Here is a 57,671-nt window from a genome sequence, read left to right as displayed (position 1 = left end):
GTATGATTCTTCTTTGGATCAATTCGCTACAAAAAACTGGGAAAGATGGACTGATTTCTACAACGGCGGAAGCATTTCTCGTGGTACAATTAGATCTGTTTTAGGAAATGATAAAACAAACACCTTGATTTCCAATTCCTCTTACACGCCAAAAGCAATAGAACTCAGAAATGAAAGCACTAAATTAATTTGGTTTGGATTTGATTTTAATAACGCCAACAGCAATGCACTTTATCTTCAAAGAGAATATCAAAGACAATTAACCAAAAAGATAAAGAAACCTTTGAATGCCAAAATGATTTCTGGAGTAATAACCGACAGTTATAAAATGGAAATTCCAGGCGTTTCTGTAACTATAAAAGGAACTCAAAGAAGCACAACAACCGATTTTGATGGTTATTACGAAATTGAAGCAAAAGAAAATGAAGAACTTGTTATTTCTTACATTGGCTTTGAAAGTAAAACCGTTACGGTTTCTAAGAACAAAAACATCAACATTACTTTAAAAGAAGAAACTTCACCTTTAGAAGAAGTTGTTGTAGTTGGTTACGGTGTTCAGAAAAAGAGTTCTTTAACAGGAGCTGTATCTCGAATGGTTGTTGAAGAAGATAATACCGTGTACAATACAGCTAGAGTTTCAGACGCATTATTAGGGAGAGTTGCAGGTGTTAGTGTAAGTGAAAGCAAAGTCATGATTAGAGGAAATGGATCGGCATCGAGCGCAAATCCTCCAATTTATGTAGTCGATGGCGTAATAGTAAGTAATATAGACAACATTCCTCCAAAAGATATTTTGTCTATCGATGTTTTAAAAGATCAAAAAGCAACCACTCTTTACGGAATCAGAGCTGCAAATGGTGTTATTATAATTACCACAAAAAAAGCATTAGAAGCATTAACTCAGGTAAAAGCAAGAAAAAATCTTTCTGAAACAGCTTTCTTTTATCCTAATCTTAAAACCGATTCTAAAGGAAATGTAAGTTTTAATTTTACTTCTCCCGAAGCGCTAACTGCATGGAAACTTCGCTTACTCGCGCACAATAAAGATGCTGTTTTAGGGTATTTGGAAAAGAATGTAATTACGCAGAAAGAACTAATGGTAATGCCTAATTTCCCAAGATTCTTTAGAGAAAAAGACACTATTGTAATCAGTGCTAAAATCTCAAATGTGAGTAATGAAGTGAGAACGGGAATTGCAAGCCTTCAATTTTTTGATGCCGTAACAATGCAACCAATTGATGCCAAAATGCTCAACGCAAAAAACATCAAAAACTTCACAGTTTCGGCGCATGGAAACACAACAGCAAACTGGACCGTTACAATTCCAGAAGGTTTACAAGGCGTTCAATATAAAATCGTTGCAAAAGCCGGTAACTTTTCAGACGGAGAAGAAAGTATTCTTCCAGTTCTAACCAATAATATGTTGGTTACAGAAAGTATTCCGATTTGGGTTCGCGAAAATTCTACAAAGGAATATACGTTTGAAAACTTAAAAAATAACAATTCGACGACTTTAAAAAATCATCAGTTTACTCTAGAATATACTTCAAATCCAACTTGGCTTGCGATTCAGTCTTTACCATATTTAATGGAATACGAACACGAATGTGCAGAACAGACTTTTGCACGTTATTATTCAAATGTTTTGGCTACGGAAATCATTTCTAGTAATCCGAAGATTGCAAATGTTTTTGAAACTTGGAGAAAAAACGGAAAACCAAATTCTAAATTAGAAGAAAACGAAGAATTAAAATCGCTTATTCTGGCAGAAACACCTTGGCTCAACGATGCTCAATCTGAAGATGAAAAGAAAAAAAATCTATCTCTTTTATTTGATTTAGAAAAAATGAAAACGTCTCAAGAAACTACTTTCGAAAAATTAAAACAAAAACAAAAATCATCTGGCGGATTTTCTTGGTTCGATGGAGGTCTGGAAAGCGAATATATTACCAGACATATTTTGGCAGGTTTAGGACATTTAGAAAAGTTAAGCAAAAACAATATTTCTAAAACTGATGAAATTAGCAAAACAGGAATTCCTTTTTTAGACAATAAATTTCTAGAATATCATAAAGCAAGAACAAAGAATCTAAAAGAAGTAAATAAATTAATCTGGATTAATCCGTATTCTGATTTGCATTATTTGTATACCAGAAGTTTTTATTTAGAAAAATATCCTTTGTCTGATACTTTGAAGAAAGTTTCAAAACTATATCTAGAAACTGCAAAAAAAGATTGGCTAGGTTATTCTATTTATGAAAAAGGATTAGCTGCTTTGACTTTAAATCGTTTTGGAGAAAAAGAAACTGCTAAGAAAATTATAGAAAGCTTAAAAGAAACATCATCAAACAATGAAGATTGGGGAATGTACTGGATTGCCAACAAAGCAGGTTGGTATTGGTATCAGGCTCCAATAGAAACTCAGGCTTTATTAATTGAGGCTTTCGCCGAAATTACGCAAGACGCCAAATCAGTCGATGCGATGAAAGTCTGGTTATTAAAAAACAAACAGACCAAAAACTGGCCAACAACAAAATCAACAACCGAAGCTATTTATGCTTTACTGATGCAAGGAACAGATTGGACTTCTGTAAAAGACAACACTGTTATAAAATTGGGTAATGAGAAAATCTTAACCAAAAAATTAGCCGAAAATGAAAAAGAAGCAGAAACCGGATACATCAAACTAAACTGGAAAACAGATGAAGTGAAGAAAGAAATGGCATCCATCAAAATTCAAAACAAATCTAAAGTTGCAGGATTTGGAGGTGTTTATTGGCAATATTTTGAAGATTTGGATAAAATCAAAAATAACTCTGGAGTCGTTTTATCTGTTTCGAAAGAATTGTATTTGAAGAAAAACACTTTAAAAGGTGATGAATTACAAAAGATAACAAACAACAATTCTTTAAAAACAGGAGATTTAGTTACAGTTCGTTTGATCATTACTGCCAAAGAAGATTCAGAATATATTCATCTAAAAGATATGAGAGCTTCTTGTTTCGAACCTGTAAATGTACTTTCTGAATATCAATACAAAGATGGTTTAGGATATTATATGAGTACAAAAGATGCAGCAACGAATTTTTTCTTTGATCAAATCAATAAAGGAACTTATGTTTTAGAATATGATATCCGAGTAAACAATAGCGGTGAATTCTCAAACGGAATTACAACAATACAAAGTATGTATGCACCTGAATTTGCAAGTCATACAAAAGGGATAAGAGTTAAAGTTAATTAATAAAACTCAATTTTAAAATTCCAAATTCCAAAGAAATTAGATAAAAAAAACCTAACAGTTTTAATCCTGTTAGGTTTTGAATTTTTATTTTACATCGAACTATATAATCCCAATAGTTTCCATTTTTTGAGAATTTGGAATTTAGGATTTATAAATTGGAATTTAAAATAAGATTATTTAGCAATCGTCAATTCGTTGATAATGTTTTTCGCTCCTGCGTATTTGTCAATAATCCAAAGAACGTAACGAATATCAACGTTGATTGTTCTTTGTAAATTAGAATCAAAAATAACGTCACCAGCCATAGCTTCGATGTTTCCGTCAAAAGCAATTCCGATTAATTCTCCTTTTCCGTTAAGAACTGGCGAACCTGAATTTCCTCCTGTAATATCGTTATCTGTCAAGAAGTTTACTGGCATATATCCTGCTTTGTCAGCATATTGACCGAAATCTTTTTTCTTGTTTAATTCTAAAAGGCGAGCTGGTAAGTCAAATTCTTGATCTCCTGCTTTGTATTTTTTAACCATACTTTCCATTGTCGTATAGTTATTGATTTTAGCATCGTTACGAGGATCTGCTGGTAAAGCACGAACTTTTCCGTAAGTCAATCTCAAAGTAGAGTTTGCATCTGGATATTTAATTGCGTTCAATTTAGATTCTCTTAAACCTTCAACCAATTTACGGAAAGCCGTTGCAAAACCATCATCAGCTTTTGCCTGATCATCTGTTTTTGCACGGTATTTTGTCATCAAATCATTAGATATAATATACAAAGGATCGTGTACAATTGCCAATGGTTTTGGATCTGCTAAAAATCCTAATACTTTTTCTTTAGAAGTAAAGTAACTTTGTTCTGTCGCTTTTGCTACATCAGCAGTAAAATCGCCATTGTTGGCTGTTTTCATTTTTGCAATTTCTGGAGCAAGTCCGTACTCAGCAGCTTTAGAAGCGTATAAATTTAATTGTGCAGTTAAAACATCTTTTTCTAACGGCGCATAAAACTCACCGTAGATTGATTCAACCATTGCATTAATCTTAGGAAGCATTTCTGCTTTCTTAGCATCATTTTCTTTATAGTATGCAATCAAAGCATTTCCTAAACTAGCAGGTCCGCTTGCGTAACTAGAAGTACGTAAAAGCTGAATCAAATAGTTATCGTGACGCGCTTTTAAGTTTGTTTCTCTGTAATAATCGTTGATTGTTGGAATTACATTCTCGTATTTTTCTTTATTAGCAGGTTTACTTGCCCACTCATAAAATTTATCTTCTTGTGCTGCTTTAGTATCAACCGTTCCCGCTTTTGTTAAAGCATCGATCATACCTTGACGGTTTTTCCAGTAATTTGCAGTCGAAGCATATTTAGAAGCGTACTGTAAACGAACAGTTGCATCTTTATCCATATACTTTTTCATTACGTCCATTCCGGTTTTTGCACCTTCAACCCAAGCAGGGTAAGCATATTTAATGTTTTGCTCGATTCCTCCAGCTGGCATCCAACGGTTTGTTCTTCCTGGATACCCTAAGATCATAGCAAAATCATTTTCTTTTACACCTTTTAAACTAACTGGTAAATAATGCTTTGGTTTCAAAGGCACATTGTCTTTTGAGTAAGCCGCAGGATTTCCATCTTTATCTGCATAAACTCTAAACATGGAGAAATCTCCAGTTTGACGAGGCCATTCCCAGTTGTCCGTATCTCCACCAAATTTACCAACGCTTTCTGGCGGTGTTCCCACTAAACGAACGTCTGTGTAATCTTGGTAAACAAAATAGTAATATTCATTTCCTTGAAAGAAAGGACGAACAGAAACCGTATATTTTCCGTTTTCACTATTTTCTTTTTCAATCAAAGCGATTTCCTGTTGAATTACTTTGTTTCTTTCCGTTTCGGTCATTTGATCGTTTACTTTAGATAAAATTCTTTTAGAAACATCATCCATACGAACGAAGAAACGAACAAACAAAGATTTTGGCTTCATTTCCTGACTACGATCTTTAGCCCAGAAACCATCTTTTAAATAGTTTTGTTCTGCTGACGAAAGTTCAGCAATTGCGCTATAACCACAGTGGTGATTTGTCAATACCAATCCAGTATTCGAAACGATTTCTGCTGTACATCCACCATTGAATTGTACAATCGCATCTTTTAAACTATGATTATTGATACTGTAAATTTCTTCGGCTGTCAATTGCAAGCCCATTTTTTCCATATCTCTATGGTTCAATCTTTCGATAAACATCAAAAACCACATTCCTTCATCGGCTCTCATAGGGAAAGCCATAAGGCACATGGTCAAGAATAAAATTACTTTTTTCATGTTATTTTGTTTAAGTGATGCGAATATAGCTCATTTTGACAATTATCTCACTCAAAACAAATTCAAAATTGCACATGTTTTCGATTTTTTAGTCTTTTATTAAGAATTTAACACAAAAGCAGGACGCGGATTAAACAGATTCGCTATCGCGAAAACGCGGATTTGAACTGATTTTTTTAAAATCCGTGTTTATCCGCGACTTTACGAAGTAAATCCGTTTCATCCGCGTTCTTAATGTCATTATTTATGAGAAACAAAAAAGGTATTCTGAAAAACAGAATACCTTTTTTAAAATTGTATAAAAATCTAATTTACTCGTTAAGCATTTTCCAAAGTCTGTCTTTCAAATCGGTCAAACCTTGTTGTGCAACAGACGAAATAAACATATAGGGAACATCTTTGAAAGTCACATCTAATTCTGCTTTCAATTCTGCTTTTAGTTCGTCATCCAGCATATCGCATTTTGAGATTACAACCAAACGTTCTTTGTCCAACATTTCTGGATTGTATTTGGTTAATTCGTTAACCAAAATATCATATTCTGCTCTAATATCTGTCGCATCAGCAGGAACTAAGAATAATAATGTTGAATTACGCTCAATATGACGTAAGAAATAATGCCCCAAACCTTTTCCTTCTGCAGCGCCTTCAATAATTCCAGGAATATCAGCAATTACAAAAGATTGAAAATCTCTGTACGCTACGATTCCTAAATTTGGTTTTAAAGTGGTAAAAGGATAATCGGCAATTTTTGGTTTTGCTGAAGTTAAAACAGACAATAAAGTAGATTTTCCCGCATTTGGGAAACCAACTAAACCAACATCTGCTAGAACTTTCAATTCTAAAATTACGTCCATTTCTACACCAAGCAATCCTGGCTGTGCATAACGAGGTGTTTGATTTGTTGAACTTCTAAAATGCCAGTTTCCTAAACCTCCCTTACCTCCTTTTGCAAGAATCTTTTTTTCTCCGTCTTCAGTAATTTCAAAAAGTGTTTCACCCGTTTCTTTGTCTTTTACAACAGTTCCTAGTGGCACTTCAATAATTTTATCTTCTCCGTCTGCTCCTGTACTTCTGTCAGAACCTCCGTCTCCACCGTGTCCAGCTTTAACGTGACGTGCAAACTTTAAGTGAAATAATGTCCAGAGTCCTTTATTCCCAACTAAATACACATGTCCGCCTCGACCTCCATCTCCTCCGTCGGGACCACCTTTTTCAATAAATTTCTCTCTATGTAAATGCGTAGATCCTTTTCCTCCTTTTCCGGAAGAAACATATATCTTAACGTAATCTACAAAATTTCCTTCTGTCATTTTTCTAAGTATTCAGTCGCAGTCGCAGTTTTCAGTATGCAATGTGACCGAAAACTTTAACTGAAAACTATAATTTATTTTTATTCAATTTTAGTCAAAATTTCCAGCGCAAACTGCGACTGTAAACTGTGACTGTAAACTTTATTTTTTATTCTTTCAATGCTCTTACAAGCACTTTATCAATCTTAACGCCGTCCATGTCGATCACTTCAAGGACAAATTTCTGCCAAACTAACTTTTCTCCTTCTTTTGGAATATGAGAAAGCTCCGTCATAATCATTCCGCTTACGGTGTTTACTTCGTAATCGTTTGTTAATTCGTCTAACTCGAAATACGTTAAGAAATCGTGTAACGAATAATGTCCGTCAACCAGCCATGAACCGTCTTCTCTTTCTATAAGCTGAAATTCATCTTTGTAAAATTCTGATGCATCTCCAACTAAAGCTTCTAGAATATCATTCAACGTAATCATACCTTGAAAAACGCCATATTCATCTGAAACTAAAGCGTAATGAATTCCTGTTTTCTTGAAGTTTTCCAAAGCTTTATAAGCCGTAGTCTGCTCCATTAAATAAGGCGCATCAGTTATAATCGACGAAAAATCGAAATTATCGTTTTCAATATTCGCAAATATATTTTTTAGAGTTGCAACTCCAACTATATCATCATAGTTATCATTGTAAACCGGATAAACGGCGTGTAAATCCTGAACAACCAATTCTTTAATTTTAGCTTTATCTGCTTTTAAAGGCAACATGTCAACCGATTTACGGTGTGTCATTAACGAACTTACTTTTCTATCTCCAATATGGAAAACACGTTCCACAATATCTTGTTCAATTTCCTGAACTTCACCAACTTCGGTTCCTTCTTTAATGATGGCTTTAATTTCTTCTTCGGTTACTTTTCCGTCAGCGGTTGGTTTGATCTGAAAAACATTCAACAAGAAATCTGTTGAAGAAGTTAACAGCCAAATAAAAGGCGCCGTGATAATCGAAATGACTTTCATTGGCATTGCTACCATTTTAGCAATTGCTTCCGGATAATTTAATCCGATTCGTTTTGGAAGTAATTCTCCTAAAACCAATGAGAAGAAAGTTAAAACTACAACCACAATTCCAACTGCGATGGAATGTGCGTAAGGTTTTAATACTGCAAAACCTGCTACAAAAACCTCAACATCTGCAGTAATTTTATCTCCAGAATAAATACCTGTCAAAATACCGATTAAGGTAATTCCGATTTGAACTGTAGATAAAAACTTGTTTGGGGAATTGGCTAGATCGAGTGCTGTTTTAGCACTTTTATTTCCTTTTTTCGCAGCGGTTTCAAGCCTGTTTTTACGGGCCGAAATCAAAGCGATTTCAGACATGGAGAAAACTCCGTTTAGTAGAATTAGAAAAAATATTATTAGTATTTCCAATTGATAGGGGATTCGTTATAAAATAGTCTCGTTATTGTAATTTGTAATCGTAATCTAAATAGCCCAGATGGAAGTGAATAGCCCGGAGCTAAAAAAACTAATTTTTCCTGCCAGAAAACAGCGACTGAAAGAAGCTCGTTTTATGGTTTGGAAAAATAGTTTTTTTAGCGAGGACTAGTAACGTACAGCTGGAAAAAGCTTCTACAAATTATCTATAACTGACGTTAAGCGCTCTGTAATATCTTTTATTTCTCCGATACCGTTTACAGCGTGAAATTTATTCTGTGCTTTATAGTAATCGATTAACGGAGCTGTTTTTTCATTGTATTCCTGATATCTCACACGAATTTTTTCTTCGTCCTGATCATCTGCTCTTCCGCTTGTTTTTCCTCTTTCTAATAGACGTGCTACTAAAATTTCGTCATCAGCTTCTAAAGCGATTGTTGCTGTTACGCTAGAACCAATTGTTGGCAAAAATTTATCTAAAGCTTCTGCCTGATTGATTGTTCTTGGGTAACCGTCGAACAAAAATCCTGCTGTATCAGGGTGTTTTTTTACCTCATCAATTAACATTGCAGTTGTTACTTCGCAAGGAACTAATTCTCCATTGTCCATAAAAACTCTTGCTTTTTTTCCTAGTTCAGTATCATTTTTTAAATTGAAACGAAAAATATCTCCTGTTGAAAGGTGTGTTAAATTGTATTTTTCTTTTAAAAATTCTGCCTGAGTTCCTTTTCCTGCACCAGGCTTTCCAAATAAAACGATGTTAATCATAATTGAAATGAGTGTTGTTACTTCTGTCTTTCAGAAGTTTTAAAATGAATATATAGTTGTGTTTTGTTATTCTGCTAATTTGTAAATCTCAGTTAGGTTTCGCCCTAAACCATCGTAGTCTAAACCATAACCGACAATAAATTTGTTCGGAATACGAATTCCGATATAATCTATTTTAATGTCTTTTTTATATGCTTCTGGTTTAAAGAACAATGTTGCAATTTTAAAATGCTTTACATTTTGTGCTTTAAACAAATGCTTCAATTCTTCGATTGTGTTTCCGGTATCGATAATATCTTCAATGATAATTACGGTTCTTCCAGACAAATCCTGATTGATTCCGATTAATTCTTTAACCGAATTTGTTGTTTCAGTTCCTTCATACGATGCCATTTTGATAAATGAAACCTCGCATGGCTTTTTATATTTTTTCAGAAAATCTGACACGACCATAAAAGCACCATTCAAAACTCCAATAAAAATTGGTGTATGATCTCCAAAATCGTCTTCTACCTGAGCCACTAATTTGGTTAAAGCAAAATCAATTTCTTTAGCCGAAATAAACGGAACAAATTGTTTATCGTGAAGTTGTATCATTATTTTTCTTTTTAAAATAATGGACAAAGATACAGAATTAGAACTTAACAGCTTACATCAAAATGGACTGTATCTATATTATTTTTTCACGAATGTTAAATATCAGTTAATATTTACAAAGCAGTCTTTTAGGCTATTTTAAATTTGAGTAAATTGTTATGATATAATTATTTAACTCCAAAAAACCAATGAAAAAATCGTTAATCCTGTTTTCAATTCCGTTATTAGCTTTAATGACTTCCTGCAACGGACAAGTAAAAAAAGAAGAAAAAGAAGCACTTGCCAAACAGCCGGGAAATGTTGTAAAAACGGCTATCGGAGACATTACACTTCCTCCTCCCTACGCAACTGAATCAAAAACAAAGAACAGTAAAGTTATAGGCTGGCCGGAAGGCAAAACACCAAAAGCACCGGAAGGTTTTACAGTTACAAAATTTGCCGACGGATTTAGCAATCCACGTTGGAGTTATATCGGTCCGAACAATGATATTTTTGTTGTTGAAAGCGGAACCAGAACAAGCAAAAACCAAATTATAGTTTTGCGCGACAAGGATAAAGACGGAAAATATGAAACTCGCGAAGTTTTTATTTCTGGTTTAAACAGACCTTTGGGAATGCTAATTCTTAAAGACTTTTTTTACATTGCAAATACTGATGGACTTTACCGTTATCCATATAAAAATGCTCCTTTAAAATTAGAAACTCAGGGAACTAAAATTGTCGAACTTCCTGCTGGCGGATACAACAATCACTGGACAAGAAGTTTGCTTGCAAATCCTGAAGGAACAAAAATTTATATTGGTGTTGGTTCAGGAAGTAATGTTGGAGAAAACGGAATGGATAAAGAAATTCGCCGTGCGGCAATTTTAGAAATTAATCCTGATGGAACCAGCGAAAAAATTTATGCGGAAGGCCTTAGAAACCCAATGGGAATGGATTGGAATCCAGCCAACAAAAAAGAACTTTGGACAGCGGTAAATGAAAGAGATGAACTTGGCGATGATTTGGTTCCAGATTATATTACGAGTGTAAAAAGAGGCGGTTTTTATGGATGGCCTTATTCGTATTTTGGAAGTATTCCTGATCCAAGATGGAAAGACAAAGGCGAACCAAAAGATTTGATAAAAAGAGCTATTGTTCCCGATGTTCCGGTTGGTGCGCACACTGCTTCTTTAGGATTGGCTTTTTACACTAAAGATGCTTTTCCTGCAAAATACAGAAATGGCGCTTTTGTAGGTCAGCATGGTTCCTGGAACCGATCTGTAATTTCGGGTTACAAAGTATTGTTTGTTCCTTTTAAAGATGGAAAACCTTCAGGAAAGCCAGAAGATTTTTTAACTGGTTTTATTTCTGATAATGATAAAGCGGAAGTTTACGGACGTCCGGTTGCGGTTACTGTTATGAATGATGGATCGCTTTTGGTAAATGATGATAGCGGAAATACGATTTGGAAGGTAACAACTAAATAAAATTCCAATTTTTGAAATTCCAAATTCCAATCTGTAAAAAGATTTTTAAACACATAGAGACATAGATTTTTGTTTAAAAAGAAGTTACTTGAAAACTCGAAACGCCTTTTTTGCCTCAATCAATGACTATGTTTCTATGTGTTAAAATAAAACTACAATCAAAACTTAATATGAAAAGAACGCTTTATATTGCGATAATAATTCTAATTCCTAATCTGTTTTTTGCTCAAATTTATAAAGCGAAATTAATAGATTACAATACAAGTAAAACTCCTGCATATTGTAGTTCCCAAAAATCATATGGTTTATTAAAATTTGAATTACAAGAAAAAAGTCATATAAAAGGTGAAGTTGTATTTATTATACAAGAATGTCCTAGAGAATTAATGGATAAAGTTGGTAAATACAAAAACGACTCTATTTACACTATTAAAATTGAAAATCAAGCAGATAAAAAATTAAGTAAAATAGGATCTGAAATTTGTAAGAGAGATTATCCTAAAGACAAAACAAACAGATTTTGGCTTGGATATATAAACATTGATCACAAATAACATCGCCCTTTTATGATTTTAAAAAAGTATTTCCTTCTTTCTGTTCTTTTTATTTCTAAAAATAGTTTGGCACAAGAAAAGAAAATCCAAAATATTGATTCTACCAAAACTCAAAAACTAAACGAGGTTTTAATTAGTCCACTTCATATTAATCGGGATTTACAGAATAGCCCTGCTTCTATTGGCGTTTTATCTGAAAAAGAATTGCTTCGAAATAACGCTACAGATATTAGCAATGTTATCAATACGATTCCGGGCGTTTTTATGCAATCTTCGAATATCACAACAACCCGAATTTCGATTCGTGGAATTGGTGCAAGAACACCCTACGGAACAAATAAAATCAGGGCTTTTTATGGAAATATTCCACTGACATCTGGAAACAGCGAAACGGTTATTGACGATATTGATCTTCAAAACATTAATCAAATTGAAGTAATAAAAGGTCCGCTTTCGAGTATTTACGGTGCGGGTTTAGGTGGAGCAATTTTGATTTCGCCTCAAACATTTAATAAAGGAAATTATCAAACCCAAATCAGTTCTGTTTTTGGCTCTTTTGGTTTATTGAAAAACAGAGTTGGTTTTAATTTGAATAAAAAAAGTGCTTCTTTAAATCTGAGTTATCACAATTTAAAAACCGACGGTTGGCGCGAAAACAGCGCTTACAATCGCGAAGGAATTACGCTTGGCGGAGAATTATTCAGAAAGAAAAACAGCAAGTTGACGTACTTTTCCAATTACACTTATTTGAAAGCATACATTCCGAGTTCGATTAATAAAAGCACTTTTGAGAATAATCCGCAGGCAGGCGCACCAACTTGGGTTGCTTCACAAGGTTTTAAAGAATATAAATCGACTTTGGCAGGATTGGCTTATGATTTTTCAATTAATGAAAATTTAAAAAATTCAACTTCCATTTTTATCAATTATAAAGACAGCAACGAACCAAGACCTTTTGATATTTTACGTCAATATACTTTTGCTTCTGGCGCTAGAACGCAGTTTTCGGGAGATTTTAAAATCGGAAAAATCAAAAATCAATTTATTGCCGGTCTGGAATATTTCAGAGATAATTATAGCGGAAATACATTTCAAAACTTATATCAGCAAAATAATGGAAATGGAAGTTTGCAAGGCGATCAACTTACAGCAACCGATCAAAAAAGAGATTTTTACAATATTTTTTCTCAAATCAGGACTTTACTTTCGGAACATTTTGAAATTCAGGCGGGTTTGAATTATAACAAAACAAAATTTGATTTGCAGAATGATTTTCCCGCTTCCGCGAATAATCCAACGGAACATTATAGTTATGATGGAATTTTTTCGCCTCAGCTTTCTTTTCTCTATAAGCCAAATGAAGTTCGGACATTTTACTTTTCAGTAAGCCGCGGATTTTCTCTTCCAGCAACCGAAGAAACTTTAACCTCAACAGGAAATATAAATCGCAACATTAAACCCGAAACAGGCTATAATTTCGAATTGGGCGGAAAACTGCATTTTTTCAATAAAAAACTCTACACCGAAATTGCCATTTACCGAATGGAAATTAAAGATTTATTGGTTGCCAAAAGAATCGGAGACGATCAATACGAAGGTGTAAATGCCGGAAAAACTTTTCATGAAGGAATTGAAATTTCTCTAAATCACAATTGGCCAATCAATCGTGTTTTTACTTTAAACTCTTATGTTGGAACTTCCATCGGAAATTATGAATTCAAAGAATTTGTTGATAACGGAAATGATTTCTCTGGAAATAAACTCACCGGAGTTCCTGCCAATACCGCAAGCGCTGGTTTTACTTTAAACACAAATTCAGGATTTTATTTTACTGCCGATTTCCAGTTTACAGATAAAATTCCGATGAACGATTCCAATGCCGATTATTCCGATTCTTATTCGCTTCTGAATTTAAAAACAGGTTATCAATTTGAAATTCTTTCAGGTTTAAAAGCTCATCTTGATGCAGGAATTAATAATGTCATGAACGAAAAATACGCTTCAATGATTTTGACAAACGCAACAGCCGTTGGAAATGCGCAACCTAGATTTTATTATCCTGGACTACCTGTAAACTTTTACGGAATTATCTCATTAAATTACGTATTTTAGCCAAGTAATTAAATACTTGGAAGAAGATGCTGTCTGAATTACAAAAAAAACTGGATTACGTAAATGCTTATAGAGAAAATCGTCTCAAAGCTGCACAGGATGTTCTAGAAAATCCTTCACTTTTTAGTGAGTTGGTTTCGATTTGCTTTTCGCCCGAAGATAAAAACAATCATAAAGCTTGCTGGATTTTAGAATTTGTTTCTTACGAAGAATTACACTGGCTCCAACCTCATCTTGATTTTTTCTGTTCGAATCTAAAAATTTTAAAAGACGAAAGTTCGTTGCGTCCAGTTGCAAAAGTCGTTCAGCTTTTGGTAAAATCACATTATAAGAAAAACGAAAACGGAATTCAACTTTCTGAAAAAAATCTTCAAGACTGCATCGAAGCTTCTTTCGACTGGCTGATTAATGATATCAAAGTCGCCACAAAAGCCTATTCCATCAGAACCTTATATATTCTAGGAAATTATTACGACTGGATTCATCCTGAACTCAAAGTGATAATCGATAAAGATTTCGGAGACCACTCGCCCGCGTACAAAGCCGTCGCCAAAGAAGTTTTGAAGAAAATAAAATAGTTTTTTTGTTAGCCACAAATTCACGATTTTTTTCTTTCTCTTTCTGTATAAAAAAATAATTCGTGAATTCGTGACGGAAAAAACTTGTGCTCAACGAAATTTTGGCTGAAAAAAGATTAAAAAGTATCTTTGCAAAAACACAACACAAAATGAATTATTTTTCTTCTGATTTTAAATTAGGAATATTAGGTGGCGGACAATTAGGTAAAATGCTTTTGTTTGATACCAGAAAATTTGACATACAAACTTACGTACTAGATCCAAGCGAGGAAGCACCAAGTAAAATTGCCTGCAACAAATTCTTTCAAGGCGATTTAATGGACTATGAAACGGTTTATAATTTCGGAAAACAAGTCGACGTTTTGACTTTCGAAATCGAATTGGTAAATCTTGAAGCTTTAACGCAATTGGAAAACGAAGGTTTAAAAATATATCCTTCTCCAAAAACTTTAAAAGGAATTCAGAATAAAGGCGTTCAAAAAGAATTTTACGCTAAAAATAATATCCCAACTGCACCTTTCGAAAGATTTGAAAATTTAGATAAATTAAAAACTGCTGTCACATCTAGCGGAGTCGAGATGCCTTTCGTTTGGAAATGCACCGAATTTGGTTATGACGGAAACGGCGTAAAAATAGTTCGTCAGGCATCCGATTTAGATACTTTGCCAAATGTAGAATGCATTGCAGAAACTATGGTTCCGTTCAAAAACGAATTGGCTGTAATTGTAGTTAGAAATCCTTCAGGAGAAATGAAAACCTATCCGGTTGTCGAAATGGAATTTCATCCAGAAGCCAACCAAGTTGAATACGTAATCTGCCCAGCAAGAATCGACGATAAAGTAGCCGAAAAAGCCAGAGCAATTGCTTTGCAGGTTTCAGAAAACTTCAATCACGTTGGACTTTTAGCAGTTGAAATGTTCCAGACTCAGGATGACGAAATTTTAGTTAATGAAGTTGCTCCACGTCCGCACAATTCTGGACATTATTCTATCGAAGCAAGTTATACTTCACAATTCGAAAATCATTTGCGCGCTATCTTAGATCTTCCTTTAGGAAACACAGACAGCAAAGTTGCCGGAATTATGGTCAATTTAGTTGGTGCCGAAGGTCATTCTGGAAATGTTGTTTACGAAAACATCGAAACCATTTTAGGTTGGAACGGCGTTACGCCACATATTTACGGTAAAAAACAGACTCGCCCTTTCAGAAAAATGGGTCACGTGACGATTGTAAATGAAGATATGGCTGAAGCGAGACGAATTGCACAGGAAGTGAAGAACACTATTAGAGTTATCAGTGGCCAGTAATTTTACCGTGATCAGTCAATAAACTTGCAGAAACTAAACGAATTTATCAGTTAATGGAATTTCTAGAAATATTAATAGGTCTTTTGAATTGGGACAGCAAATCAAACTTGTTTAAAATTTATTTTGAAAGATTTACAGATAAATACGAATATAAAGGCGAAAGGATAAAAAGTTTTTTTCTTTTTATAATTCTTGTTGTATTTACTTTAGCATTAATAATTTTCTCTTTATTTATGATTTACACAATTCTGCTAAAACTAAGATCATAAACCAAAAAAATACAAACAGTTTTCAGTTACAACAAAACTTGAAACTTTAAACCTGAAACAAAAAAAAACAAAATGAGCAAAGTAGCTATTATAATGGGAAGCATCTCAGACATGCCAGTTATGCAGGATGCAATCGACATATTAAAACAATTTAATGTAGAAGTTGAAGTAGATATCGTTTCGGCACACAGAACGCCGGAGAAATTATTCGACTTCAGCAAAAATGCACATAATCGCGGTATTTCGGTAATTATTGCCGGTGCGGGCGGTGCGGCACATTTACCGGGAATGGTGGCTTCAATGTCTCCGTTACCAGTAATTGGAGTTCCGGTAAAATCAAGCAATTCTATTGATGGATGGGATTCTGTATTATCAATTTTACAAATGCCGGGTGGGGTCCCTGTTGCAACTGTAGCTTTAAACGGAGCAAAAAATGCCGGAATCTTAGCAGCGCAAATCATCGGAAGCCATGACAAAAAAGTTTTAGATACTATTATTTCTTATAAAGAAGAATTGAAAGCGGCAGTTAATAAAGCGGCTGAAGGTCTTAAATAGTCATCAGTCACAGTTTTCAGTCACAGCAAGCACAGAGGAACACAAAATTTTGTGTATCTCTGTGTTTTTTTCTTTGCGAATCTTTGCGAAATAAGCCTCTCCAAGAATTAACTAATCCTTATAAAAATTTCTAAAAGAAAAACTTAACTTTGAGAAAAAAGCAAAATGAACATTCAAACTTCTAAAATAGAGCTCGCTAAAATAGTTTTAGACATTGAAAATCCCGATTTGATTCAGGAAATTGTCGAGTTCATTCAATCTAAAGAAAGTCTTTCAGAAGAACAAAAAAGCAAAATAAATGAGGCTATTTATTCTTTAGATAATAACGAAGGAATTTCTCATGATGTTGTTATGGAAGAAACCAAAAATCGTTATTCAAAATACTTTAAATAATGACTGTAATTTGGTCTCCACAAGCTAGACAAGACTTTTGGAACAACATCGATTATTTGGAAGCTGAATGGTCTGAGAAAATTGCTCAAAATTTCATTGAAAAAGTAAATACCACAATTACACTTTTAAAAAATGACAATGTTTTATTTCTTAAAACAAATTATAAAAATGTTTACAAAATTGTCATTACCAAACACATTTCACTTTATTACCGTATCGAAAACACTAATTTAGAATTGCTTCGATTTTGGAATACTTTTCAGGATACGAAGAAATTTAAGTTATGATTTTCTAATTTTATATTTTTAAACAGCATAAATAATATGAGCGTATTAACACAATATTTCAACACCAAACATAACACAGCGCCTTTTTCGCAAATCAAAATCGAAGATTACGTTCCTGCTTTTCAGGAAGGAATTGCTTTGGCGAAAGCTGAAATTGATGCGATTGTAAATAATTCGGAAGCACCAACTTTTGAAAACACAATTGTTGCAATGGATTATTCGGGCGATATTTTGGATCGTCTTTCTAGTGTTTTCTTCAATTTGAATTCAGCTGAAACGAATGACGAAATGCAAAAAATTGCTCAGGAAGTTTCGCCTTGGCTTTCAGAATTTGGAAATGACATTCGTTTGAATGCGAATTTATTTGCTAAAGTAAAAGCAGTTTATGATCAAAAAGAAAGTTTGAACCTCAACCCGGAACAATCGACTTTATTAGATAAAAAATACAAAAGTTTTTCAAGAAACGGAGCCAATCTGCCAGAAGAAAAGAAAAACCAATTAAGAGAAATCGACAAAGAATTATCGAAATTGAGTTTGCAGTTTGGCGAAAATGTTTTGGCCGAAACCAACAATTTCGAATTGCATTTAACCGATGAGAAAGATTTATCAGGTTTACCGGAAGGCACAATCGAAGCGGCAAGATTATTAGCCAAAAATCAGGAAAAAGAAGGCTGGATTTTCACTTTAGATTATCCGAGTTATGTTCCGTTTTTGACTTATGCTGATAATCGCGAATTGCGTAAAAAAATGGCAATTGCTTTTGGTGCAAAAGGTTTCCAGAAAAACGAATTCAACAATGAAGAAAACGTTCTTAAAATTGCCAAACTTCGTCATGAAAGAGCGAATTTATTAGGCTATAAAACACATGCTCATTTTGTTTTGGAAGAAAGAATGGCCGAAAGTCCGGAGAAAGTTTTCTCTTTCTTAAATGATTTATTAGCAAAAGCAAAACCAGCGGCGCAAAAAGAGTTTGCTGAATTAACTGCTTTTGCAAAAGAATTGGACGGAATCGAAAAACTGGAAAAATGGGACGGCGCTTATTATTCTGAAAAATTAAAACAACAGCTTTTTAATTTAGATGATGAAAAGCTGAAACCATATTTTCAATTAGAAAAAGTGTTAGACGGCGCTTTTACCGTTGCCAAAAAATTATACGGTTTAACTTTTACGGAAGTTTTTGATATCGATAAATATCACGAAGAAGTTACGACTTATGAAGTAAAAGATGCTGATGGTAATTTAGTTTCTATTTTCTATGCTGATTTCTTCCCAAGAAAAGGAAAAAGAAACGGTGCCTGGATGACTTCATTCAAATCGCAATATGTAAAAGACGGCGTAAACGAAAGACCACATATTTCGAACGTTTGTAATTTTACAAAACCAACCGAAACAAAACCTTCATTATTGACTTTTAATGAAGTGACTACTTTATTCCACGAATTCGGTCACGGATTACACGGAATGCTTGCTAATACAGTTTATCCAAGTTTATCTGGAACTTCTGTTTACTGGGATTTCGTAGAATTACCAAGTCAGATTATGGAAAACTGGTGTTACGAACCGGAAGCTCTGGCTTTGTTTGCGAATCATTACGAAACGGGAGAAATCATTCCGATTGAGTATGTTCAGAAAATTAAAGAAAGTGCAAGTTTCCAAGAAGGTTTGGCAACTTTACGTCAATTAAGTTTCGGACTTTTAGATATGGCTTGGCACGGACAAGATCCAACTGCTATTACAGATTTGAAAACTTTCGAAACAGAGCAATTTGCAAGCACGCAATTGTATCCTGATGTAAAAGAAAATGCAATGAGCACGGCGTTTTCTCATATTTTCCAAGGTGGATATTCTTCTGGATATTACAGCTACAAATGGGCAGAAGTTCTAGATGCAGATGCTTTTGAATATTTCCATGAAAATGGAATCTTCAATGAAGAAATTGCAAAGAAATTCAAAGATAATGTACTTTCAAAAGGAGGAACAGAACATCCTATGATTTTATACAAACGCTTTAGAGGTCAAGAACCAAAACCTGAGGCTTTATTGAAAAGAGCAGGTCTTTTATAATTTTAGATTTCTGAATTTAGATTTTAGATTTTTAATCTTTGTCGCTAATAAATTTTAGATTAAACCGAAGCAAAAACGCTTCGGTTTTTTATTTGATTTTACTTTAGTTATCTTCGTGTTTTTGAATCTTAATCTTACAAATACAAGCCGTGAAAAAATATTTTAAAATAGCACTTTATTTGGCAATTATTGGACTAATTTCAATTATTGCTGTAAATTATTATGTAAAATCTTCGACTAAAACTAAGATTTATTATTCGATTAAAAAGTTTCCAAAGAATGATGTCGGAATTATTTTCGGCGCAGGCATTAATGGAAATCAGCCAAGCAAATATTTGAAAGATCGTTTGGATGCGGGAATTATGCTCTGGAAAGCAAAACGCATTAATAAAATTCTGCTTTCTGGAGACAACGGCCGTGAAGAATATGACGAGTTAACTGTAATGAAAAATTATTGTTTCAATCACGGCGTAGACACTACCAAAATTTTTATTGACTATGCTGGATTTGATACTTATTCCACAATGTATCGCGCCAAACATATTTTCAATATCAAAAGAGCTACTTTAATTTCTCAAAAATATCATTTAAATCGAGCCATTTATATTGGTCAAAAACTCGGAATTAAATCTTCTGGATATTCAGCTAATAATGGAGAATATTTAGGATATAATTATGTTTGTTTCAGAGAATATATTTCTGTCTTTAAAGCTTTTTTTGATGTACTAAGAAATCGCGAACCTCGTTTTTTAGGAACTCAAATTGATATAAATGGAGAATCCAACTTTTCTAAAGAAGATAAACGATAAAAATTATTGAAAAACATTTCGCTCCGCTGGAGCTTTATTGATAGTCGAAAATTGGATTTGCTATAAAGATTCTGCTCCGCTGGAGCATTCCAATAAAAATGGGCTGTCTCAAAAAGCGAGTTAGCCCATTTTAATTTAATAATTTGAAGTCTACAAAAACAAAATCTTTACTCTTGCCTCTTGTCTCTTTTCCCTCTCTACTCCTTCTCCAAAACTCTATTAGCTAATTTCCCAACGGTCAAGCCTTGAACAACAATAGAAAATAAAACTACAATATAAGTTACTTCCAATAAAAGGTTTTTGTATTCGCTTTCCGGCATAGAAAGTACTAATGCGATAGAAACTCCACCGCGAATTCCACCCCAAACTAAAACCATTAATGAACCTTTGTTGTAAGCCGATCTGATTCCGAAAAACTTAAAGATATCGAAGAATTTCCATGGTAAAACTATTGAAGTTAATCTTGAAAAAAGTACTATAAAAATCGCTACCAAACCTGTCAATAATTGTTTGTTCAAATCAGGAAGTAATAACAATTCGAAACCAATAAAAAGGAATAAAACAGCGTTTAAGATTTCATCGATAAGTTCCCAGAATTTACCTAAATAATCTTTGGTCACTTCGCTCATCGCAACTTTTTTACCATAATTTCCAATAATCAATCCGGCAACAACCATTGCAAGCGGACTAGAAACGTGTAGTGCCTGAGCGACCAAAAATCCTCCTGTTACAATCGAAAGTGTGATTAAAACCGAAACTTTATAATCGTCAATTTTCTTCATAACCTTAGACGCCGTAAATCCGAAAACCGCTCCTAATAAAAGTCCGCCGATTCCTTCTTCTATAAACAGCAAAGAAATCGAGCTAAAAGTCGCATCAAATGTTGGATCGGTTGCCATTTTTAGAACAACAGCAAACATTACTACTGCTACTCCATCATTAAACAATGACTCACCGACAATTTTAGTTTCTATTCTTTTTGGAACTTTCGCTTCTTTTAAAACTCCTAAAACCACAATTGGGTCAGTTGGAGAAATTAGAGTTCCAAAAACTAAACAAAATATATAAGGTATTTTTATTCCTAAAAGTGGCGCTATATAAAAAAGAAGCATCGAAATTATCAAGGCTGATAAAACAACACTTACCGTAGAATAAATCATAATAGGCACTTTTTGCTCTTTCAAATCGGCCATATTTACGTGCAATGCTCCAGCAAATAAAAGAAAGTTCAACATTGCTCCCATTAGGATTTCGTTGAAATCGAATTGTTTTATTAAATCAAAAAAATGTTTAGTTGTTGCAGGAAAATAAGAATCTCCTAAAAGACGAATTCCAACTGAAACCAACATCGCAATAATCATAATTCCGATGGTTCCCGGAAGTTTTAAAAATCTTAAATTTAAATAGGCGAAGAAAGATGCTAGAACAATTAGCACCGAAAATGTGTAGTATAATTCCATAAAATGTGATTTTTACAAAAATAGCTGTATCATTATTTAATCGAAAATTTGAAGGTTTGAATTAACATAACTTTATAATTTGTTAAATAAGTTTCAATTATTTTTGAAAGTTTAAAAACTTTTACTTACATTTGACTCATGGAATTCAAAGAAGCAAAAAATAAATTCGTTCAAACATGGGGAGCATTAGGTTCTCAGTGGGGAATTAATAAAACAATGGCACAGATCCACGCTTTATTAATGGTCTCAAACGAACCTATTTCTATGGAAGATATTATGGAAGAATTACAGATTTCCCGCGGAAATGCAAGTATGAACCTGAGAGGTTTAATGGATTGGGGAATTGTTTATAAAGAATTTAAAGCTGGAGAAAGAAAAGAATTTTTCACGGCAGAAAAAGATTTAGACGAATTAGCAGTTAAAATTTCCAGAGAAAGAAGCAAGAGAGAAATTAAACCGACTCTTAAGATTTTAAAAGAAGTTTCTACAATTGAAGCCAATAATTCGGCAGAAGAAAAACACTTCGTTGATCAAACTTCTAAATTGTATGATTTCGTTTTAAAAGCCGATAATATGCTGGACAAAATGACTGAATTTAATGATAATTGGCTTGGAAAATTGTTCATGAAAATGATGAAGTAAATTTTCAAACTAAAAAAATTTAAATCAAACTTTCAATTTTTTCTGAAAGTTTAAAACAATCAATAACTATGAAAGCAATAAATTATCTTAATTACTTTTTTGTTGGAACGCCATTTATATTAATTCTATTCGGATTATTGAGTAATGAGAGCAGTGGAAATATTACTGGAAGCGGATTTCTGTTTTTAATATTAACTGGGCTATTTCAAGTGATTTTCGGTATAAAAATGCTAATTGACGAACCTAAGGATAAAAACCTCCAATACTACATAACAGGAGTTTGCTTCTTTTTTGTCCTCTGGTTTATTAATGGCTTTATCTTAAATTATCAGATTCTATACTTTATCTTATTTGTAATTCCAATTATACTTGCAATTTTCTTTTCTACAATAACCTATAAAAAAGCACACCAATGAACTTCTTAAAAGCAGAATGGAAAAACTTAGCACTTTTCAATTACGAAGTTGATGCTAAAATATTAGAAAAATATCTTCCAGCAGGAACCGAAATTGATATTTGGAACAACAAATGTTATGTCAGCTTGGTTGGGTTTATGTTTCAAAACACTAAAGTTTTAGGATTAAAAGTTCCGTTTCATGTTGACTTTGAAGAAGTGAATCTGCGTTTTTATGTAAAGCGTTTTGAAAACGGCGAATGGAAACGCGGAGTGGTTTTCATTAAAGAAATTGTTCCTAAAAAAGCCATCACTTTTATTGCCAACACTTTGTATCAGGAACATTACGAAACTCAGAAAATGAGACATGAAATTCATGAAAATGAAAATACTAATACTTTCATTTATCAATGGAAAAATGATAAAGAATGGAATACAATTGAAATTGAAACCAAAAAAGATTTAAGCCAAATCGAAATTGATTCTGAAGCTGAATTTATCACAGAACATTATTTCGGATACACCAAAATCGATGAAAAAACGACTTTTGAATATGAAGTAACGCATCCGAGATGGGAACAAATGAAAGTTTTAAATCATCGAGTTGATATTGATTTCGAAAAAAATTATGGAAGCGATTTTACATTTCTTCAAACTCAAAAACCGATTTCTGTTTTCTTAGCAAAAGGGTCAAAAATTACAGTTAAGAATAAAAGAAAACTTCAATCAGTTCCAGCTAAACAAAAATTATATGCTTAACTCATTAGATGAAATTAAAATATTTCAACACATAGAAACATAGATTTCTATCTCAAAAAAAGAGAATAGAAGAAACTAGTTTCCACACATAGCTAGACTATGTGAATTGAAATTAGTGAAACGCCTTTTTAAACCTTCTGAAAGCTATGTTTCTATGTGTTAGGAACAATTTTACCAACGATTTACACTTAGAATTATTCATCTTTAAAACCAAAAGTCATGAAAACATTAGAAAACCAAACCTTGCTTTATGATGAAGACTGTCCGCTTTGCAATTTGTACACAAATGGATTTGTAAAAAGCGGAATGCTTGATGAAAACGGAAGAAAATCTTATTGCAAATTATCTGCAGAAGAGCAAAATTTTGTGGATTTAAAACGCGCTCCAAACGAAATTGCTTTAGTCAATAATAAAACTAAAACTGTTACATATGGAATTGACAGTTTGATAAAAGTTGTTGGTTTTTCTTTTCCATTAATTGAAAAAATTGCAACCATAAAACCAATTCATTTCATTCTGAAAAAAATGTATTCTTTTGTTTCTTATAACCGAAAAGTCATTATTCCAGGAAATGTAAAAGAAGCAAACAAATTGCAATGCACGCCTGATTTCAATTATAAATACCGATTTCTGTTTATTGGATTTGCATTAACGATCACAACTTTCATCTTGTTTGGTTATTCTAATTTGATTCCGAATTTGCCAAAAAGCAATATTATAAGAGAAATCATTTTAGCTTTTGGACAAATTGTTTTTCAGAGTTTATTTCTTTTAAAACTTGACAAACAAACTATTCTGAATTACGTAGGAAATATAATGACCGTTTCTTTGATGGGAAGTTTAATTTTAAGTCCAATATTGATTTTAAGTAATTTTATTCAACTTCCGGAAATGATTGTTTTGGGTTGGTTTGGAGTTACCGTTTTCATCATGTTTTTGGAACATTTTAGACGAGTGAAAATTTTAAAACTTCCTTTTTACTTATCTTACACTTGGATTCTGTATAGAATTCTTGCTTTGATTTTAATTATAAATTAAAGTTGCCACGAATTGCACAAATTTTCACGAATTACTATTTAGCAAAACACTAAAAAATTAGTGGAAATTCGTGCAATTCGTTGCTATAAAAACACACAACAATGAGCAAACTTATAATAGCAGCTGGAACTGGATTTCTTGGAAAGGTTTTAGTGAATCATTTCAAAAGCAAATTTGATGAGATTGTAATTCTAACCCGAGGAAAAGCACAGACAATCGACGGAATAAAATATGTAAACTGGAATGCTAAAACTTTTACCGGCTGGGAAAAAGAATTAGAAAATGCTTCTGTCTTAATTAATCTTGCCGGAAAATCTGTTGATTGCCGTTATACTAAAAAGAATAAAAAAGAAATTCTTTGGTCAAGAATTAACAGTACAAAAATCTTGAACAAAGCGATTTTAAATTGCAAAAATCCGCCGAAACATTGGCTTAATTCATCAACGGCAACTATTTATCGTTTTTCTCTTGATAAACAAATGGATGAAGTTGAAGGCGAAATTGGAAATGACTTTTCTATAAATGTTGCCCTTTCTTGGGAAAAAGCTTTCTTTAAAACCGAAACTCCGAAAACTTTAAAAACGGCTTTGCGAACTTCTATTGTTTTAGGAAAAAATGGCGGTGCATTAATTCCGTTAAAGACTTTGGCTAAAATTGGTTTTGGAGGAAAACAAGGAAATGGAAATCAATTTGTAAGTTGGATTCATGAAGAAGATTTTGCGAATGCGGTTGATTTTATTATTGAAAAAGAAATGGCTGGTGTTATAAATATTGTTTCTCCAACACCAATTCGGAATATTGATTTTATGCAAAAGCTGAGAAAGGCTGTTGGATTTCCTTTTGGAATTCCATTGAATAAATTCTTTCTGGAAATCGGATCTTTTTTCATTCGAACAGAAACGGAATTGGTTTTGAAAAGCAGAAATGTGATTCCGAAACGACTTTTGGAAAATGGATTTGAATTTAAGTTTGGGAATATTGATAACGCTTTTCGAGATTTAATTTAGAACCCAAATCCAGAGAGTTTTGTCATTTCGACGGAGGAGAAATCTCCACAAGTAGCTCCGTACAGAATGTCGCCAATCTTTGTAAAGTTACTAGCGAAGATTTCTCCTCCGTCGAAATGACAAGATTGAGGAAAACTAAACTTAAATTTAATGACAACAATAAATCTCACAACCAAAATAATAGCATCAAAACAAATCGTTTTTGATAATTCGAGAAATATCGACATTCATCAACAATCTGCAAGTCCGACAGACGAAAAGGCGATTGATGGTGTAACATCTGGTTTAATAAATTTAAACGAAACGGTAACTTGGCGCGGTAAACATTTCGGATTTTATCTCACACACAAAAGTCGAATTACTGCAATGAATTTTTATGATTATTTTGTTGATGAAATGGAAGAAGGTAAATTCAAATCTTTCAAACATGAACATTTTTTTGAAGAAGAAAATGAATTTACAATTATGAAAGACAAACTACAATATGAAACTCCATTTGGAATTTTCGGGAAATTATTTGATGTTTTGTTTTTGAAAAGGCATTTGGTGAGTTTTCTTTTGGAAAGGAATAAGGTTTTAAAAGAGATTTCTGAGAGAAACAATTGATAATGGGTTATTTTTTTCACGCAGATTCAACGGATTTAGCAGAAAAAAATCAAATTAGTTGCCTCCAGTTTTAACTGGAGGTTAATCAAGGATTTAATATTCTTGGCTTTAGCCAAACTTTATCATTTGGCTAAAGCCTTTATTGGAGACATTTCTTTAACCTCCAGCTAAAGCTGGAGGCAATTCAAAAACAATTAACTGAAAATTCTGTACTTCAAAATTCTGCACTTCAAATATAGTCCGCGGTTTCAACCGCGGGAAACGTTAAGTGGAGTTACGAAAAGCAAGCGTCCCAATGGCTAAAACCATTGGCAATATTTATCTAAATAAAAAATATTAAATTTTGAAAAAGAGTCTTCTCGTTTTACGTTTTGCGTGAGGGATAGCAGTGGAAAGCCCACAGCCTGACGAAGGAAGAGCGAGGACTTGTAACGGATAGCCCGACCCGGAGGGACACGCCCAAAGTATTTTTATAAAAAAACCACCATCAACCACCAAAAAATCGGCACAGCTTCTACCCAAAAAGAAGTGTAATACTTGGAACGATTTGGGTTGGCGAAAATGATAAAAAGCATCAGCATAACAACCATAATCAGATTGATAAAGGCATCATGATAATTAAAAGTTGAAACTAAAATTTCCAAAAACCAAAACGGAACCAAAAGTGAAAGCCCTAAAATCTTGGTTCGTTTTACGCCAATAGTTTGCGGAACAGTTTGCAAATGCGGATCGTCGTTTGCTAAATCTATGATTTCGAAAACTAAAATCAGAACAAAAACCAGCACAAAACGCTGAATGCATTTGATGAAGAAATCTGTTGTAAACGGAATTTCGGCATTTATTAAAGGAAGAACTAAAGTTGCGCCAACCCAACAAAGGGCTACAATATAAATTTTTACACCCGCCCAGTTTCGAGCATTTCTTCGGTTTGGAAAAAAGGGCAAAGTATAAAGTGCCGTTATCAGAAAAATGACAACAGAGACAATTTGAGTAATTCGCTTTAAATGGAAAAAATAATAGCCGACCAAAAGGAGCGAAATGAAACTTAAAACAGCGATAATTTTTAACTGAATTCCGATTGGATTTTTCTTCACTCTGACAAGTGCATCATATTTTACGAAATTATATCCTACAATTGTTCCAAAAAAAACAAATAGCGCCATTGGTTCATCATATTGAATATGAAATACATGAAACGTAATTCGCACCAAAGCATAACACGATAAAGCCACGTGAATGCTGCTGTTTAAATAAAAATTCAATATTTGTTTGAGGAGTTTCATATATCGAAATCTAATCAATTGGTAACAAATCAACTCTTTAGTTAGAAAATTGATAAAAAATGAAGTTAAAAATACCCATTAAATTATTAATAATACTTAATTTTGCGCCACAAAAAAACAACACATTTACTATAAAATGTAATAAACCTTGTGTAGCATGAGATTACGTCAAATAAAACGCTCGGCAAATTACTTTTGATCTTTAAAAAATAGACTGCTACAAATGAAAACAGATGCTTTTGCTTTAAGACACATTGGTCCAAGAGAAACAGATCTTCAACACATGTTACAAACAATTGGTGTTGATTCAATCGAACAACTTGTTTATGAAACCCTTCCGGACGATATTCGTTTAAAAGCGCCGTTGAATTTAGAACCTGCAATGACAGAATTCGAATTTGCAAATCATATTCGCGAATTAGGAAAGAAAAACAAAACATTTAAATCATACATTGGTTTGGGTTATCACCCAACTATCGTTCCTGCTCCAATTCAAAGAAATATCTTCGAAAATCCAGGATGGTATACAGCTTACACACCTTACCAAGCAGAAATTGCTCAAGGTCGTTTGGAAGCGATTTTGAATTTCCAGACTACTGTTATCGAATTAACAGGAATGGAAATTGCCAATGCCTCTTTATTAGATGAAGGAACTGCGGCTGCAGAAGCTATGGCTTTATTATTTGATGTTCGTACGAGAGATCAAAAGAAAAATAATACACACAAATTCTTCGTTTCTGAAGAAATTTTACCACAAACTTTATCAGTTTTACAAACGCGTTCAACTCCAATCGGAATTGAATTAGTTGTTGGAAACCACGAAACATTTGATTTTTCAAATGAATTCTTCGGAGCGATTTTACAATACCCAGGAAAATACGGTCAAGTAAACGATTACAGTGCTTTTGTTGCTAAAGCAAAAGAAAACGAAATCAAAGTTGCCTTTGCTGCTGATATTTTATCACTTGCAACTTTAACTTCTCCAGGAGAAATGGGTGCTGCTGTTGTTGTTGGAACAACACAACGTTTTGGTGTGCCAATGGGTTACGGTGGTCCTCATGCTGCTTACTTTGCAACTAAAGATGAGTACAAACGTTCGATGCCAGGTCGTATCATTGGAGTTTCTGTTGATGCAAACGGAAACCGTGCTTTACGTATGGCGTTGGGAACTCGTGAGCAGCACATTAAACGTGAAAAAGCGACTTCAAATATTTGTACTGCTCAGGTTTTATTAGCAGTTATGGCCGGAATGTACGCAGTTTACCACGGTCCAGAAGGATTAAAATATATTGCAAACAAAGTTCACGCCTCTGCAGTTACTACTGCTGAAGCTTTAAATAAATTAGGAGTTTACCAAACCAACACTGCTTACTTTGATACTATTTTAGTAAAAGCTGATGCTCAAAAAGTAAAAGCAATTGCGGAGAAAAACAAAGTAAACTTCTTCTATCCTGATGCTGAATCAGTTTCGATTTCATTGAACGAAACAACTTCTGTTGCAGACATCAACCAAATCGTTGCGATTTTTGCTGAAGCTTTAGAAAAAGAAACTGTTACGGTTTCTGAATTAAGTGAAGCTAGCCAATTACCAGCTTCATTAGAGAGAACTTCATCTTTCTTGACTCATGATGTATTCAACAATCATCATTCAGAAAGTCAATTGATGCGTTATATCAAAAAATTAGAGCGTAAAGATTTATCATTGAATCACTCGATGATTTCATTAGGTTCTTGTACAATGAAATTAAACGCAGCTTCTGAAATGTTGCCTCTTTCAATGCCAAACTGGAATAGCATTCACCCGTTTGCACCAGTTGACCAAGTAGAAGGTTACCTTACAATGCTAAAAAAATTAGAGCAGCAATTAAATGTAATCACTGGATTTGCTGGAACAACTTTACAGCCAAACTCAGGAGCTCAAGGAGAATATGCTGGATTAATGGCGATTCGTGCTTACCACATGTCAAGAAACGAAGGTCACCGTAATGTATGTTTGATTCCTTCATCGGCTCACGGAACAAATCCTGCTTCTGCTGCTATGGCGGGAATGAAAATTATTGTTACGAAAACGACTCCAGAAGGAAATATTGACGTAGAAGATTTAAGAGAAAAAGCGATTGAGCACAAAGATGATTTATCTTGCTTAATGGTAACTTATCCATCTACTCACGGAGTTTTCGAATCTTCAATTATCGAAATCACAAAATTAATCCACGACAATGGAGGATTAGTATATATGGATGGTGCAAACATGAACGCACAAGTTGGATTAACAAATCCTGCTACAATTGGTGCTGACGTTTGCCACTTAAACTTACACAAAACATTCGCTATTCCTCACGGTGGCGGTGGACCTGGAGTTGGACCAATCTGTGTGAACGAAAAACTGGTTCCATTCTTGCCAACAAACCCAATCTTAAACGTTGGTGGAGAGCAAGCAATTACCGCTATTTCATCTGCACCTTACGGATCTGCTTTAGTATGTTTAATCTCTTACGGTTACATCACTATGATGGGTGCTGAAGGATTAAAAAGCGCTACAGAGCACGCAATCTTAAACGCAAACTATATGAAAGCGCGTTTCGAAGGACACTACCCAATTCTTTACACAGGAGAATGCGGAAGAGCGGCTCACGAAATGATCTTAGATTGTCGTGCATTTAAAGAAAATGGAATCGAAGTTGGTGATATCGCAAAACGTTTGATGGATTATGGTTTCCACGCGCCAACGGTTTCTTTCCCAGTTGCTGGAACTTTAATGATCGAACCAACTGAATCTGAAGATTTAGCTGAATTAGATCGTTTCTGTGATGCACTTATTTCAATCAGAAAAGAAATCGAAGCTGCAACAGCTGATGATAAAAACAACGTATTAAAAAATGCACCACACACGTTAGCAATGTTAACTACTGATAACTGGGATTTCCCTTATACTAGAGAAAAAGCTGCTTATCCATTAGATTACATCGCTGAAAATAAATTCTGGCCATCTGTTCGTCGTGTAGATGACGCATACGGAGACAGAAACTTAGTTTGTAGCTGTGCTCCTATTGAAGCTTATATGGAGAGCTAAAATTTAGTTTTCTCATACATATATTCAAACCCGGCAAGTTTTTAAAACCTGTCGGGTTTTGTTTTTTGTTTCAGGTTTCAGGTTTTCTGCAGAACTTGAAACCTGAAACATGAAACAAAAACAATAAAGAAGATTCGGATTTACAAAAGCATAACTTTTTGTTAGATTTTTGTGAAATTAATTTTAGAAAACAGAAATATTTCAAAAAAATCCAGCTCCAAAAAATCGCTTCAATCGTTTGAAATCTAGGAAATATTAAAAAATCATTAAAAGAAACACAATATATCATCCAAAAAATTGTTATTTCATAATTATATGCGTGCATACTATTTTTTATGATAGTTATCATAATATTATTTATACATTAGCGCTAAATTTATCGGATAATTAAAGGGAAATAATGAAAATAAAAATTATTGGTATTGGGAGTTACATTCCTAATTTAGAAGTAAAAAATACGGACTTTGACAAACATGTTTTTTTAAATGAGGATGGAACTCCTTTTGGTTATCCGAACGAAGTTGTAATTAAGAAGTTTAAAGGCATTACCGGAATCGAGAACCGTCGTTATGCCGAAAAAGACCAAACTGCATCTGACTTAGCTTTTTTTGCTGCACAAAAAGCAATTGCTAACGCAAATATTGATGCAGAAACTTTAGATTATATCATCATTGCCCACAATTTTGGCGATGTAAAAACTGGAACTACTCAGTCCGATATTTTACCGAGTTTAGCAACACGTGTTAAAAATAAATTAGGCATTAAAAATCCTAAATGCGTGGCTTACGATATTATTTTTGGATGCCCAGGATGGATTGAAGGCGTTTTACAAGCGAATGCTTTTATCAAATCCGGAATGGCAAAAAGAGTAATGGTAATTGGAGCCGAAACTTTATCAAGAGTTGTTGATGACCACGATCGTGATTCGATGATTTACTCTGATGGCGCAGGAGCTTCAATCTTAGAAGCTTCAACAGATGAAAGTGGATTATTGGCTTACGAAAGTGCTACTTTTGCAACTGATGAAGCTGGTTTTCTTTTCTTCGGAAAATCATACAACAAAGATTTAGATCCAGATACAAAATACATTAAAATGTACGGACGTAAAATCTACGAATTTGCTCTAAGCAATGTTCCATGCGCGATGAAAAGCTGTTTAGATAATAGCGGAATTGCAATCGATGAAGTTAAAAAAATCCTTATTCATCAAGCAAACGAAAAAATGGACGAAGCTATTATCGAACGCTTCTACAAATTATACGGACAAACTCCTCCTAAAGACATTATGCCAATGAGCATTCATGATTTAGGAAACAGCAGTGTTGCAACCGTTCCTACTTTGTACGATTTAATTCTACAAGGAAAAGTTGAAGGTCACGAAATCAACAAAGGTGATGTTCTTATTTTTGCTTCTGTTGGAGCTGGAATGAATATTAATGCTTTTGTTTACCGATATTAAATAAAGATTTGTAAGTTTAAGCGAAATAATCTCGTAAAGACGCGAAGTCGCAAAGTTTTTTAAACCATATAAGTAATATAAGATATTTTAAGATTTCTCTTAATTGAACTTATATTGCTTATATGGTTTATTTTTTTTATCAAAACTTTTGCGACTTCGCGTCTTTGCGAAAAATTCATTTAAAACTTAGCGTCGCAACTGAATACTAAAAACTGAACACTGAATACTTTTTTAGTATATTTGCGACCTAATTAAAAGCTAGAACGAGAGATTCATTCGTTCGCAATGACTATGTACGAAAAAACGTTTCCGAATAAGAGATTCAAACTTACCTTAGAATTTTTGCAAAAGCATGTTAGCACCTCTGAAACCATTTTTGATTTTGGTGTTCCAAATCCATTTTCTAAAATAATGGAAGAAAACGGCTATACTGTTAAAAATACCAAAGGTGAAGATTTAGATAACGATCATACTGCTTTACAAACAGAAGAATATAGCGTATTCACAGCATTTGAAATTTTCGAACATTTATTAAATCCGTATACGATTTTACAAAATGTAAAATGTGACAAATTATTAATTTCTATTCCGTTACGTTTATGGTTTTCTCCAGCATATCGTTCTAAAACAGATATGTGGGACAGACATTACCACGAGTTTGAAGACTGGCAATTAGACTGGCTTTTAGAAAAAACAGGTTGGAAAATAACCGATCGTCTGCAATTTACACATCCAGTAAAAAAACTTGGACTTAGACCATTATTGAGATATTTCACTCCAAGATATTATATCGTAGTAGCGGAAAAAATTAAATAAATTCCAATACTAAAATTCCAAATTCCAATTAAACTCGCTTTAATTGGAATTTGGAATTTTAAAAAGTTGGGATTTTAAATTGAAAATTTATGAAATATTACATCGTCATTCCAGCACACAATGAGCAAGACTTAATTGGCTTAACCTTACAATCTTTGGTTACGCAAACCGTTTTGCCTTCAAAAGTTGTGGTTGTTAATGATAATTCAACCGATAAAACAGAAGAAGTTGTTTTAGGATTTGCAAAAGAGAATCCATACATTTCGGTTGTAAACAAAACTTCAGATGCGATTCATTTGCCAGGAAGCAAAGTAATTCAAGCCTTTCAAAAAGGGTTTGAAACTTTAGATTCAGATTATGATATTATTGTAAAAATAGATGGTGATTTAATTTTCCCTTCAAACTATTTCGAAACCATAATCAAGCATTTCGAATCAGATTCTAAAATCGGAATGGTTGGTGGTTTCTGTTATATTGATAAAAACGGCGAATGGGTTTTAGAAAACTTAACGGATAAAGATCATATTCGTGGTGCTTTAAAAGCATATCGCAAAGAAACTTTTCAGCAAATTGGAGGTTTAAAACCTGCAATGGGCTGGGATACTGTTGATGAATTATTATGTAAATATTACGGCTGGAAAATTGTTACTGACCAATCTTTACACGTAAAACATCTTAAACCAACTGGTGCCAATTACAACAAAACAGCTCGTTATAAACAAGGCGAAGCTTTTTATACTTTAGGATATGGCTTTTGGATTACCGCCATTGCTTCTGCAAAATTGGCAATGATGAAGAAAAAACCATTTCTATTTTTAGATTACATTAAAGGATTTATGAAAGCTAAAAACGCCAAAACTCCTTTATTAGTAACTCCTGAACAAGCTAAGTTTATTAGAAATTATCGTTTACAAAAAATGAAAGAAAAGTTAATTTGATTGCCAAAACGGTCGAAAAAACTGAACTCATACCCCAAAACTCATAACTTCTTTTTACCTTAGCAAATATTTAAAACTTATGATGCTAATTCGTTACTTATCCCAAATCGGGAGATATTTTTTAATGCTGAAAGAAATTTTCAATAAACAGACTAAATGGCCTGTTATGAAAAATCTAATTCTAAAAGAAATCGATGACCTTATTATTGACTCTCTTGGAATCGTTTGCTTTATCTCATTCTTTATCGGAGGAGTTGTAGCTATTCAGACAGCTTTAAACTTAACTAATCCTTTAATTCCTAAATATTTAATTGGTTTTGCTACACGTCAGTCTGTAATTTTGGAGTTTGCTCCTACCTTTATTTCAGTAATTATGGCCGGAAAAATGGGTTCTTACATTACTTCAAGTATCGGAACAATGCGTGTTACAGAACAGATTGATGCTTTAGAAGTTATGGGAGTGAATTCATTAAACTATCTTGTTTTTCCAAAAATTATAGCTTTACTAATGTATCCTTTTGTAATCTGCATTAGTATGTTTTTGGGTATTTTTGGAGGATGGCTTGCTTCTGCTTACGGCGGATTTTCAACAAGTGAAGATTTTATTGCAGGAGCTCAAATGGAATTTATTCCTTTTCACATTACTTACGCTTTCATTAAAACTTTAATTTTTGCTATGTTATTGGCTACAATTCCATCTTTTCACGGTTATTATATGAAAGGTGGAGCACTAGAAGTTGGTAAAGCAAGTACAGTTTCGTTTGTATGGACATCAGTTTGTATCATTCTTTTTAATTATATATTAACTCAATTATTATTAGGATAATGATAGAAGTAAAAAACATAGAAAAATCATTTGGTGACAGTAAAGTTTTGAAAGGCGTTTCGACCGTTTTTGAAACTGGAAAAACCAATTTGATTATCGGACAAAGTGGATCTGGAAAAACGGTTTTACTAAAAACACTTTTAGGAATTCATACGCCAGATTCGGGAACAATTGAATTTGACGGAAGAGTATATTCAGATTTAGATAAAGACGAAAAACGTGAATTAAGAACTGAAATCGGAATGGTATTTCAAGGAAGCGCCTTATTCGATTCGATGACAGTTGCAGAAAACGTAGCTTTCCCATTGAGAATGTTTACCAACAATACTAAAGCACAAATCAAAGAACGAGTTGATTTTGTTTTAGAAAGAGTAAATTTAGTTGATGCCCACAAAAAATTACCTTCTGAAATTTCTGGTGGTATGCAGAAACGTGTGGCAATTGCACGCGCTATCGTAAATAATCCGAAGTATTTATTTTGTGACGAACCAAACTCTGGTCTTGATCCAAACACTTCTACTTTGATTGATAATTTGATTCAGGAAATTACAAAAGAATACAATATTACAACCGTGATCAACACACACGACATGAACTCTGTAATGGAAATTGGTGAAAATATTGTTTTCTTAAAGAAAGGAATCAAAGCTTGGCAGGGAACTAAAGAAGAAATTTTTGTTACTGATAATAAAGACATTGTCAAATTTGTGTATTCTTCAAACCTATTTAAGAAGGTTAGAGAAGCATATTTGAAAGATATAAAATAATTAAAATTTCAAATTCTTTGGAAATAGCAAATAAAAAATCCCAAATTCCAACTATAACATGGAGTTTGGGATTTTCTTAGTTAATAATGTTTACATAATCCAAAACCTACTGATACCCCAACTCCTACGAAAGTATATTTTCCAATATCCCCAAAAAGCTTAATACCAACGCTCGGAATTAAAACATTATAAATCAAATTAGATCTTTTTTTTGAGTAAAATCTTTTATAATTAGCTTCGAAAGGAAACCCATAAAAACCCGTGGTTGAAACTGTACGAATTCCATCAAGATCACGGCTTTCTAATTCCAAATTATTTCGGCTAATTCCTGCTGAAACACTATATGAATGATGCTCTTTCACCCAACGTCTCCCGTACATTAAGGCAAGCTCAACATTATCTTCTGACTTATAAACTGATGGAGCAATAATAACCGGGCCATCATTTTTCCTTGTATAACCAGCCGAATTAATATATCTAAAAGTAAACAGACTTTGTTCCAATTGATAATTAAGTCCAACACCACCAGAAACGCCAAGATTCTTTACTACTGATAGTCCGCCAAAACCTTCAAAAAATATAATCGGATTGGATCTTTTTTCTATTTCTAGATTCTCTGGTTGCTGCCCAAAAATAGTATTTGAAAGAAACAGCATAAATAATATCCTAAGTAATTTTACTTTCATAAAAATGACAATTTTTGAGTTTTAAAATTTTTTAAAATAAAAATTCCAAATCCCAATTTTATTTAAGTTTGGAATTTGGAATTTTATTTATTGAATATTAATTAGTTCAACCTCAGCATTTGGATTAAAAAGATACGTTTTACCAGAACTTATTTCGATGCATTCAAAACGTTTAGTTCGAACGGCCAGTTTCTTAAATATTTTGCCGTTTTTGATTCTGAAAATGCTACCATATGGAATTTCGAAAACGTAATTCTTATCATTATCCTTATCATATTGCTTTAAAGCTAAAGATAAAGTTGTATCTGTATCACTACTTGCAGAAGGATTCTTGAAATGCCTCGCCAATAAAGGTAAAATATGTCCCGGAAATATTTCTGGCCGTATAAAAGGCACCATTAAACGTTGAAAAGTAAATTTCCATTCATTCCCATGCGGTTTTATATTTCGTCCGAATTTTTCGAAAGCAACCAAATGCGCAATTTCATGAATGAGCGTAATTAAAAAACGATACTTATTTAAGCTTGCATTAACCGTAATTTCGTGTTTACCGCTTGGTCCTCGCCTATAATCACCGTGGCGCGTCTGACGTTCGTTTACAATTTTCAAGTGAACTTGATTATTCACTATCAAATCGAAAACGGGTTTTACAGCATGTTCGGGAATATATTTAGCTAAAGTGTCGCTCAACAGTACTTATTTTAATTGGCTTCAAAAATACTTTTTAATAATTTCTTATAGCGTTAAATATTTCAAATATTGGCTATTTACATCTTTTTTAATTTCGCCATTAGCAAAAAACACATTCTTTTTTGTCTCTTTCGCTTTTACTTCATCTTCAACATTTCTCACTTTACCTTCTTGATATTTTAAATCATATGCTTTTTGAAGGTATTCTAGACTACTTTTCGAATTATTTAAAACCTCAAAACTAGATGCAATATTGATGTAACAAGCCCATAAAGCCGCTTTTTGTCCTTTATCATTTTGATCTAATTCTTTAGAATATTGATCCATTTTTAAAATAAAATCCGAAAAAACTTTCTTCTTATTTTGGTAGTTTTTATAATCTCTCAAACGAGTTTCGTCCTGAAAACGGCTTGATTCATCTTTGATAACCAAATTATTTTTTTGAAGGAATTCGGCATTTGCTGATAAAAGCGCTTCGTCAATTACTGGCTCTGCTTTATTTTTAGACCATTTTTCAAGAACATCAACATCTTGATTTAGTTTTGCGAAAATTGGATTTTTATCTTCTTTGGAAATTCTAGAGAAATAATAATTATCCTGATAATACACAACATCAATCCAAGAAACTAGTCTCGTACGCATGTTTTCTTGAATATTTTTCACCAATTGGTTATAAAGCAAATCTTTATCAATATTTGCTGTTAGGTAGGTTACCAATTCTGCTTTGGTTTTACCTAATGGTGAAGCATTGGTAAGCTCTTTAACATTATATGTTTTTTCCATCACAACTTCCTTAGTCAGACTATTTATAATTTTATAGACAGCATCGTATCTATAATATATTTCACTAGAAAAAGGAGGATCAACATTTTTTGTTTCTTTAATATTCGATGTATAAGCTATGTTTTTTATCGTAATATCTAAAATAAAATGATCTTTTGCTTCTATATCACTTTGTTTATAAGCCAATTCCATAATAGTCGGAATATGATATCCTTTCATGTCAGGCTCTGTATCCGTACCGATAATAGCTCTCTTTAAATCTTTTTCTCTAAAAAATTCATTGTAAGACAATGGCGGACGAGTTCCTTTTTTTTCTCCATCAACAAAAACGATTATCAAATCTGGAGAAAGGTGCAGTTTAACTCCATAACTGTGATATCCTTCTGGAATATAATTTTCTGGAAGAACAAAATTGTAAAAACTTAAAACTTCAGATTTGTATGACTGAGCAGCTGTTTTCGAATTGAAACAAACAAAAAATACTGCAGTCAAAAGAATAGTAATTTTTCTTTTCATAAATTAAGTTGGTTTGATTTGGGTTTGAAAATAGTGTTTTATATCTATGGATTAGTTGAAGAAACTTCTAATACTTTTCCGTTGAAATATTTATTTCCATTAAGCGTAAAATCATAAATGTAAGTTGCCATTCCTTCAGCAGAAATTGGCGCTTGATAGCCTGGAAAAGCTTCATTCAACATTTCGGTCTGAACAGAACCTAATGCTAAAACATTAAATGAAATTCCTTTTTCTTTGTATTCCTCTGCCAACAATTCTGTCAAAGTAATTACAGCACCTTTACTAGAACTGTAAGCTGCTAATCCTGCAAATTTTAAACTTCCGCGAACGCCGCCGATTGAGCTTATAGTAACAACGTGACTTCCTTTTTCCAAATATGGAATACAAATACGAGTTAAATTGGCTACTGCAAAAACATTCACTTTGTAAATACTTTCAAAATCTGCTTGAGTTGTTTCTACAAAAGGTTTCAAAAGTAAAGCGCCTGCATTATGAACAACCGCATCGACTTTTTTCCAAGTAGAAGAAAGAAAATGATTCACTTCTTGCAAAGCATTTTCATCTGCCAAATCTATAGAAAGGCAAGTAACATTTTGATGTTCTAATAAAGATTGTGGAATTTTTCTGGAAATAGCCAAAACCTGATGGCCATCATTCGCAAATTTTAAAGCTAATTCATAACCTATTCCTCTGCTTGTTCCGGTAACGATAATATTTTTCATGCAACAAAAATAATCAAATGCTATAAAAAGTGCTCTTATTTATTCATCGTTATTTCTTGAGTTGGAGATACCGCAATATGAGTTACAGCTGGCAATAATTCTTGAGTAAATGCTGTAATATGCGGAATATCCATCAACTTAAATTCATCTGAAACATGGTGGTAAAAATCGAAATTTTCAAAATCGAAAGTACTTATCGATTGGCATGGTTTTCCGAAAGCCTGAAAGAAAGAATAATTATCTGATCTGTAAAACAATTGATATTCTGCTTCTTTTGGCAAAAATCCGATTGTGTTTTTTCCTGTATATTCATTTATTTTTGATGCCATATTCGATTTATCAAAACCTGTAATATAAGCTAGATAATCTCTTTTCATTGGCACACCAATCATTTCGATATTTAATTGAGTGTACAGATTAAAGTTTTGAGCTTTTAATTTCTCAACTAAACTTTTTGACCCTAACAATCCTTTTTCTTCTCCTGCAAAAAAGACAACTAATATGCTACGTTTATTTGCTTTTGTTTTAGCGAAATATTTAGCCATTGCTGCCACAGAAGTTACACCCGAAGCATCATCATTTGCACCATTATTAATTTTATCGGCCTGTTCTTTTTTCTCAATTCCGATATGATCGTAATGAGCGCTTAGCACTACAAATTCTTTTTTTAATTCAGGATCTGTTCCTTCTATAACTCCGACAATATTAAAAGCTGGAGATTTAAAATTTGTCAATGTATCGCGATAGGTTTTAAAATAAGGTTTGATAGAATTCTTTTTCAAATAATCTTCTAAAAAAACTGCCGCTTTTTCAATTCCCCTTGTCCCTGTTTCACGCCCTTCTAATTCGTCTGAAGAAAGGTATTTTAAGAAATCTGAGATTTCCGTTTCGCTGACTTTGTAGTTAACTTCGATTACTTTTGAATCTGATTTAGCATCTTTTTCAACTCTCGTTGTTGTGCTAGATTTACAAGCGATTATAAGGAAAGGAAGTAAAAAGTATAATTTTTTCATGGCTATATGTTTGAATTAAACAGGTTTTGGATTTAAATTTTATTTGAAAGCATAAACTTATGAAAAGTAATACAATATTCATAAAAAAACCCTTTCAAACTAAAAGTCGAAAGGGTTTTCAAATCTATTGTAACCTAATTTTATCCAGCGATTACAGCTCTAGAAATTACGATTTTCTGAATTTCAGAAGTTCCTTCGTAAATCTGAGTAATTTTTGCGTCACGCATTAAACGCTCCACATGATATTCTTTTACATAACCATTTCCACCGTGAATCTGAACCGCTTCTACAGAAGTGTCCATCGCAACTTGTGAAGCAAATAATTTTGCCATTGCACCACTCACATCGTAGTTTTTATGATTGTCTTTATCCCAAGCTGCTTTCATACATAAATGACGAGCCGCTTCAATATTAACAGCCATATCTGCCAATTTAAAGGCAATTGCTTGATGATTGCAGATTTCTGTACCGAATGCTTTACGTTCTTTAGAATATTTCAAAGCTAGTTCGTAAGCTCCTGAAGCAATTCCTAACGCTTGAGAAGCAATTCCGATTCTACCCCCTGCAAGTGTTTTCATAGCAAATTTGAATCCGAAACCATCTTCTCCAATTCTATTTTCTTTTGGAACTTTCACATCTGTGAACATTAAAGAATGCGTATCAGAACCACGAATTCCCATTTTTTGTTCTTTTGGACCAACAGCGAAACCTGGCATATCTTTCGTCATAATCAAAGCATTGATTCCTTTATGCTTCAATTCTGGATGCGTTTGTGCAATTACCAAATATACAGATGCTGTGTTTCCGTTTGTAATCCAGTTTTTTGTACCATTAACCAAATAATGATCACCCATATCAACTGCCGTAGTTTTTTGAGAAGTTGCATCACTACCCGCTTCTGGTTCACTTAAACAAAATGCTCCGTGAATTTCTCCAGATGCCAAACCTGGCAAATATTTTTGTTTTTGTTCTTCAGTTCCATATTCTTGAAGTCCCCAGCAAACTAATGAATTATTTACAGACATTACTACAGAAGCTGAAGCATCTACTTTAGAAATTTCTTCCATAGCGATAACGTAAGAAATAGCATCAAGACCGCTTCCTCCATATTTAGGATCCACCATCATTCCCATAAATCCAAGCTCACCCATTTTTTTGACTTGCTCTGTTGGAAAGGTTTGATTTTCGTCACGTTCAATAACTCCTGGCAATAATTCATTTTGAGCAAAATCTCTTGCTGCTTGCTGAATCATTAAATGTTCTTCAGTAAGATTAAAATCCATAATAATATACTTTAATGTTTTTGCAACCTCTATCTTAAATATTTGGTTGGTCAGTGGTTTTTATGTTTTTTGTGTTTTTTTCGATGCCAATTTTGCAATGCAAAGGCTTCCAAAGATACTTTTTAAAAGTGTAATTTACAATGCATGCATACAAAATTAATAGATCAGCAATGATAACGATAACGTTTTCGTAATTATTTACCTTTTCGCGTAAATGAGCATGAATTATGCAACAAATTTTCTAAAAATCAGAAATCATTTTTACATCATCAAATTGGCAAAATCTGACTAAGTTTTTGAACTCACAAGTTAAACAAATCTTAAAATACGTAAATGTACGTAAAACTAGTCTTACTAATTTGATTTTTAATGTAATACAAAAATTAAATGTAAATTTTACAGAAAAAAAATATGTTAAAAATGAACCTAATATTAATAAATTACCATTATTTTTGACCAAAAAATAAAAATTTGATAGAATATGAAAAAGATTTTACTCCTACTTACTTTCCTTTTTAGCTTACAATTTTCTACCGTTTCGGCACAAACTCAAATAGATGTTAATGGCGTAACTGTTCCAAGAAAAATAGAATTTTTAGGCAAAACTTTACAGTTAAATGGCGCAGGCGGAAGATCTAAAATGTGGATGGAAGTTTATGTCCAAGCTTTATATTTATCGCAACTAACTCAAGACCCACAATACATTATTGACAGCGATACTGAAATGGCAATTAGAATAGAAATTACATCTTCTATGGTTTCTTCTAATAAACTAACAAAAGCCATGAATACTGGTTTCGAAAAATCTGCTGGAGCGCAATTGGAACAATTACGTCCGAGAATCGAACAGCTAAAAAGCTATTTGAGTGATGCAATTACTGAAAAAGATGTTTTTATTCTAGCTTACAATCCTTTGGATCAAAATGTTTATGTGACAAAAAATGAAGTGTTGAAAGGAAAAATTCCTGGATTTGATTTCAAGAAAGCATTATTCGGAATTTGGCTTTCAGACAAACCAGTTGACGAAACTTTGAAAAAACATTTATTAGGACAATAATCTTAATTTTTTGAATATACAAAAAGCCGTCCCGAAAAATTTCGGGACGGCTTTTTCTTTTTGTTTTATATATTTGATGCGAAATACATTATTCGCATTATTCTATTTTATACATTTACGCAAAATAAACATATCACAACAAAATGAAAGATTTATTACAACAATTTGAAAACAAAGCACCTGAAATTGTTTTCAATTGGAAAGATTCAGAAACAGAAGCCGAAGGGTGGACTGTAATTAATTCACTTCGCGGAGGAGCTGCAGGTGGAGGAACAAGAATGAGAAAAGGCTTAGACATGAATGAGGTTTTGTCTTTAGCAAAAACTATGGAAGTTAAATTTTCTGTTTCGGGCCCTGCCATTGGCGGCGCTAAATCTGGAATAAATTTTGACCCGAATGATCCTCGCAAAAAAGGCGTTTTACAACGTTGGTACAAAGCAGTTTCTCCTTTATTGAAAAGCTACTACGGAACTGGAGGAGATTTAAATGTTGATGAGATTCACGAAGTTATCCCAATGACAGAAGAATGCGGTGTTTGGCATCCGCAGGAAGGTGTTTTCAATGGACATTTCCGCCCAACAGATGCAGATAAAATCAATAGAATTGGACAATTGCGTCAAGGTGTAATTAAGGTAATCGAAAATCCGAAATTCTCACCAGACGTTACAAGAAAATATACTGTTGCAGATATGATTACCGGTTTTGGTGTTGCTGAAGCAGTTCGTCATTTCTACTCAACTTACGGGGGAGACATCAAAGGTAAAAAAGCAATAGTACAAGGTTTTGGAAACGTTGGTTCTGCCGCTGCTTTTTACTTAGCTGAAATGGGAGCAAAAGTAATCGGAATTATTGACCGCGATGGAGGTTTAATTAAAGAAGATGGTTTTTCTTTTGAAGAAATCAGAACTTTATTCTTAAACAAAGACGGAAATAAATTGGTTGCTGAAAATATGATTCCGTTTGAAGAAATCAATTCTAAAATCTGGACTATCGGTGCTGAAATTTTTACACCTTGCGCTGCTTCAAGATTGGTTACTCAAGCGCAAATTGACAGCTTAATCGCAAACGGATTGGAAGTTATTTCTTGCGGAGCGAATGTTCCTTTTGCTGATAAAGAAATTTTCTTTGGTTCTATCATGGAAGAAGTAGACAGTAAAGTAAGTTTGATTCCGGATTTTATTTCAAACTGCGGAATGGCAAGAGTTTTTGCTTATTTCATGGAGAAAAAAGTTCAAATGACAGATGAAGCTATCTTTAATGATACTTCAGAAACTATAAAAAATGCAATTGTAAAAGCGCATGCTTTAAGTGCATCAAAAACAAATATCAGTGCAACTGCTTTTGAAATTGCATTGAAACAGTTAGTGTAAGCTACTTTACACTTTATACATAAACGAGCCAGATTATTGTTTGGCTCGTTTTTTTGTGTCGTAGATTTTTTAACGCAAAGTACGCTAAGATGTTTTAATTTGGAGCGCAAGTAATATCTAAATATTAAGTTCGCAAAGCTTTATCTACATGAAGCTTTGTGAACTTTTAATCTTAGGATTCACTCAAAGTTATACTAAATAAAACTTTGCGTTTCTTTGCGTTAATCATAGCGTACTTTGCGTTATAAAAAAAAACTCTTCGCGTTATTCTCTCTTTTATTCTAAACAATTTTTACTACTTTTAAACGTTTTTAAAATAATACATTTCAAAATTCAGAATCAGAATGAGTTTGTCTATTTCTTCAGATCAAAAGAAATCATTGTTAATCACAACTGCTATTTATGCAGTGATAATTGCATTGCTGTTTTTTATACGCTTTTGGCCTCCTTATAATCCAGAAAACAACGTAGCTCTTGCAGATGGCGGCGGAGGTGGCGGTGGAGTAACCGTAAATTTTGGTGACAGCGATTTAGGCTCTGGCGCTAATTATAAAAGCGAAGTTCTGAATGTAAAAAACAATGTAAAGCAAGTTCAGGCGAAAGCTGCTCCAGAAGAAGCAATTGTCACTCAGGAAAACTCTGTAGCAGACAAAACTGATGTTGTAATTCCGACAAAAGAAAAACCCAAAAAACCTGTTCCCGTTACAAAACCGGAAACAAAACCTGTTCCTGAAAAACCAAAAGTTTCAAACTCTACAAACGATGCTTTATCAAGCATAATGAAAGGTTCGAATAAAGGTGGCGACGGAGACGATAAAGTAGCTGGAAATAAAGGAAAATCTAACGGAAATTTAAATTCCAGCGGTTATTATGGATCTGGTGGTTCTGGCGGAGGAACTGGAGGCGGTAACGGAACTGGAAATGGCATTGGAACCGGAAGCGGTTACGGAGCTGGAAGTGGCGGAGGTTCTGGCGGTGGATCTGGATATTCTTTAGGAAATAGAAAAGCATTATCTAAACCTGCACCAAAATACACTTGTAATGAAGAAGGAAAAGTTGTGGTTGAAGTAAGTGTTGACCAAACTGGAAAAACAATCAGTGCTACTGCTGGAATTAAAGGAACTACAAATACTGCAAAATGTTTATTAGATCAAGCAAGAATTGCAGCAATGAATACCAAATGGGAATCTGATAGTGACGCTCCTGCAAAACAAGTGGGGAAAATTATCTATAATTTCAGTTTGGATTAAAAATACGAATTGCACAGATTTATACTAAATCTGCTATTATAGAAAAAGGCTTTCAGAAAATCTGAAAGCCTTTTTTATTTTCTCTCTTAGTTTGTCATTTCGACGAAGGAGAAATCTTCGTAAGTAACTCTGCAAAGATTGCCGACATTCAGCATGGAGCTTCTCGCGAAGATTTCTCCTTCGTCGAAATGACATACTTTATGGTTACTTTTCTTTTAATCTATACTCTTTTTTCCGCGTGAGGGATAGGAGCAAGCTACCGAAGTAGCGCGGATAGCCCGACCGTCCCGAGATAAGAAGGCGTATTTAGACAAAGTATATTTGCCTTCTTATCTCGGGATGGTCACGCCCCTATATTAAATCTATTTAGGACTTGTAGCTATTACAAACTTCAGATTGTTCCTTACTCCTATCTGTAAAACATCTACTAAATCCTGAACTTGTAGATTAAATGGAATTCGAACTACAACGGTTTGTTCTTTATCTGTGCCAATTTTAGACATTAAACTAGCTTCCAGTTCTTCAAATGGAACTTGTTGTTTGTCGATATAAAATTGCTTGTCTTCTGTAACCGACAAACTGATTAATTGTTTGTTTGTTTTTTCGTTTGATTTTGCTTTTGGAAGCGTCATCTTGATTACGTTCGGGTTTGCTAGTGTTGAAATAATTAAGAAAAACAACAGCAAGAAGAACATAATGTCGCTCAAAGATGAAGTCGCTACTTCGGCGTGAAATCTTCTTTTTCTTTTAATAGACATACCTTATGCTCTTTGAATTATGTTTACAAATTCTAAAATCTGTTTTTGAATTTTTAGGGCGAAATTATCAATTTTTCCGTTCAATAAGTGGTAAGCAGAATACGCAATAATTCCCACGATTAATCCTGAACCAGAACTGATCATTTTCTCATATAAACCTCCTGAAATGTTCCCGATACTAATATTTTCTGTAACCGAAATACTGTAGAAAATTTTAATTACTCCGGAAATTGTTCCGATGAAACCAAGAGTTGGCGCGATACCTGCGATAAGTCCAAGGTGACCTAAACGTCTTTCCATTTCTCCAATTTCAATGTCAGCGGCGCGATCCATATTCGATTCGATTTCTGCGATTGGTCTTCCGATTACTAGAACTCCTTCTTTTAGAATATTAGCTGCAGCTGTATCACTTCTTTCTACAATTGTTCTTGCTAATTCAATATTTCCAGAATTTAATTTATCTCCTACATCCTGCATTAAACGATTGTCAATTTTTGATGCACGGCTAATGTACATATAACGTTCAAAGATCACATAAATAGTATAAAACAATAAAATCGCAATCGGAATTAAGAAAACTCCTCCTTTCATTATAAACCCAAACATTGTAATTTCTTGTTCTGGTGCAATCTTTTCGATCACTACATTTGAAGCATTTGCGATTGTATCTGTTTGTAATTGGATGAAACTAAACATATATTAATTCTGGTTTTTGATAATTAATTCTAAAAAATATTTGAAATTTGCAATAAAGATAATTTTCGCTGTTATATTAAACTACAAAAATCGAAATTTATTTCAATCGACAACCATTTTATCCAAAATAAATGAACTATCAAGAGACTACCAATTGGATGTTTAATCAGCTTCCAATGTACCAATTACAGGGAGCTTCCGCTTATAAAGAAGATTTGACGAACATTAAATTGTTAGCAGAGCATCTTGGCAATCCTCAAAAGCAATTGAGATGCATTCATGTGGCGGGTACCAACGGAAAAGGCTCTACTTCTCATATGTTATCTTCTGTTTTACAGGAAGCAGGTTACAAAGTCGGATTGTATACTTCTCCTCACCTGAAAGATTTTAGAGAACGAATTAAAATCAACGGTCAGGAAATTTCGGAAGAGTTTGTTATCGAATTCATTGCCAAACATAAATCTTTTTTTGAAGCTAACGACATGAGTTTCTTTGAAATGACGGTTGGACTGGCTTTTGATTATTTCGCTTCTGAAAAAACAGATATTGCAATTATCGAAGTTGGTTTGGGAGGAAGATTAGATGCGACCAATATTATCACGCCTTTGGTTTCGGTAATTACCAATATTGGTTTAGATCATACGCAGTTTTTAGGAAATACTCTGGAAGCGATTGCTGGCGAAAAAGCGGGAATTATTAAACCAAATGTTCCTGTCGTAATTGGCGAATATACATCTGAAACCAAACCTGTATTTTTGGCTAAAGCCGAAGAAAGCAACGCACCGATTTATTTGGCTTCCGATTTAATTGATCAGATTTATTTGTCGGATTTAATTGGAGATTACCAGTTTCACAATAAAAAAACGGTTCAGCAGACGATTTCGATTTTGAATAACGAAACCGATTTTAAAGTTTCTGCTGAACAATTAAAAGAAGGTTTACTACATGTTGTAAAAAACACTGGTTTACAAGGAAGATGGCAGCAATTGGGAGAAAACCCAAAAATAATTTGCGACACAGCGCATAATAAACACGGATTATCGGTTGTGATGAATCAGCTTCAACATGAGAAATACGAAAAACTGCATATTGTTTTGGGTGTTGTAAATGATAAAGATTTGGATTCGATTTTGCCTTTGTTTCCAAAAGAGGCTCAATATTATTTCTGTCATCCCGATTCTTCGCGAGCTTTGCCTGCCGAAACGCTACAAAAGGCGTCTCAAAATTTTGGTTTGATTGGAGAAAAATACGATTCTGTTGCAATCGCTTTCGCGGAAGCAAAGAAAAATGCCTCAGAAAATGATTTTATTTACGTTGGCGGAAGCACTTTTGTGGTTGCCGAATTGCCTTTGAGTTAAAATATATTTTTGATCTAGAAAAAACTTCAAAAAAATCATTTTAATAACAAATTCATAAACAAGGAGATATAAATTATTTTTAAAAAAGTTTTATTTTTTATTCGAATTTCTTTGCAGAACTCAAAAACTAGCGTATATTTGCACTCGCAATCACAAACGATAGCAACCTAGTAAAATAGGGCGATTAGCTCAGCTGGTTCAGAGCACCTCGTTTACACCGAGGGGGTCGGGGGTTCGAACCCCTCATCGCCCACCGAAAAACTCCTTAAGAAATTAAGGAGTTTTTTTTATGTTTGTTTTTCGAAAAATACTTTTGCTAATACAATAAAGAACTTATGAAAATAAAAGCTTACCTAACAGCAATAATTTCCCTTATTTTAATTTCTTGCAATGGTCAGCAATCAAAAAATCAAAACAAAATAATAAATCAGAAAGATTTAAAAAATGAGAAAATAAAAGAGTATATCTTTTTAAAAGATATGTATTCAGATTCATACTTTCCGAAATTTCTCGTTGACAAAGTAAAGACAATACTTATAGATTTATGTTTTGAAATCGAGAAAACATCTCCAAAAAATCTCGAAGAACTCTATGCATTAACACATTCTGCAACAATAAAAATAAACGAATTGCAAGATGTCTTTTTTGAGAATAATAGTGAAATTGAAACAGCTGCAAGAGAATCAATTGGACAAGATTTTGACGTTATTGCAAAATCTTACGGATTTGATGCTGATACAGAAGAAATAATTGCGCCTAGAGAATGGTAAAACCCTGTATTAACAACTATTTTAAAAGATTTGGACATTAGACTAAATTAAAAGATCCTTTAATGCGTATAATGTAAAAACCAAAAATATGATAGAAAATATCGCAATTCCAGACATATTAAAAGAAGCAATTGGAGCAGAAAAAATTGTTTTTCTCGTAAAAGCAAAAAAAGACCAACCAATAAGAAACTGTCTGCATGTAATTTATTTTGGGCTCTTTTGGATTTTAGTAATATCCTTGATATTTTCAACTTTCGATTGGAATTTTTTCTCTGGCGACTATACAATTTCAGCTAAAGAAATTCCAGATCTTTTATATTTTAGTTTGTTTTTATCTCCTGGAATTATCTGCTTTTTACTTGGCGTTTTTGGACTGTTCAAATCTGGCGGTTATTTTATTGGTACTGAAAACAGATTAATCTGTCATCGTTGGGGCAAAATACAAACTTACCCTTGGAAAGAATTCACCAATGAAATTGAAGTTTTTGGGAATAAAAATAGTGGCAATATAATATTCAAATTAAAAACTGGAGTCTATATTACACGAAATCACAGAAAAGTATTGTCGAATACTAAAATAAATATTGGAGATATTCTTTATGCATTCGAAATTGAAAATTATTGCCGCAACATAATAGGAAAAACGTTTTCAGATTTAACTGAATAACAATCAACTTGCAGTTTAAAAACACAAAAAAATCCATTATTTCTAATGGATTTTTTCTTTTTATTTATTCAGCTCTTTTTCAATTTCTTTAATAAGTTCAACTGCGAGCGGTTTTGTATTTTCATCATAAACTCTTATGTTATTCTTACCTAATTTAACAAGATACGCGAGTGTCTTTTTATATTTTGGATCTGAATATAATTCTTTTTCTGGCTTATCTGCATTTTCTATTTCTTTATCAAAACATTTAAACAAAAACTCTGTGTACATTTTATCAACTTCGTTGGCAGCCGGTACATATATTTGGTAATAGTTTAAGATTTTCTGTTTTAATTTTTCATCTTCAATATAACCGAGTTTACCACTTGACTTAAAACCTTCATAATTTCCTATTGTCAATGTTTGTCCATGTGAATAAATTGGGAAATTAACTTTGCTTTTAGAATTATAAATACTGTCCAGTTGGGAAGGCGTTAATGCCAAAATTTTTTCATAGTCTGCGTTTGTCTTTTGGTATGCTTTTACTTCTCTGTCGATACTTTCTATATCATTCTTTAAATCATTCTTTAAATTACCAAGAAACACAGCTACTTCTTCTTGTTGGTGTCTATGCTCACTCCAACTGTGTAGCCATATTGAAAGCGTAACAGCAAAAACGATTATGAATATTTCTATGATGATTTCTTTTACTTTCTCTCCCAATGTGTGTTCTGAATTTTTCACCGTTTTATAAATTTTTTTTGAATGTTTCGATATTTCTTCTTGCATGATTTAGTCTTGTAGTTCCTAGTTATTATTCGTTATTTATTTTAGTAAATTATTATTTCAATGAGTTAATTTTTTTCTTCAACATTCAACTTTTATTCAAAAGCGAATATAAGACTATTTGTACAACCTTCTATTATTTTCTTAAAACAACCCAATAAAAAGCACAAAAAAACTCCTTAATTTCTTAGGGAGTTCTATAAATTTTACACTTTAACGATCACTCATTATTTTGTATTTTCTCACATACTTTTTCTAGAAGTCTTTTGGTCTGTTTAAAATACCTCATTTTATCATCAATCTCTTTTATTTTCGCATGAAAGAGCTCCAATGTTTCTGGCTTCGATTCGGTAGTTTCGAACCAACTAGTTAATATTTTTTTTATTTCTGCTAAAGTAAATCCAACTTCTCTTGCTTCTATAATAATTTCTAAGCGTTCAATCGTATTATTATTATAATGTTTGTAGTTATTAGATTTTACCTTCTCATCTGCCAGCCCCTTAATCATGCCTAAATTTTCATAATATCTAATAGTATGAATTGACAGTCCCGTTTTTTTTGATAATTCGTTTATAAGCATAATTCTTTCTTTTTTTAGTCAAAACATAAAAGCATAGAGCATAGTTTATACTTTGTAGTTGCAAATATACAAATTCTTTTTACTTATCAAGCTTTCAAAAAACAAGAAAAATGACGTGAACAATTTCAATAGTAGAAGATAGAGGCTGAATTTAGGTAAATATTTACACTAAAATAGAGTTTTACTATTTCCATTTGTTTATTCTTTGCGCTTTTTCATCAAATTGTGCAGCTAAAGATTTTATTCTGGATTGTAAAAGCAACTTTCTTCCTTCAATTGTACGGGTAAAAATCAAATCACAATTGTCAACAAATGCTTTCCATTGAGTTTTGAAATGTTCTGCCAGTTTTTTATTCCTTCCTATAACTTCTGGAACAGAATGATAGTCTCTTTGCTCTTTGAAAAACATAAATCTGTTTTTTCTCACTATTATATAACGAGGATTTTCAACATTACCTATAATTTCTTTTAGAGAGTTTATGAATGTTGACTTCTCAAAAGTAGTTCCGCCTTCCAAATGACAATATACTCCTCCCCAATCATCTACCGAAGTTATCACTTCTAAAGCGGAATAATTAGTCTGAATAATTCGAGCCTTAATTAGGGAGTCTAAAAGCGCTTCTCCTATTTTTTTGATATCTTTGGAAATGTCGCGATATTTAAAATATAATCGTAATGCTTTTAATGTCTGTCTTCCAAAAAACAACACGCCAACTATTCCGAAAAAAGTAAGAAAGAAATACAAATCTCGCATACTTCTAATTCTTCTAGCCACTTTTAAAAATTCTTGTATCATTTCTAATCCAAAACTAGCCAAACCAGAACCTAAAGTTGCCAAAAGATTAGCAAGCGTCTTGTTTAAATACATTGATTTAAGAGCTTTATACTCTTTTTCCTCACGAAACGGAATTTTAAGTTCTTCTACAAGAGTCACTCCTGTTTCAAGTGCTTTTTCCCATAATTCTTTCAAGTTTTCTCGATCGCCAGCATACTTGAACATTTCGATATTCTTTTTTTCAGCTTCTTCTTTTTCTCGGATATTTTCACCTAAATTTAATCGTCCAATGCCGTTTTCAATTCCAGGTTGCTCATGAAATGAAACTCCGACAAAACTTTTAAAACGTCTTTTTAGCAAATCAAAATCATCACCTCCAGTTGGTGAAGTTTCATCAATAGTAACTAAATGCCAAATATTTCCTGTTTTATTTGAGTTTCCGTTTTGAGTTCTAATGGCTCTGCCACGCATTTGATTTGACAAAACGAAAGAACCTACAAAACTCGCTAATATTAAAGAGTTTATTGCCGGAGCGTCCCATCCTTCTCCAAGTAAAGATTTTGTCCCTATCAAAACTTCTATTCCTCCACTTTGAAAAATTTGAGTTACAATATGAACTATATTATGAGTAAGCTGTTCTGTCTGATTTATTAAAACATAATCTGAATCAAAAGGAACAATACTAGAATTTATTTTAGTGATGCCACATTTTGCTGCCCTTGTTTCAAAATCATTATAAGCACTATTCGGAATAATGATTAATGATCCCGTTAAAACGCCAATTTTTTTATTCGCGGTATTTTCTCTTCTTAATTTTTCAAAAATTGGAATGACTCCTAATCTATTTAATTCTAAATTGTTTTCGGATGAACTAACAAAGTATTCTTTTCTAATAAAGTCAGAAAGAATAACCATTCTTAAATCTTTCCCTAACTGATTATATTCAAAATCAACAATTTCTTTAATACCGTTTAACTTACTAATGCTTGATGCTAAAAAGCCTGTAACTTTTTTACTGTACAAAAAATCTATTTGCTTTCTTTCTATTGCGCCGTATCTTCTTAATCGGTTCTCGAGAGTTTTCCGATGTTCTTCATATTCTTTAAAATGTTCATTTCCGCTAAAAAGATAAAACTCTAAAAGTTTCTCTGTCCATTCGTAATCCAAAACAGGGATTATTATTTTTTTATCTCCAATAACTTCCAGATGAGTTTCGGGAATTTCTCTATGATTTGCTTTTAAAAATATTAGACTGGAAGAATAATAAGAAAAGTTGCTATAAATCCAATCCAGCTGTTCTTCAGGATTTTTCCAAATGGGATGTGTTTCAATTGCCTGAATGACAGTTTCATCATTTTTAATTTCCTGAAAAAGCATCTCTATATTATCTCTAAAATTAGTGATATCCTGATGCTCTTTTTCTGTTGGCATTGTAAAATACACATAATCTTGGTGCGGACACAGATCTCCTTCGATTACCAATTCTGGAACCGAAATTTCCATATCTACAAGTCCATTAAGTTCAATATATCTTTGCCACTCAATAGGCGAAACATCATAAGGAGGAGTTGCAGTTAAACCAACAATTACTGGGTTAATTTTCTCTTTTACTTTAGTTAATGTCTGCCACCACTCATTTTTTAAATGATGTGCCTCATCGACTACGATTGTCTTAATCTTTTGGGCATTTAAACCACTTACAATTTTCTCGAGATTTGCATTTGTATGTTTACTTTTTGCACTTTCTTCAACTTCATCTTCCTCTTCAAGATCTTCCTCTTCTATTTTCAAATCATTGCAAGCCGCGTGAAGTCCTTGATAAGTCACTACGGTCATAAATTTCGGTTTCCGAATGTCTTTAGAAATCCAATCAGGAATCTGGTCCGTTTGAAGAAATAGCTCGCAAAATCGTTGAATCCATTGATTGCGAATTGCAATTGTTGGTGTAAGAATTAAAGTCGGCTTATTTAACCGAACAGCAACTTCAAGCCCTAGAACAGTTTTACCAGAACCTGGAGGAGCTATAATATGCAAATGACCATCTTTTAAATGGTTTTCTAAATTATCTAGTACTCTTTGCTGGTATTTTCTCCAGTTATATTTAAACTTTACTTCTTTCGGATATTCGGACAATGTATCGTCTACTTTAAATCTGTCTTTATTAACTAACATTTCGGCATAAATTAATCACTAGATTTCTAAATTTATTGATTTGCTAACATAAGTAAAAAACCTTACAAATCACTAAAAATTTCTTACTTACCGAAATTCTAAAAAAACACTTTCTTGAAACATCTAGATTATTACAATAAATTAGATATATTCGTTAAATCCTTTACAATTAAATACCTTTTCCTAATTCTCAAAATGAACATCATCATCAAAAAAATCAAAATTCTAGTTTTTACTATTGCATTTACAACATGTAATTACTTTTACGCTCAAACAAATCAGACAGAGACTAAACTCGATGCTTTATTTCAAAATGCACTTCAATCCAAAACTTTTAACGGAAATGTCTTAGTTGCCAAAAAAGGAAAGATTCTTTATGAAAAAGCTTTTGGTCAAGCCGATGCAAGTAATACTATTCCATTAAACACAAAATATCGCTTTCATATCGGTTCAATCGCCAAAGAATTTAATGCTGTTGGAATTATGATGCTAAAAGAACAGGGAAAATTAAAATTAGACGATCCGATTTCTAAATTTCTTCCTGAACTTCCGTCGTGGGGAAATAAAATTAAGATTATCCATTTGCTTCAATATACAAGCGGACTTCCTCAAATAAAATGGAATGAAGTCAATCAGGATTCAGACAATATGGCTTTTCTGCAAAAAACTTCATCTCTAGAATTTGAACCAGGAACGCAATACGATTACAACAATAATAATGTCTTTTTGCAAAGACGTATTATTGAAAAAATTACAAATATGAGTTTCAATTCATTCGTAATACAGAAAATCTTAAAACCAATCGGAATTAAAAATGCTGTTGTAGATCCTGATGACAAAGAACCTCTTTTTGCAAAGTCATTTAACAAAGAAGGAAAACCAGATATTCTGAAATACAATATTTCGGGCTGGACGGCTTTAAATCTAAAGGATTTTTACAAATGGTCTGAAGCTATTAATTCGTTTAAGATTATTAATCAACAATCGACACAAGAACTTTTTGAACCTTTTTCTAAAGACAATCAAACAGGTCTTGGTGGCGGAACGATCGAAAACGGAAAAGTGATTAAGCACATTCACGATGGCGCTGCTTTTAATTACCAAGCATTGCTTATCAGTAAACTTGATTTGACAATTATTTTAATGACTAATAACAAACAAAATAATTTGGAGGAAATTAGTAATTCGACAGAAACCATCCTTAATAAATAAACTCTATTTTATACTAATGGAGTTTTTTTTGTTTAGAAAGTTTTTCTTTTCGTTTAATGTTTAAATAATTCCTAAGAGGAATATCGTAGACTTTCATTGCCAAGTATGCGAATCCAATTAATAAAACAACAGCAATGGGCACAATAAAGGCTAATTTATTCGCATCAGGTTTATAATTAGTATAATAATTTCCAAACATCCATAAAACGGCATAATGTGTCATATACAAAGGATAGGAGATGTTTCCTGAAAACACGCACATTTTTTCTAATTCAGGTTTTAAGACTGCTCCTGCTCCCAGTGAAATCAATGCTGGAAAATAAAACAAAACTACTAAAGGTTCTGTCAGCCAATTCCATTCTGAAAAAGGCATTATAAAAGCCAATAACAATAATCCGCTTAAGCTAATAAACCCTAATTTGTTTTTTATAATTAAATTAAAACGGTAGATCAATAATCCCGCTAAAAAAGAATAAGATATTCTCGCACAGCCATCCCAAAAAGTCGGTCCGCTCCAACCTCCTAATAAATTTCCAGAATTGTATGCCACAAAACAAATTGCCAAAGCTGCGATAATTGTCAAAATAAACAAAAAGCTTTTTCCAATTCTATAAAGCACGACAGCATAAACTATATTAGCAATATATTCCCAAAACAGCGACCATGCCGGCGCATTAAAACTAAACAAATTAAAACCTCGGTCTGCAATTACAGGAAATGGTATTAAAAACAAAGAACATATAAAAGTTAAAAAGATTTTACCAGCGCTATATAACTCAATATGTCCTCCAAATGGATCAAATAAAAAAGCCAATAATCCTAGAATAGATCCTGCGATAACTAAAGGATGCAGACGAATAATTCTTGCTACAAAAAAATTCCAAATTCCCATTTCAGCAATTCGGTCATCATAAGCGTATCCAATTACAAAACCCGAAAGACAAAAGAAAAAATCAACTGCTAAAAAACCGTGACCGATAAAATTTTTACTCGGATCTGTAAAAATCCATTCCATAAAATGAAAAACAACAACGGCAAAAGCTGCAACACCTCGAAGTCCATCTAAAATTTGAAAATGTTGTTTGGTCTGCAGAACTGACTCAGGCAATTTATTTGTTTCCATTAAATTGAATGCGGTTTGGTTTTAAGTTAATAATTTGAAGCCGTCGCAAGTTCTACAAATTAATATTCAAATCAAAATGAGATATAGAGCATTTTAGATTTTGAATTGTCCTTATCTGTTAGAATTTTCACATTTATATAACTTTTTAAACTTTTTCATTCAACCTCTTTTTCCTAAGTTTGTTCAAATACATAAACAAATATGCACGTAGCGGGTTGTCTTTCACCACCAGAAAATTAATAATACTTCTTTAGTATTGACACTAGACTGAATATCTCAGTCTATTATGCTGTGTCATTATCTCAAATAAAAATTATTAATATTCAAAAATAAATCCTCAAAAGGGATAGACAATCTTATGAAAAAATCATATCTGATACTGCACACCGCAGTGTTACTAGCTGGCTTTACTGGCATTTTCGGAAAACTTATTGCTCTTAACGAACTGACATTGGTTTGGTACCGAGTCTTATTTGCTTCAATAATCTTATTTCTTATTCTAAAATCATACAAACTTAAAGGACTTCAGTCTTTCGCAGAAATAGCAAAAATTTCTAAAGCTGGAATACTCATCACCATTCACTGGATCTTTTTCTATGCCAGTATCAAATATTCTAACATTTCGATTGGTGTAGTCTGCTATTGTCTGACAAGTTTTTTTACGGCAATCTTTGAGCCTATTATAAATAAAAAGAAATTTAATTTAGTTCAGGGATTCCTTAGTTTATTCACCCTTTTAGGAATTAGTTTGATTTTTCATTTTGATTCATCTTATCAACTCGGAATCACGCTTGGAGTAATTTCTTCAGCATTTGCTGCTTTGTACACTATTTATAATGAAAGATTGGTTCAGTTCTACGACAGCAAATTGATTAACTTCTATCAGATGTTAGGCGGAACTATTGTTTTGGGATTGACTTTACCTGTTTATTTTTATTATTTCCCTGAAGAATCTTTTATTCCAAGTTTAAAAGATACTTTTTATTTGTTTGTTCTAGCCTCATGCTGTACAGTAGCTTTGTATGTTATGTTTGCCGAATCGCTCAAAAAAATCCCTGCATTTACTGTAAACTTAACATTCAATTTAGAACCTATTTACGCAATCATATTAGCTTTTCTATTTTTTGACGAAGGAAAATCGATTAATTTTTCATTCTATATCGGAATAAGTTTAATCATGACCTCTATTCTATTGCAATCGCTGATTTCAATTAAAAAAAGAAACGTAATCGAAGATCCAATTTCTTAGATAGTAAAAACAGAAAAACTCCTTTTTTATGAAAGGAGTTTTCTTTTATACTTTAGTTTAATTTAATCGTTTAAACCTTTACCAATTAAAATTCGCGGAATATTTTTTTCAACTCTTGCTTCTCTTGTTTTAGATTGTTTTGGTTGAGAAAAATGAAGCAGATAAGCTCTCTGTCTTCCAGGTGTTAAATCATAAAAAGCTTTTTTCAAATCGAGATTTTCATTCAGTCTAATTTGAAACTCCTCTGCGATTTCAAATTCAGAAACTTTTTTCAATTCTACTTTTAAACCTGCTTTTTCAATTTCAGCTGCTTCATAAATATATTTTTTTAAAGAATCTTTTACATTTAAGATATCATCAACATTACTAAAACGAAACTGACGCGCTGCCTGAACATTTTCCGTCTGCTGAATTAAGATATTATCTTCGTCCTTCATTAAAGCTCCTTTAAAAAACAAAAAACCACAATATTCTTTAAATGCATGAATCAAAACAATATTCGCCTTCTCAAAAGTATAACATGGACTTCCCCACTTTAATTCTTCCACTAGATGGCAGTCTAAAGCAATACTTCGCAACAACTCCAATTCTTCTTTCCATTTTTCAGCTTTTTCGAAATAAAAATCAACTTTAGGATTAGCACTATACTCAGTCATAAAATAGTCAATTAAGAATTAATTAAAATTAGTAAAATAGAAAATAATTCCACATTTGAAATTAAGCGAAATTTAAAATTCTATCCCGTTGCATAGTTTTATCAAATTCAGTTTTGCTAAATTCTAATTTCATAAGCTTCTTATGACTTAATAAACAAATCCATTATTGCTATAACTTTATTATTAAATTTAATTTAAAACAATAAAAGGAATTGAAAAACAACCTAAACAAAAATAAAAGCAAAAAGGGTACAAAACAAAAAACCCTATCCGGATTGGATAGGGTTTTTCAAAAGAAAGGCGACGACATACTCTCCCACATAACTGCAGTACCATCTGCGCAGGCGGGCTTAACTTCTCTGTTCGGGATGGGAAGAGGTGAGCCC

51 protein-coding genes, 1 tRNA gene and 1 rRNA gene (1 of these 53 running past the window's edge) are annotated in these 57,671 nt (G+C 33.0%); 32 read left to right on the top strand and 21 right to left on the bottom strand.

Annotated features, from left to right (window positions below; all coding sequences use genetic code 11):
• On the top strand, positions 1-3,244 hold the 3' portion of the coding sequence (locus HNP35_RS17515) for a carboxypeptidase-like regulatory domain-containing protein (RefSeq protein WP_184165632.1). 3,260 nt of this gene lie to the left of the window's left edge; the window shows 3,244 of its 6,504 coding nt (coding positions 3,261-6,504); its start codon lies off the left edge, out of view; it ends in the stop codon at positions 3,242-3,244.
• Positions 3,245-3,417: 173 nt separating this feature from the next.
• Here the strand turns inward: HNP35_RS17515 and HNP35_RS17510 are convergent, their stop codons facing one another.
• From HNP35_RS17510 to hpt, 5 genes are all read right to left on the bottom strand, one after another.
• A complete protein-coding gene (locus HNP35_RS17510) occupies positions 3,418-5,562 on the bottom strand; it encodes a S46 family peptidase (RefSeq protein ID WP_184165636.1) in 2,145 nt (714 codons plus the stop codon).
• Between the two features lie 311 nt (positions 5,563-5,873).
• Positions 5,874-6,875 carry a GTPase ObgE gene (obgE, locus tag HNP35_RS17505; protein WP_184165639.1) on the bottom strand — a complete coding sequence of 334 codons (1,002 nt, stop codon included), beginning with the start codon at positions 6,873-6,875 and terminating at the stop codon, positions 5,874-5,876.
• A 148-nt stretch (positions 6,876-7,023) separates the two neighbouring features.
• Entirely contained in the window at positions 7,024-8,298 is a 1,275-nt protein-coding gene (locus tag HNP35_RS17500) for a hemolysin family protein (protein WP_184165642.1), read from the bottom strand.
• Between the two features lie 201 nt (positions 8,299-8,499).
• On the bottom strand, positions 8,500-9,072 hold the full coding sequence (locus HNP35_RS17495; RefSeq protein ID WP_109190676.1) for an adenylate kinase: 573 nt from the start codon (positions 9,070-9,072) through the stop codon (positions 8,500-8,502).
• Positions 9,073-9,138: 66 nt separating this feature from the next.
• On the bottom strand, positions 9,139-9,669 hold the full coding sequence (gene hpt, locus HNP35_RS17490; protein ID WP_184710824.1) for a hypoxanthine phosphoribosyltransferase: 531 nt from the start codon (positions 9,667-9,669) through the stop codon (positions 9,139-9,141).
• 188 nt (positions 9,670-9,857) lie between these two features.
• Between hpt and HNP35_RS17485 the strand changes: the two genes are divergently transcribed.
• The 10 genes from HNP35_RS17485 (at position 9,858) to HNP35_RS17440 (ending at position 20,066) form a co-directional block, all read left to right on the top strand.
• Positions 9,858-11,138 (top strand): PQQ-dependent sugar dehydrogenase, encoded by a 1,281-nt coding sequence (locus HNP35_RS17485; protein ID WP_184165645.1) that lies wholly within the window; start codon positions 9,858-9,860, stop codon positions 11,136-11,138.
• 170 nt (positions 11,139-11,308) lie between these two features.
• A complete protein-coding gene (locus HNP35_RS17480) occupies positions 11,309-11,692 on the top strand; it encodes a hypothetical protein (protein WP_184165648.1) in 384 nt (127 codons plus the stop codon).
• A gap of 12 nt (positions 11,693-11,704) precedes the next feature.
• Positions 11,705-13,804, top strand: a complete 2,100-nt coding sequence (locus HNP35_RS17475) for a TonB-dependent receptor (protein ID WP_184165651.1) — start codon at positions 11,705-11,707, stop codon at positions 13,802-13,804.
• A gap of 26 nt (positions 13,805-13,830) precedes the next feature.
• Positions 13,831-14,382, top strand: a complete 552-nt coding sequence (locus HNP35_RS17470) for a hypothetical protein (RefSeq protein WP_184165654.1) — start codon at positions 13,831-13,833, stop codon at positions 14,380-14,382.
• Between the two features lie 149 nt (positions 14,383-14,531).
• Positions 14,532-15,689: a 5-(carboxyamino)imidazole ribonucleotide synthase gene (locus tag HNP35_RS17465; protein ID WP_184165657.1), complete on the top strand. Its 1,158-nt coding sequence runs from the start codon at positions 14,532-14,534 to the stop codon at positions 15,687-15,689.
• 341 nt (positions 15,690-16,030) lie between these two features.
• Positions 16,031-16,513, top strand: coding sequence for a 5-(carboxyamino)imidazole ribonucleotide mutase (purE, locus tag HNP35_RS17460; RefSeq protein ID WP_184165660.1), 483 nt, complete (start codon positions 16,031-16,033; stop codon positions 16,511-16,513).
• Positions 16,514-16,678: 165 nt separating this feature from the next.
• Positions 16,679-16,906, top strand: coding sequence for a hypothetical protein (locus tag HNP35_RS17455; protein WP_184165664.1), 228 nt, complete (start codon positions 16,679-16,681; stop codon positions 16,904-16,906).
• Positions 16,906-17,193, top strand: coding sequence for a type II toxin-antitoxin system RelE/ParE family toxin (locus tag HNP35_RS17450; RefSeq protein ID WP_184165668.1), 288 nt, complete (start codon positions 16,906-16,908; stop codon positions 17,191-17,193). The genes HNP35_RS17455 and HNP35_RS17450 overlap by 1 nt, the downstream gene beginning before the upstream one ends.
• Positions 17,194-17,229: 36 nt before the next feature.
• Positions 17,230-19,257, top strand: a complete 2,028-nt coding sequence (locus HNP35_RS17445; protein WP_184165671.1) for a M3 family metallopeptidase — start codon at positions 17,230-17,232, stop codon at positions 19,255-19,257.
• Positions 19,258-19,406: 149 nt separating this feature from the next.
• Positions 19,407-20,066 (top strand): SanA/YdcF family protein, encoded by a 660-nt coding sequence (locus HNP35_RS17440; protein WP_184165674.1) that lies wholly within the window; start codon positions 19,407-19,409, stop codon positions 20,064-20,066.
• A gap of 197 nt (positions 20,067-20,263) precedes the next feature.
• Here HNP35_RS17440 and HNP35_RS17435 read toward each other — a convergent pair whose 3' ends face one another.
• On the bottom strand, positions 20,264-21,526 hold the full coding sequence (locus HNP35_RS17435) for a cation:proton antiporter (protein WP_184165677.1): 1,263 nt from the start codon (positions 21,524-21,526) through the stop codon (positions 20,264-20,266).
• A 138-nt stretch (positions 21,527-21,664) separates the two neighbouring features.
• Here HNP35_RS17435 and HNP35_RS17430 point away from each other — a divergent pair, with 138 nt between their 5' ends.
• The 6 genes from HNP35_RS17430 to HNP35_RS17405 all read left to right on the top strand — a co-directional run bounded on the left by HNP35_RS17430 (position 21,665) and on the right by HNP35_RS17405 (position 25,972).
• Positions 21,665-22,168, top strand: a complete 504-nt coding sequence (locus tag HNP35_RS17430; protein ID WP_184165680.1) for a GbsR/MarR family transcriptional regulator — start codon at positions 21,665-21,667, stop codon at positions 22,166-22,168.
• A gap of 68 nt (positions 22,169-22,236) precedes the next feature.
• Positions 22,237-22,584 (top strand): hypothetical protein, encoded by a 348-nt coding sequence (locus tag HNP35_RS17425; RefSeq protein WP_184165683.1) that lies wholly within the window; start codon positions 22,237-22,239, stop codon positions 22,582-22,584.
• Positions 22,581-23,321 carry a YqjF family protein gene (locus HNP35_RS17420; protein WP_184165686.1) on the top strand — a complete coding sequence of 247 codons (741 nt, stop codon included), beginning with the start codon at positions 22,581-22,583 and terminating at the stop codon, positions 23,319-23,321. Before HNP35_RS17425 ends, HNP35_RS17420 begins: the two co-directional genes overlap by 4 nt.
• 219 nt (positions 23,322-23,540) lie before the next feature.
• A complete protein-coding gene (locus HNP35_RS17415) occupies positions 23,541-24,359 on the top strand; it encodes a hypothetical protein (protein WP_184165689.1) in 819 nt (272 codons plus the stop codon).
• Between the two features lie 101 nt (positions 24,360-24,460).
• Positions 24,461-25,366 (top strand): TIGR01777 family oxidoreductase, encoded by a 906-nt coding sequence (locus HNP35_RS17410; RefSeq protein WP_184165692.1) that lies wholly within the window; start codon positions 24,461-24,463, stop codon positions 25,364-25,366.
• Between the two features lie 150 nt (positions 25,367-25,516).
• Positions 25,517-25,972 (top strand): SRPBCC family protein, encoded by a 456-nt coding sequence (locus HNP35_RS17405; RefSeq protein WP_184165694.1) that lies wholly within the window; start codon positions 25,517-25,519, stop codon positions 25,970-25,972.
• A gap of 470 nt (positions 25,973-26,442) precedes the next feature.
• Here the strand turns inward: HNP35_RS17405 and HNP35_RS17400 are convergent, their stop codons facing one another.
• Positions 26,443-27,255, bottom strand: coding sequence for a hypothetical protein (locus HNP35_RS17400; RefSeq protein ID WP_184165697.1), 813 nt, complete (start codon positions 27,253-27,255; stop codon positions 26,443-26,445).
• Between the two features lie 223 nt (positions 27,256-27,478).
• Between HNP35_RS17400 and gcvP the strand changes: the two genes are divergently transcribed.
• From gcvP to HNP35_RS17370, 6 genes are all read left to right on the top strand, one after another.
• Positions 27,479-30,328 (top strand): aminomethyl-transferring glycine dehydrogenase, encoded by a 2,850-nt coding sequence (gene gcvP, locus HNP35_RS17395; protein WP_184165700.1) that lies wholly within the window; start codon positions 27,479-27,481, stop codon positions 30,326-30,328.
• A 400-nt stretch (positions 30,329-30,728) separates the two neighbouring features.
• On the top strand, positions 30,729-31,787 hold the full coding sequence (locus tag HNP35_RS17390; protein ID WP_184165703.1) for a 3-oxoacyl-ACP synthase III family protein: 1,059 nt from the start codon (positions 30,729-30,731) through the stop codon (positions 31,785-31,787).
• Between the two features lie 291 nt (positions 31,788-32,078).
• Complete coding sequence (locus HNP35_RS17385) at positions 32,079-32,603, top strand: methyltransferase (protein ID WP_184165706.1); 525 nt, start codon at positions 32,079-32,081, stop codon at positions 32,601-32,603.
• Positions 32,604-32,692: 89 nt separating this feature from the next.
• A complete protein-coding gene (locus HNP35_RS17380; protein WP_184165709.1) occupies positions 32,693-33,541 on the top strand; it encodes a glycosyltransferase in 849 nt (282 codons plus the stop codon).
• Positions 33,542-33,620: 79 nt separating this feature from the next.
• Complete coding sequence (locus tag HNP35_RS17375) at positions 33,621-34,367, top strand: MlaE family ABC transporter permease (RefSeq protein ID WP_184165712.1); 747 nt, start codon at positions 33,621-33,623, stop codon at positions 34,365-34,367.
• On the top strand, positions 34,367-35,134 hold the full coding sequence (locus HNP35_RS17370) for an ABC transporter ATP-binding protein (protein ID WP_184165715.1): 768 nt from the start codon (positions 34,367-34,369) through the stop codon (positions 35,132-35,134). The genes HNP35_RS17375 and HNP35_RS17370 overlap by 1 nt, the downstream gene beginning before the upstream one ends.
• Positions 35,135-35,214: 80 nt before the next feature.
• Here the strand turns inward: HNP35_RS17370 and HNP35_RS17365 are convergent, their stop codons facing one another.
• The 6 genes from HNP35_RS17365 to HNP35_RS17340 form a co-directional block, all read right to left on the bottom strand.
• Complete coding sequence (locus HNP35_RS17365; protein WP_184165718.1) at positions 35,215-35,820, bottom strand: hypothetical protein; 606 nt, start codon at positions 35,818-35,820, stop codon at positions 35,215-35,217.
• Between the two features lie 87 nt (positions 35,821-35,907).
• Positions 35,908-36,510 (bottom strand): SprT-like domain-containing protein, encoded by a 603-nt coding sequence (locus tag HNP35_RS17360; protein ID WP_184165721.1) that lies wholly within the window; start codon positions 36,508-36,510, stop codon positions 35,908-35,910.
• A 45-nt stretch (positions 36,511-36,555) separates the two neighbouring features.
• Positions 36,556-37,809 carry a hypothetical protein gene (locus HNP35_RS17355; protein ID WP_184165724.1) on the bottom strand — a complete coding sequence of 418 codons (1,254 nt, stop codon included), beginning with the start codon at positions 37,807-37,809 and terminating at the stop codon, positions 36,556-36,558.
• A gap of 44 nt (positions 37,810-37,853) precedes the next feature.
• Positions 37,854-38,531: an SDR family NAD(P)-dependent oxidoreductase gene (locus HNP35_RS17350; RefSeq protein ID WP_184165726.1), complete on the bottom strand. Its 678-nt coding sequence runs from the start codon at positions 38,529-38,531 to the stop codon at positions 37,854-37,856.
• A gap of 35 nt (positions 38,532-38,566) precedes the next feature.
• Positions 38,567-39,544: a M20/M25/M40 family metallo-hydrolase gene (locus HNP35_RS17345; protein WP_184165729.1), complete on the bottom strand. Its 978-nt coding sequence runs from the start codon at positions 39,542-39,544 to the stop codon at positions 38,567-38,569.
• A 140-nt stretch (positions 39,545-39,684) separates the two neighbouring features.
• Positions 39,685-40,827, bottom strand: a complete 1,143-nt coding sequence (locus HNP35_RS17340; RefSeq protein ID WP_184165732.1) for an acyl-CoA dehydrogenase — start codon at positions 40,825-40,827, stop codon at positions 39,685-39,687.
• 481 nt (positions 40,828-41,308) lie between these two features.
• Between HNP35_RS17340 and HNP35_RS17335 the strand changes: the two genes are divergently transcribed.
• From HNP35_RS17335 to HNP35_RS17325, 3 genes are all read left to right on the top strand, one after another.
• Positions 41,309-41,884, top strand: coding sequence for a chalcone isomerase family protein (locus HNP35_RS17335; protein WP_184165736.1), 576 nt, complete (start codon positions 41,309-41,311; stop codon positions 41,882-41,884).
• A gap of 143 nt (positions 41,885-42,027) precedes the next feature.
• Positions 42,028-43,254, top strand: a complete 1,227-nt coding sequence (locus tag HNP35_RS17330; RefSeq protein ID WP_184165738.1) for a Glu/Leu/Phe/Val dehydrogenase dimerization domain-containing protein — start codon at positions 42,028-42,030, stop codon at positions 43,252-43,254.
• A gap of 344 nt (positions 43,255-43,598) precedes the next feature.
• Positions 43,599-44,504, top strand: coding sequence for an energy transducer TonB (locus HNP35_RS17325; RefSeq protein WP_184165741.1), 906 nt, complete (start codon positions 43,599-43,601; stop codon positions 44,502-44,504).
• Between the two features lie 362 nt (positions 44,505-44,866).
• On the opposite strand, the gene HNP35_RS17320 is transcribed toward HNP35_RS17325, so the two are convergent.
• Together HNP35_RS17320 and HNP35_RS17315 are read right to left on the bottom strand one after the other, a co-directional pair.
• On the bottom strand, positions 44,867-45,262 hold the full coding sequence (locus HNP35_RS17320) for an ExbD/TolR family protein (protein WP_184165744.1): 396 nt from the start codon (positions 45,260-45,262) through the stop codon (positions 44,867-44,869).
• A 3-nt stretch (positions 45,263-45,265) separates the two neighbouring features.
• Positions 45,266-45,958 carry a MotA/TolQ/ExbB proton channel family protein gene (locus HNP35_RS17315; RefSeq protein WP_184165747.1) on the bottom strand — a complete coding sequence of 231 codons (693 nt, stop codon included), beginning with the start codon at positions 45,956-45,958 and terminating at the stop codon, positions 45,266-45,268.
• Between the two features lie 131 nt (positions 45,959-46,089).
• On the opposite strand from HNP35_RS17315, the gene HNP35_RS17310 reads away from it, so the two are divergent.
• From HNP35_RS17310 to HNP35_RS17295, 4 genes are all read left to right on the top strand, one after another.
• Positions 46,090-47,316, top strand: coding sequence for a bifunctional folylpolyglutamate synthase/dihydrofolate synthase (locus HNP35_RS17310; RefSeq protein ID WP_184165750.1), 1,227 nt, complete (start codon positions 46,090-46,092; stop codon positions 47,314-47,316).
• 178 nt (positions 47,317-47,494) lie between these two features.
• Positions 47,495-47,569, top strand: a tRNA-Val gene (locus HNP35_RS17305).
• Between the two features lie 82 nt (positions 47,570-47,651).
• Positions 47,652-48,086, top strand: a complete 435-nt coding sequence (locus HNP35_RS17300) for a DUF5713 family protein (RefSeq protein WP_221433473.1) — start codon at positions 47,652-47,654, stop codon at positions 48,084-48,086.
• Between the two features lie 88 nt (positions 48,087-48,174).
• A complete protein-coding gene (locus HNP35_RS17295) occupies positions 48,175-48,753 on the top strand; it encodes a hypothetical protein (protein ID WP_184165753.1) in 579 nt (192 codons plus the stop codon).
• A 60-nt stretch (positions 48,754-48,813) separates the two neighbouring features.
• Here the strand turns inward: HNP35_RS17295 and HNP35_RS17290 are convergent, their stop codons facing one another.
• From HNP35_RS17290 to HNP35_RS17280, 3 genes are all read right to left on the bottom strand, one after another.
• Positions 48,814-49,521 (bottom strand): DUF6090 family protein, encoded by a 708-nt coding sequence (locus HNP35_RS17290; protein WP_184165756.1) that lies wholly within the window; start codon positions 49,519-49,521, stop codon positions 48,814-48,816.
• A 217-nt stretch (positions 49,522-49,738) separates the two neighbouring features.
• Positions 49,739-50,098, bottom strand: a complete 360-nt coding sequence (locus HNP35_RS17285; RefSeq protein ID WP_184165759.1) for a MerR family transcriptional regulator — start codon at positions 50,096-50,098, stop codon at positions 49,739-49,741.
• A gap of 184 nt (positions 50,099-50,282) precedes the next feature.
• On the bottom strand, positions 50,283-53,045 hold the full coding sequence (locus HNP35_RS17280) for a DEAD/DEAH box helicase family protein (RefSeq protein ID WP_221433474.1): 2,763 nt from the start codon (positions 53,043-53,045) through the stop codon (positions 50,283-50,285).
• 195 nt (positions 53,046-53,240) lie between these two features.
• Here HNP35_RS17280 and HNP35_RS17275 point away from each other — a divergent pair, with 195 nt between their 5' ends.
• Positions 53,241-54,257: a serine hydrolase domain-containing protein gene (locus HNP35_RS17275; RefSeq protein ID WP_184165762.1), complete on the top strand. Its 1,017-nt coding sequence runs from the start codon at positions 53,241-53,243 to the stop codon at positions 54,255-54,257.
• 13 nt (positions 54,258-54,270) lie between these two features.
• Here the strand turns inward: HNP35_RS17275 and HNP35_RS17270 are convergent, their stop codons facing one another.
• Positions 54,271-55,380 (bottom strand): acyltransferase family protein, encoded by a 1,110-nt coding sequence (locus tag HNP35_RS17270; RefSeq protein WP_184165766.1) that lies wholly within the window; start codon positions 55,378-55,380, stop codon positions 54,271-54,273.
• 358 nt (positions 55,381-55,738) lie between these two features.
• On the opposite strand from HNP35_RS17270, the gene HNP35_RS17265 reads away from it, so the two are divergent.
• Positions 55,739-56,629 (top strand): DMT family transporter, encoded by an 891-nt coding sequence (locus HNP35_RS17265; protein WP_184165769.1) that lies wholly within the window; start codon positions 55,739-55,741, stop codon positions 56,627-56,629.
• A gap of 62 nt (positions 56,630-56,691) precedes the next feature.
• Here HNP35_RS17265 and HNP35_RS17260 read toward each other — a convergent pair whose 3' ends face one another.
• Positions 56,692-57,285, bottom strand: coding sequence for a YdeI/OmpD-associated family protein (locus HNP35_RS17260; protein WP_184165772.1), 594 nt, complete (start codon positions 57,283-57,285; stop codon positions 56,692-56,694).
• A gap of 295 nt (positions 57,286-57,580) precedes the next feature.
• Positions 57,581-57,671 (bottom strand): 5S ribosomal RNA (gene rrf, locus HNP35_RS17255); the annotation flags it as partial.

Origin of the sequence: Flavobacterium notoginsengisoli (assembly GCF_014207905.1) — a bacterium.
Classification (GTDB): Bacteria; Bacteroidota; Bacteroidia; order Flavobacteriales; family Flavobacteriaceae; genus Flavobacterium; species Flavobacterium notoginsengisoli_A.
Note: the sequence above shows the minus strand (reverse complement) of the source record. Positions and strands in the feature narration are given on the sequence as shown.

What these genes read in the sequence shown, in the direction of transcription:
- hpt (WP_184710824.1), bottom strand. Translation starts at nt 9,669, where the DNA reads ATGATACAACTTCACGATAAACAATTTGTTCCGTTTATTTCGGCTAAA.
- HNP35_RS17335 (WP_184165736.1), top strand. Translation starts at nt 41,309, where the DNA reads ATGAAAAAGATTTTACTCCTACTTACTTTCCTTTTTAGCTTACAATTT.
- HNP35_RS17470 (WP_184165654.1), top strand. Translation starts at nt 13,831, where the DNA reads ATGCTGTCTGAATTACAAAAAAAACTGGATTACGTAAATGCTTATAGA.
- HNP35_RS17265 (WP_184165769.1), top strand. Translation starts at nt 55,739, where the DNA reads ATGAAAAAATCATATCTGATACTGCACACCGCAGTGTTACTAGCTGGC.
- HNP35_RS17455 (WP_184165664.1), top strand. Translation starts at nt 16,679, where the DNA reads ATGAACATTCAAACTTCTAAAATAGAGCTCGCTAAAATAGTTTTAGAC.
- HNP35_RS17270 (WP_184165766.1), bottom strand. Translation starts at nt 55,380, where the DNA reads ATGGAAACAAATAAATTGCCTGAGTCAGTTCTGCAGACCAAACAACAT.
- HNP35_RS17330 (WP_184165738.1), top strand. Translation starts at nt 42,028, where the DNA reads ATGAAAGATTTATTACAACAATTTGAAAACAAAGCACCTGAAATTGTT.
- HNP35_RS17390 (WP_184165703.1), top strand. Translation starts at nt 30,729, where the DNA reads ATGAAAATAAAAATTATTGGTATTGGGAGTTACATTCCTAATTTAGAA.
- HNP35_RS17300 (WP_221433473.1), top strand. Translation starts at nt 47,652, where the DNA reads ATGAAAATAAAAGCTTACCTAACAGCAATAATTTCCCTTATTTTAATT.
- HNP35_RS17285 (WP_184165759.1), bottom strand. Translation starts at nt 50,098, where the DNA reads ATGCTTATAAACGAATTATCAAAAAAAACGGGACTGTCAATTCATACT.
- HNP35_RS17450 (WP_184165668.1), top strand. Translation starts at nt 16,906, where the DNA reads ATGACTGTAATTTGGTCTCCACAAGCTAGACAAGACTTTTGGAACAAC.
- HNP35_RS17480 (WP_184165648.1), top strand. Translation starts at nt 11,309, where the DNA reads ATGAAAAGAACGCTTTATATTGCGATAATAATTCTAATTCCTAATCTG.
- HNP35_RS17295 (WP_184165753.1), top strand. Translation starts at nt 48,175, where the DNA reads ATGATAGAAAATATCGCAATTCCAGACATATTAAAAGAAGCAATTGGA.
- gcvP (WP_184165700.1), top strand. Translation starts at nt 27,479, where the DNA reads ATGAAAACAGATGCTTTTGCTTTAAGACACATTGGTCCAAGAGAAACA.
- HNP35_RS17310 (WP_184165750.1), top strand. Translation starts at nt 46,090, where the DNA reads ATGAACTATCAAGAGACTACCAATTGGATGTTTAATCAGCTTCCAATG.
- HNP35_RS17445 (WP_184165671.1), top strand. Translation starts at nt 17,230, where the DNA reads ATGAGCGTATTAACACAATATTTCAACACCAAACATAACACAGCGCCT.
- HNP35_RS17275 (WP_184165762.1), top strand. Translation starts at nt 53,241, where the DNA reads ATGAACATCATCATCAAAAAAATCAAAATTCTAGTTTTTACTATTGCA.
- HNP35_RS17355 (WP_184165724.1), bottom strand. Translation starts at nt 37,809, where the DNA reads ATGAAAAGAAAAATTACTATTCTTTTGACTGCAGTATTTTTTGTTTGT.
- HNP35_RS17400 (WP_184165697.1), bottom strand. Translation starts at nt 27,255, where the DNA reads ATGAAACTCCTCAAACAAATATTGAATTTTTATTTAAACAGCAGCATT.
- HNP35_RS17350 (WP_184165726.1), bottom strand. Translation starts at nt 38,531, where the DNA reads ATGAAAAATATTATCGTTACCGGAACAAGCAGAGGAATAGGTTATGAA.
- HNP35_RS17510 (WP_184165636.1), bottom strand. Translation starts at nt 5,562, where the DNA reads ATGAAAAAAGTAATTTTATTCTTGACCATGTGCCTTATGGCTTTCCCT.
- HNP35_RS17365 (WP_184165718.1), bottom strand. Translation starts at nt 35,820, where the DNA reads ATGAAAGTAAAATTACTTAGGATATTATTTATGCTGTTTCTTTCAAAT.
- HNP35_RS17380 (WP_184165709.1), top strand. Translation starts at nt 32,693, where the DNA reads ATGAAATATTACATCGTCATTCCAGCACACAATGAGCAAGACTTAATT.
- HNP35_RS17435 (WP_184165677.1), bottom strand. Translation starts at nt 21,526, where the DNA reads ATGGAATTATACTACACATTTTCGGTGCTAATTGTTCTAGCATCTTTC.
- HNP35_RS17475 (WP_184165651.1), top strand. Translation starts at nt 11,705, where the DNA reads ATGATTTTAAAAAAGTATTTCCTTCTTTCTGTTCTTTTTATTTCTAAA.
- HNP35_RS17320 (WP_184165744.1), bottom strand. Translation starts at nt 45,262, where the DNA reads ATGTCTATTAAAAGAAAAAGAAGATTTCACGCCGAAGTAGCGACTTCA.
- HNP35_RS17415 (WP_184165689.1), top strand. Translation starts at nt 23,541, where the DNA reads ATGAAAACATTAGAAAACCAAACCTTGCTTTATGATGAAGACTGTCCG.
- HNP35_RS17345 (WP_184165729.1), bottom strand. Translation starts at nt 39,544, where the DNA reads ATGAAAAAATTATACTTTTTACTTCCTTTCCTTATAATCGCTTGTAAA.
- HNP35_RS17485 (WP_184165645.1), top strand. Translation starts at nt 9,858, where the DNA reads ATGAAAAAATCGTTAATCCTGTTTTCAATTCCGTTATTAGCTTTAATG.
- HNP35_RS17410 (WP_184165692.1), top strand. Translation starts at nt 24,461, where the DNA reads ATGAGCAAACTTATAATAGCAGCTGGAACTGGATTTCTTGGAAAGGTT.
- HNP35_RS17430 (WP_184165680.1), top strand. Translation starts at nt 21,665, where the DNA reads ATGGAATTCAAAGAAGCAAAAAATAAATTCGTTCAAACATGGGGAGCA.
- HNP35_RS17420 (WP_184165686.1), top strand. Translation starts at nt 22,581, where the DNA reads ATGAACTTCTTAAAAGCAGAATGGAAAAACTTAGCACTTTTCAATTAC.
- HNP35_RS17315 (WP_184165747.1), bottom strand. Translation starts at nt 45,958, where the DNA reads ATGTTTAGTTTCATCCAATTACAAACAGATACAATCGCAAATGCTTCA.
- HNP35_RS17280 (WP_221433474.1), bottom strand. Translation starts at nt 53,045, where the DNA reads ATGTTAGTTAATAAAGACAGATTTAAAGTAGACGATACATTGTCCGAA.
- purE (WP_184165660.1), top strand. Translation starts at nt 16,031, where the DNA reads ATGAGCAAAGTAGCTATTATAATGGGAAGCATCTCAGACATGCCAGTT.
- HNP35_RS17340 (WP_184165732.1), bottom strand. Translation starts at nt 40,827, where the DNA reads ATGGATTTTAATCTTACTGAAGAACATTTAATGATTCAGCAAGCAGCA.
- HNP35_RS17375 (WP_184165712.1), top strand. Translation starts at nt 33,621, where the DNA reads ATGATGCTAATTCGTTACTTATCCCAAATCGGGAGATATTTTTTAATG.
- HNP35_RS17465 (WP_184165657.1), top strand. Translation starts at nt 14,532, where the DNA reads ATGAATTATTTTTCTTCTGATTTTAAATTAGGAATATTAGGTGGCGGA.
- HNP35_RS17325 (WP_184165741.1), top strand. Translation starts at nt 43,599, where the DNA reads ATGAGTTTGTCTATTTCTTCAGATCAAAAGAAATCATTGTTAATCACA.
- HNP35_RS17290 (WP_184165756.1), bottom strand. Translation starts at nt 49,521, where the DNA reads ATGCAAGAAGAAATATCGAAACATTCAAAAAAAATTTATAAAACGGTG.
- HNP35_RS17495 (WP_109190676.1), bottom strand. Translation starts at nt 9,072, where the DNA reads ATGATTAACATCGTTTTATTTGGAAAGCCTGGTGCAGGAAAAGGAACT.
- HNP35_RS17260 (WP_184165772.1), bottom strand. Translation starts at nt 57,285, where the DNA reads ATGACTGAGTATAGTGCTAATCCTAAAGTTGATTTTTATTTCGAAAAA.
- HNP35_RS17405 (WP_184165694.1), top strand. Translation starts at nt 25,517, where the DNA reads ATGACAACAATAAATCTCACAACCAAAATAATAGCATCAAAACAAATC.
- HNP35_RS17385 (WP_184165706.1), top strand. Translation starts at nt 32,079, where the DNA reads ATGTACGAAAAAACGTTTCCGAATAAGAGATTCAAACTTACCTTAGAA.
- obgE (WP_184165639.1), bottom strand. Translation starts at nt 6,875, where the DNA reads ATGACAGAAGGAAATTTTGTAGATTACGTTAAGATATATGTTTCTTCC.
- HNP35_RS17425 (WP_184165683.1), top strand. Translation starts at nt 22,237, where the DNA reads ATGAAAGCAATAAATTATCTTAATTACTTTTTTGTTGGAACGCCATTT.
- HNP35_RS17370 (WP_184165715.1), top strand. Translation starts at nt 34,367, where the DNA reads ATGATAGAAGTAAAAAACATAGAAAAATCATTTGGTGACAGTAAAGTT.